The organism is Klebsiella sp. CD33 (genome assembly GCF_051992865.1).
Taxonomy (GTDB): Bacteria; Pseudomonadota; Gammaproteobacteria; order Enterobacterales; family Enterobacteriaceae; genus Klebsiella; species Klebsiella pneumoniae.
In genome coordinates this window covers 4,715,491-4,771,334 of the sequence record NZ_CP197023.1, presented here as the reverse complement: position 1 = coordinate 4,771,334, position 55,844 = coordinate 4,715,491, and the positions used below count along the sequence as shown (strand labels likewise).

56 protein-coding genes and 3 tRNA genes (2 of these 59 only partly in view) are annotated in these 55,844 nt (G+C 56.5%); 35 read left to right on the top strand and 24 right to left on the bottom strand.

Annotated elements, in window-relative coordinates:
• On the bottom strand, positions 1–454 hold the 5' end (the start) of the coding sequence (locus ACR809_RS23370; RefSeq protein ID WP_020723552.1) for an HlyD family secretion protein. Its footprint begins 833 nt before the window's first position; the window shows 454 of its 1,287 coding nt (coding positions 1–454); it begins with the start codon at positions 452–454; the stop codon falls past the left edge of the window.
• Between the two features lie 104 nt (positions 455–558).
• On the bottom strand, positions 559–885 hold the full coding sequence (locus ACR809_RS23365) for a hypothetical protein (protein ID WP_057193922.1): 327 nt from the start codon (positions 883–885) through the stop codon (positions 559–561).
• Positions 886–922: 37 nt separating this feature from the next.
• Here ACR809_RS23365 and ACR809_RS23360 point away from each other — a divergent pair, with 37 nt between their 5' ends.
• Positions 923–1,891, top strand: coding sequence for an IS5-like element IS903B family transposase (locus tag ACR809_RS23360; protein WP_162992557.1), 969 nt, complete (start codon positions 923–925; stop codon positions 1,889–1,891).
• A gap of 424 nt (positions 1,892–2,315) precedes the next feature.
• Here the strand turns inward: ACR809_RS23360 and ACR809_RS23355 are convergent, their stop codons facing one another.
• The 4 genes from ACR809_RS23355 to ACR809_RS23340 are packed head-to-tail and all read right to left on the bottom strand — an operon-like array spanning position 2,316 to position 7,243.
• Complete coding sequence (locus ACR809_RS23355) at positions 2,316–3,332, bottom strand: fimbrial protein (RefSeq protein WP_017880310.1); 1,017 nt, start codon at positions 3,330–3,332, stop codon at positions 2,316–2,318.
• 23 nt (positions 3,333–3,355) lie between these two features.
• Positions 3,356–5,899 carry a fimbria/pilus outer membrane usher protein gene (locus tag ACR809_RS23350; protein WP_122051601.1) on the bottom strand — a complete coding sequence of 848 codons (2,544 nt, stop codon included), beginning with the start codon at positions 5,897–5,899 and terminating at the stop codon, positions 3,356–3,358.
• Between the two features lie 35 nt (positions 5,900–5,934).
• Positions 5,935–6,621: a fimbrial biogenesis chaperone gene (locus tag ACR809_RS23345; RefSeq protein ID WP_004872804.1), complete on the bottom strand. Its 687-nt coding sequence runs from the start codon at positions 6,619–6,621 to the stop codon at positions 5,935–5,937.
• A gap of 58 nt (positions 6,622–6,679) precedes the next feature.
• Entirely contained in the window at positions 6,680–7,243 is a 564-nt protein-coding gene (locus ACR809_RS23340; RefSeq protein ID WP_004872803.1) for a fimbrial protein, read from the bottom strand.
• Between the two features lie 480 nt (positions 7,244–7,723).
• Between ACR809_RS23340 and ACR809_RS23335 the strand changes: the two genes are divergently transcribed.
• Positions 7,724–8,368, top strand: a complete 645-nt coding sequence (locus ACR809_RS23335) for a winged helix-turn-helix domain-containing protein (protein ID WP_032418165.1) — start codon at positions 7,724–7,726, stop codon at positions 8,366–8,368.
• A 120-nt stretch (positions 8,369–8,488) separates the two neighbouring features.
• On the opposite strand, the gene epmB is transcribed toward ACR809_RS23335, so the two are convergent.
• A complete protein-coding gene (epmB, locus tag ACR809_RS23330) occupies positions 8,489–9,517 on the bottom strand; it encodes an EF-P beta-lysylation protein EpmB (RefSeq protein ID WP_002885500.1) in 1,029 nt (342 codons plus the stop codon).
• Between the two features lie 41 nt (positions 9,518–9,558).
• Here epmB and efp point away from each other — a divergent pair, with 41 nt between their 5' ends.
• From efp to sugE, 4 genes are all read left to right on the top strand, one after another.
• Positions 9,559–10,125, top strand: a complete 567-nt coding sequence (efp, locus tag ACR809_RS23325; protein ID WP_002885506.1) for an elongation factor P — start codon at positions 9,559–9,561, stop codon at positions 10,123–10,125.
• Positions 10,126–10,198: 73 nt separating this feature from the next.
• Complete coding sequence (locus ACR809_RS23320; RefSeq protein WP_002885511.1) at positions 10,199–10,330, top strand: entericidin A/B family lipoprotein; 132 nt, start codon at positions 10,199–10,201, stop codon at positions 10,328–10,330.
• Positions 10,331–10,489: 159 nt separating this feature from the next.
• Entirely contained in the window at positions 10,490–10,636 is a 147-nt protein-coding gene (gene ecnB, locus ACR809_RS23315) for a lipoprotein toxin entericidin B (protein ID WP_002885518.1), read from the top strand.
• Between the two features lie 143 nt (positions 10,637–10,779).
• Entirely contained in the window at positions 10,780–11,097 is a 318-nt protein-coding gene (sugE, locus tag ACR809_RS23310) for a quaternary ammonium compound efflux SMR transporter SugE (protein ID WP_002885521.1), read from the top strand.
• Here sugE and ACR809_RS23305 read toward each other — a convergent pair.
• The 5 genes from ACR809_RS23305 to frdA form a co-directional block, all read right to left on the bottom strand.
• A complete protein-coding gene (locus ACR809_RS23305) occupies positions 11,094–11,627 on the bottom strand; it encodes a lipocalin family protein (protein ID WP_004222047.1) in 534 nt (177 codons plus the stop codon). The genes sugE and ACR809_RS23305 overlap by 4 nt on opposite strands.
• Before the next feature lie 113 nt (positions 11,628–11,740).
• Positions 11,741–12,100, bottom strand: a complete 360-nt coding sequence (gene frdD / locus ACR809_RS23300; protein WP_002885526.1) for a fumarate reductase subunit FrdD — start codon at positions 12,098–12,100, stop codon at positions 11,741–11,743.
• A 10-nt stretch (positions 12,101–12,110) separates the two neighbouring features.
• A complete protein-coding gene (frdC, locus tag ACR809_RS23295) occupies positions 12,111–12,506 on the bottom strand; it encodes a fumarate reductase subunit FrdC (RefSeq protein WP_002885530.1) in 396 nt (131 codons plus the stop codon).
• 10 nt (positions 12,507–12,516) lie between these two features.
• Positions 12,517–13,251 (bottom strand): fumarate reductase iron-sulfur protein, encoded by a 735-nt coding sequence (gene frdB, locus ACR809_RS23290; RefSeq protein ID WP_004177729.1) that lies wholly within the window; start codon positions 13,249–13,251, stop codon positions 12,517–12,519.
• Positions 13,244–15,034, bottom strand: a complete 1,791-nt coding sequence (frdA, locus tag ACR809_RS23285) for a fumarate reductase (quinol) flavoprotein subunit (RefSeq protein ID WP_004177727.1) — start codon at positions 15,032–15,034, stop codon at positions 13,244–13,246. Before frdA ends, frdB begins: the two co-directional genes overlap by 8 nt.
• A 275-nt stretch (positions 15,035–15,309) precedes the next feature.
• Here frdA and epmA point away from each other — a divergent pair, with 275 nt between their 5' ends.
• Together epmA and yjeM are read left to right on the top strand one after the other, a co-directional pair.
• The gene (epmA, locus tag ACR809_RS23280) at positions 15,310–16,287 is read left to right on the top strand and encodes an elongation factor P--(R)-beta-lysine ligase (protein WP_004146714.1); all 978 of its coding nucleotides are present in this window, start codon (positions 15,310–15,312) and stop codon (positions 16,285–16,287) included.
• A 182-nt stretch (positions 16,288–16,469) separates the two neighbouring features.
• The gene (gene yjeM / locus ACR809_RS23275) at positions 16,470–17,972 is read left to right on the top strand and encodes a glutamate/gamma-aminobutyrate family transporter YjeM (protein ID WP_004178330.1); all 1,503 of its coding nucleotides are present in this window, start codon (positions 16,470–16,472) and stop codon (positions 17,970–17,972) included.
• A gap of 37 nt (positions 17,973–18,009) precedes the next feature.
• Here the strand turns inward: yjeM and mscM are convergent, their stop codons facing one another.
• From mscM to rsgA, 3 genes are all read right to left on the bottom strand, one after another.
• Positions 18,010–21,339, bottom strand: coding sequence for a miniconductance mechanosensitive channel MscM (mscM, locus tag ACR809_RS23270; RefSeq protein WP_004146716.1), 3,330 nt, complete (start codon positions 21,337–21,339; stop codon positions 18,010–18,012).
• Between the two features lie 23 nt (positions 21,340–21,362).
• Positions 21,363–22,325, bottom strand: a complete 963-nt coding sequence (gene asd, locus ACR809_RS23265) for an archaetidylserine decarboxylase (RefSeq protein WP_002885536.1) — start codon at positions 22,323–22,325, stop codon at positions 21,363–21,365.
• Between the two features lie 160 nt (positions 22,326–22,485).
• Positions 22,486–23,547, bottom strand: a complete 1,062-nt coding sequence (rsgA, locus tag ACR809_RS23260) for a small ribosomal subunit biogenesis GTPase RsgA (protein WP_004178332.1) — start codon at positions 23,545–23,547, stop codon at positions 22,486–22,488.
• 94 nt (positions 23,548–23,641) lie between these two features.
• On the opposite strand from rsgA, the gene orn reads away from it, so the two are divergent.
• Positions 23,642–24,187, top strand: coding sequence for an oligoribonuclease (orn, locus tag ACR809_RS23255; protein ID WP_002885538.1), 546 nt, complete (start codon positions 23,642–23,644; stop codon positions 24,185–24,187).
• A gap of 43 nt (positions 24,188–24,230) precedes the next feature.
• Here orn and ACR809_RS23250 read toward each other — a convergent pair whose 3' ends face one another.
• Complete coding sequence (locus ACR809_RS23250) at positions 24,231–24,962, bottom strand: transporter substrate-binding domain-containing protein (RefSeq protein ID WP_004177719.1); 732 nt, start codon at positions 24,960–24,962, stop codon at positions 24,231–24,233.
• A gap of 294 nt (positions 24,963–25,256) precedes the next feature.
• Here ACR809_RS23250 and ACR809_RS23245 point away from each other — a divergent pair.
• The 3 genes from ACR809_RS23245 to ACR809_RS23235 all read left to right on the top strand — a co-directional run bounded on the left by ACR809_RS23245 (position 25,257) and on the right by ACR809_RS23235 (position 25,624).
• Positions 25,257–25,332, top strand: a tRNA-Gly gene (locus ACR809_RS23245).
• A gap of 68 nt (positions 25,333–25,400) precedes the next feature.
• Positions 25,401–25,476: transfer RNA gene (locus tag ACR809_RS23240), tRNA-Gly, on the top strand.
• 72 nt (positions 25,477–25,548) lie between these two features.
• Positions 25,549–25,624 (top strand) — tRNA-Gly (locus ACR809_RS23235).
• 270 nt (positions 25,625–25,894) lie between these two features.
• On the opposite strand, the gene queG is transcribed toward ACR809_RS23235, so the two are convergent.
• Complete coding sequence (queG, locus tag ACR809_RS23230; protein WP_004178333.1) at positions 25,895–27,034, bottom strand: tRNA epoxyqueuosine(34) reductase QueG; 1,140 nt, start codon at positions 27,032–27,034, stop codon at positions 25,895–25,897.
• A 13-nt stretch (positions 27,035–27,047) separates the two neighbouring features.
• Here queG and nnr point away from each other — a divergent pair, with 13 nt between their 5' ends.
• From nnr to hflC, 9 genes are all read left to right on the top strand, one after another.
• Entirely contained in the window at positions 27,048–28,559 is a 1,512-nt protein-coding gene (gene nnr, locus ACR809_RS23225) for a bifunctional ADP-dependent NAD(P)H-hydrate dehydratase/NAD(P)H-hydrate epimerase (protein WP_023280764.1), read from the top strand.
• Entirely contained in the window at positions 28,552–29,013 is a 462-nt protein-coding gene (gene tsaE, locus ACR809_RS23220; RefSeq protein ID WP_116946382.1) for a tRNA (adenosine(37)-N6)-threonylcarbamoyltransferase complex ATPase subunit type 1 TsaE, read from the top strand. Before nnr ends, tsaE begins: the two co-directional genes overlap by 8 nt.
• A gap of 16 nt (positions 29,014–29,029) precedes the next feature.
• Positions 29,030–30,385, top strand: a complete 1,356-nt coding sequence (gene amiB, locus ACR809_RS23215) for an N-acetylmuramoyl-L-alanine amidase AmiB (protein ID WP_004152021.1) — start codon at positions 29,030–29,032, stop codon at positions 30,383–30,385.
• A 10-nt stretch (positions 30,386–30,395) separates the two neighbouring features.
• Positions 30,396–32,255, top strand: coding sequence for a DNA mismatch repair endonuclease MutL (gene mutL, locus ACR809_RS23210; protein WP_048337971.1), 1,860 nt, complete (start codon positions 30,396–30,398; stop codon positions 32,253–32,255).
• The gene (gene miaA, locus ACR809_RS23205; protein ID WP_002885652.1) at positions 32,248–33,198 is read left to right on the top strand and encodes a tRNA (adenosine(37)-N6)-dimethylallyltransferase MiaA; all 951 of its coding nucleotides are present in this window, start codon (positions 32,248–32,250) and stop codon (positions 33,196–33,198) included. Before mutL ends, miaA begins: the two co-directional genes overlap by 8 nt.
• 92 nt (positions 33,199–33,290) lie before the next feature.
• The gene (gene hfq / locus ACR809_RS23200; protein ID WP_002885659.1) at positions 33,291–33,599 is read left to right on the top strand and encodes an RNA chaperone Hfq; all 309 of its coding nucleotides are present in this window, start codon (positions 33,291–33,293) and stop codon (positions 33,597–33,599) included.
• Between the two features lie 75 nt (positions 33,600–33,674).
• A complete protein-coding gene (hflX, locus tag ACR809_RS23195) occupies positions 33,675–34,955 on the top strand; it encodes a ribosome rescue GTPase HflX (RefSeq protein WP_004146725.1) in 1,281 nt (426 codons plus the stop codon).
• Between the two features lie 65 nt (positions 34,956–35,020).
• Complete coding sequence (gene hflK, locus ACR809_RS23190; protein WP_004146726.1) at positions 35,021–36,283, top strand: FtsH protease activity modulator HflK; 1,263 nt, start codon at positions 35,021–35,023, stop codon at positions 36,281–36,283.
• A gap of 2 nt (positions 36,284–36,285) precedes the next feature.
• Complete coding sequence (hflC, locus tag ACR809_RS23185; RefSeq protein WP_002885662.1) at positions 36,286–37,290, top strand: protease modulator HflC; 1,005 nt, start codon at positions 36,286–36,288, stop codon at positions 37,288–37,290.
• Positions 37,291–37,372: 82 nt separating this feature from the next.
• Here hflC and ACR809_RS23180 read toward each other — a convergent pair whose 3' ends face one another.
• On the bottom strand, positions 37,373–37,663 hold the full coding sequence (locus tag ACR809_RS23180; RefSeq protein WP_002885663.1) for a hypothetical protein: 291 nt from the start codon (positions 37,661–37,663) through the stop codon (positions 37,373–37,375).
• A 223-nt stretch (positions 37,664–37,886) separates the two neighbouring features.
• On the opposite strand from ACR809_RS23180, the gene ACR809_RS23175 reads away from it, so the two are divergent.
• The 6 genes from ACR809_RS23175 to ACR809_RS23150 all read left to right on the top strand — a co-directional run bounded on the left by ACR809_RS23175 (position 37,887) and on the right by ACR809_RS23150 (position 45,106).
• Positions 37,887–38,084 carry a DUF2065 domain-containing protein gene (locus ACR809_RS23175; RefSeq protein WP_002885664.1) on the top strand — a complete coding sequence of 66 codons (198 nt, stop codon included), beginning with the start codon at positions 37,887–37,889 and terminating at the stop codon, positions 38,082–38,084.
• A gap of 102 nt (positions 38,085–38,186) precedes the next feature.
• Positions 38,187–39,485: an adenylosuccinate synthase gene (locus ACR809_RS23170; RefSeq protein ID WP_002885665.1), complete on the top strand. Its 1,299-nt coding sequence runs from the start codon at positions 38,187–38,189 to the stop codon at positions 39,483–39,485.
• 150 nt (positions 39,486–39,635) lie between these two features.
• Positions 39,636–40,061, top strand: a complete 426-nt coding sequence (gene nsrR, locus ACR809_RS23165; protein ID WP_002885667.1) for a nitric oxide-sensing transcriptional repressor NsrR — start codon at positions 39,636–39,638, stop codon at positions 40,059–40,061.
• Between the two features lie 36 nt (positions 40,062–40,097).
• Positions 40,098–42,530 carry a ribonuclease R gene (gene rnr, locus ACR809_RS23160; RefSeq protein ID WP_002885668.1) on the top strand — a complete coding sequence of 811 codons (2,433 nt, stop codon included), beginning with the start codon at positions 40,098–40,100 and terminating at the stop codon, positions 42,528–42,530.
• 81 nt (positions 42,531–42,611) lie between these two features.
• Positions 42,612–43,343, top strand: coding sequence for a 23S rRNA (guanosine(2251)-2'-O)-methyltransferase RlmB (rlmB, locus tag ACR809_RS23155; protein ID WP_002885669.1), 732 nt, complete (start codon positions 42,612–42,614; stop codon positions 43,341–43,343).
• A 125-nt stretch (positions 43,344–43,468) separates the two neighbouring features.
• Positions 43,469–45,106: an isovaleryl-CoA dehydrogenase gene (locus tag ACR809_RS23150; protein WP_004177700.1), complete on the top strand. Its 1,638-nt coding sequence runs from the start codon at positions 43,469–43,471 to the stop codon at positions 45,104–45,106.
• On the opposite strand, the gene yjfN is transcribed toward ACR809_RS23150, so the two are convergent.
• Positions 45,097–45,372: a DUF1471 family protease activator YjfN gene (yjfN, locus tag ACR809_RS23145; protein ID WP_002885673.1), complete on the bottom strand. Its 276-nt coding sequence runs from the start codon at positions 45,370–45,372 to the stop codon at positions 45,097–45,099. The two genes, ACR809_RS23150 and yjfN, sit on opposite strands and share 10 nt — an antisense overlap.
• Before the next feature lie 137 nt (positions 45,373–45,509).
• Positions 45,510–45,818, bottom strand: coding sequence for a biofilm peroxide resistance protein BsmA (bsmA, locus tag ACR809_RS23140; RefSeq protein ID WP_002885674.1), 309 nt, complete (start codon positions 45,816–45,818; stop codon positions 45,510–45,512).
• A gap of 209 nt (positions 45,819–46,027) precedes the next feature.
• Between bsmA and yjfP the strand changes: the two genes are divergently transcribed.
• Complete coding sequence (gene yjfP / locus ACR809_RS23135) at positions 46,028–46,744, top strand: esterase (RefSeq protein ID WP_004178343.1); 717 nt, start codon at positions 46,028–46,030, stop codon at positions 46,742–46,744.
• On the opposite strand, the gene ulaR is transcribed toward yjfP, so the two are convergent.
• On the bottom strand, positions 46,741–47,496 hold the full coding sequence (gene ulaR, locus ACR809_RS23130; protein WP_004177697.1) for an HTH-type transcriptional regulator UlaR: 756 nt from the start codon (positions 47,494–47,496) through the stop codon (positions 46,741–46,743). The two genes, yjfP and ulaR, sit on opposite strands and share 4 nt — an antisense overlap.
• A 107-nt stretch (positions 47,497–47,603) precedes the next feature.
• The gene (ulaG, locus tag ACR809_RS23125) at positions 47,604–48,668 is read right to left on the bottom strand and encodes an L-ascorbate 6-phosphate lactonase (protein WP_004194176.1); all 1,065 of its coding nucleotides are present in this window, start codon (positions 48,666–48,668) and stop codon (positions 47,604–47,606) included.
• A 362-nt stretch (positions 48,669–49,030) separates the two neighbouring features.
• Here ulaG and ulaA point away from each other — a divergent pair, with 362 nt between their 5' ends.
• From ulaA to ACR809_RS23095, 6 genes are read left to right on the top strand one after another with little or no spacing between them, the layout of a single operon-like run.
• On the top strand, positions 49,031–50,431 hold the full coding sequence (ulaA, locus tag ACR809_RS23120; RefSeq protein ID WP_004186644.1) for a PTS ascorbate transporter subunit IIC: 1,401 nt from the start codon (positions 49,031–49,033) through the stop codon (positions 50,429–50,431).
• Between the two features lie 12 nt (positions 50,432–50,443).
• A complete protein-coding gene (gene ulaB, locus ACR809_RS23115; protein WP_002885682.1) occupies positions 50,444–50,749 on the top strand; it encodes a PTS ascorbate transporter subunit IIB in 306 nt (101 codons plus the stop codon).
• A gap of 9 nt (positions 50,750–50,758) precedes the next feature.
• A complete protein-coding gene (gene ulaC, locus ACR809_RS23110) occupies positions 50,759–51,226 on the top strand; it encodes a PTS ascorbate transporter subunit IIA (protein ID WP_002885683.1) in 468 nt (155 codons plus the stop codon).
• A 13-nt stretch (positions 51,227–51,239) separates the two neighbouring features.
• Positions 51,240–51,890, top strand: a complete 651-nt coding sequence (ulaD, locus tag ACR809_RS23105; RefSeq protein ID WP_002885684.1) for a 3-keto-L-gulonate-6-phosphate decarboxylase UlaD — start codon at positions 51,240–51,242, stop codon at positions 51,888–51,890.
• 9 nt (positions 51,891–51,899) lie between these two features.
• On the top strand, positions 51,900–52,754 hold the full coding sequence (locus ACR809_RS23100; RefSeq protein ID WP_004210671.1) for an L-ribulose-5-phosphate 3-epimerase: 855 nt from the start codon (positions 51,900–51,902) through the stop codon (positions 52,752–52,754).
• A complete protein-coding gene (locus tag ACR809_RS23095) occupies positions 52,754–53,440 on the top strand; it encodes an L-ribulose-5-phosphate 4-epimerase (RefSeq protein WP_002885687.1) in 687 nt (228 codons plus the stop codon). Before ACR809_RS23100 ends, ACR809_RS23095 begins: the two co-directional genes overlap by 1 nt.
• A gap of 63 nt (positions 53,441–53,503) precedes the next feature.
• On the opposite strand, the gene ACR809_RS23090 is transcribed toward ACR809_RS23095, so the two are convergent.
• Positions 53,504–54,697, bottom strand: coding sequence for an MFS transporter (locus tag ACR809_RS23090; RefSeq protein ID WP_004177693.1), 1,194 nt, complete (start codon positions 54,695–54,697; stop codon positions 53,504–53,506).
• Positions 54,698–54,846: 149 nt separating this feature from the next.
• A complete protein-coding gene (locus ACR809_RS23085; protein WP_002885689.1) occupies positions 54,847–55,122 on the bottom strand; it encodes a DUF1471 domain-containing protein in 276 nt (91 codons plus the stop codon).
• A gap of 340 nt (positions 55,123–55,462) precedes the next feature.
• Between ACR809_RS23085 and rpsF the strand changes: the two genes are divergently transcribed.
• A protein-coding gene (gene rpsF, locus ACR809_RS23080) for a 30S ribosomal protein S6 (RefSeq protein WP_002885691.1) crosses the window boundary here: on the top strand, positions 55,463–55,844 show its 5' portion. The gene runs 14 nt beyond the window's last position; only the first 382 of its 396 coding nucleotides appear in the window; it begins with the start codon at positions 55,463–55,465; the stop codon falls past the right edge of the window.

The window sequence follows — 55,844 nt, the reverse complement described above, 5'->3', positions numbered from 1 at the left end:
TGATGGTTTGTAGTTGTTTATCTAAAGATAACCTGGTCTCATCTTTATTATGAGAAAGTTTAGTAATGATATCTTCAGCGTTCGCAATTTTTTCATTTATAACTTCTATTTGTGACGCACTGACGTTGCCTGATGTTGTATTTCGAGAAATATCAATTTCATATAAAGGCTGTCCTTTTACTACAATGTCGCCGACTTTAGCATATTGGGAAATAACAAAGCCTTGCTGGGGGGCATAAACGTTAACGGAATGGGGTAGTGTAATCACTTCTCCCCGAACGTCAATACGTTGGGTAAAAGAGCAAAGTATTGTAGTGGCGATCAATATGGTTAGAAAGGCAAAAGAAAGTAATGCGACAAGCCATGCTGGAATCCCTGCAAGCAACAGCGCTTTTCCTTTCCAGTGATGTTTTTTGTATTCAATCGCTTCCTTGCGATAGATTTTTCTCAACATAATTATCACTTAAATAATAAAGTGAAAAGGCCCGATACTTCAGGCCTTAATTAATTAACAAATGATGGCAACTGAATATTGCCATCATTTATAGGCAATTAGGATTAATTGCTCCAGAAGTTTAAGGTGCCATCATAGATAGCATTCATTGCGCCCTGCGCATATTCCAGAGTCATATCCCAGCCAACAATACCAGCAGCTGCGCCAAAGCAAACGCCACCAAGGATAACCCCAGAAATCATCCCTACAAGCTGTCCGATTGAGCCGATACCGAAGATACCGCCGCTCACGCCACCCCAGCGTCCTGCAAATGCAGTGCCCATGATTGCACCGATTGAAACACCCAGCGCTACAGCACCAATTTCTTTAGCAACCCAGGTCGCGACGTCGGACAGTGTATCTGTCAGCGCGCCGCCAGAAATTTCTTCCATTTCAAGGCTTTGTTGAATAAATCGAACTTTTGCTGAGTTGAAGGATCAGATCACGTATCTTCCCGACAACGCAGACCGTTCCGTGGCAAAGCAAAAGTTCAAAATCACCAACTGGCCCACCTACAATAAAGCCCTCATCAACCGTGGCTCCATAACTTTCTGGCTGGATGATGAAGCTATTCAGGCCTGGTATGAGTCGGCAGCGCCTTCTTCACGAGGCAGACCTCAGCGCTATTCTGACCTTGCCATCACGACTGTGCTGGTCATTAAACGCGTATTCAGGCTGACCCTGCGCGCTGCGCAGGGCTTTATTGATTCCATTTTTTCTCTGATGAACGTTCCGCTACGCTGCCCGGATTACAGCTGTGTCAGCAGGCGGGCAAAGTCGGTTAATGTCAGTTTCAAAACGCCCACCCGGGGTGAAATCGCATACCTGGTAATTGATTCCACCGGGCTGAAGGTCTTCGGTGAAGGCGAGTGGAAAGTCAAAAAGCATGGCCAGGAACGCCGCCGTATCTGGCGTAAGCTGCATCTCGCCGTTGACAGTAAAACACATGAAATCATCTGCGCTGACCTGTCGCTGAACAACGTTACGGACTCAGAGGCCTTCCCCGGGTTAATCCGGCAAACCCACCGGAAAATCAGGTCAGCCGCCGCCGATGGCGCTTACGATACCCGGCTATGTCACGATGAACTGCGGCGTAAGAAAATCAGCGCGCTTATCCCTCCCCGAAAAGGTGCGGGTTACTGGCCCGGTGAATATGCAGACCGTAACCGTGCAGTGGCTAATCAGCGAATGACCGGGAGTAATGCGCGGTGGAAATGGACAACAGACTACAACCGTCGCTCGATAGCGGAAACGGCGATGTACCGGGTAAAAGAGCTGTTCGGGGGTTCACTGACGCTGCGTGACTACGATGGTCAGGTTGCGGAGGCTATGGCCCTGGTACGAGCGCTGAACAAAATGACGAAAGCAGGTATGCCTGAAAGCGTGCGTATTGCCTGAAAACACAACCCGCTACGGGGGAGACTTACCCGAAATCTGATTTATTCAACAAAGCCCCATTTCAAATACAGTTAATTGATGCATGATTAGTCCTTTAACTAAAATTAAAATTATATATTCATTCCAGACCAGAAGTTGGTCCGCAGAGAAGATAGTTGTTACTGTAGTATGAATCAACTCAACAATGTATGAATTATTGATGAAGTTATGGGAGTAAACTAAATTTAATATGAAGTGTTTTTGATGGTGCTGAAAAATAACATTTTTTGAGAATTCTTGAGGATTTTTCATTATTATAAAAGCGACCGGGCATTGTCTGTTGTTATCTTTGGGTGTTAAATGAAATGCCATTATTTTGAGGATGTTTTATTAAATATAAAAAAGGCGGATAAAACCCGCCTTTTTTATAAGTGCGCCGTTTAAACTATTCTTCCTGAACCACAACCTCCAGCATAGCTTTTACATGCCCTGAGGTGACTTCGGCGCTATTGTCACTCATTCGATAATAGTCAGCGGTAAAATTAAAGCTTTGTGATGCTTTGGCCTTGGAAAAACTGTACGCTTCTGCATCATAAAATGTAATGGGGGTGTTGTCTTTCTTGAAAATAATGCCGACATTACTTGCGGCTTCGCTGCCGGTTAACATATTATCGATGATGCCGTCCCCGGCGGGGCTGGTACCAGTTACAGGGTTAAACCAGTAGTAAAGCTTGTTGCCAATTGATCCGGTTGGGCACGAAACATTCATTGTGATGGTTTTCTGTGAAGGTGTTGTACCACCTCGTGCAATTGACATTAATGTATTTTTTTCAATTTTATTCAGGGTAATTTGACTAGGTCCAGATACTGAAATATCACAAGAAGTATCTTTATATGAAATACTCTTGAATTTTAGGTATGCAGTTAGTAATAGTCGGTCAGATGCTCTGGGGTTGGTGTTTAAGTTACCTGCTGAAAACTTGAAGACCGGATTAGTACTGGTTCCGGATGTATCAATGACAGGCTTTGTTTTGATTAACCATACAGTCATAAATTTATAATCATCATTCGAATCGTTAATTGGTACGATTGTAGATTCTGCAATTGCCGGTTTTATTGAACCATTTTTACTACTCAAAATGTCTGAAAACTGAAAGCCAATCCCATCTATGCCGGTTTCATAGACCGGTTTGCCCATTATACCCGTGACGCCGGTAACTTCCGGTGCTGTTGAGGTAATAATATACTGGTCTCCCATTATTTTGCTGCACTCAAATGTTTTATAATGTCCGGTGCCGACTTTTTTGGTATAGAGAACTGTACCCACCGGAATTGTTGGGTCTGTTGCGATTTTAGGACTTAAGTTAAAATTTGCTTGTCCAGCGGAACCAGAATAATCGCATTTGGCAATTACCTCGCTACAACAGCATAGTAGGGATAAAAAAAGAAGTATTTTTCTCATTCTTTATTGTTCCTTGATCAATATTAGCGACAAACCGTTTCGATTTGACTGATGCCAGACGCTTTGCCTTCCCTGGTCGGTAAAGTAAATGAAGCATTGCACTGCTGCGCGGCGCTTTTGCCCCACTGGACGTTAAGGATCCCGGTCTGCTGCAGGCCAGACATATAAACCATACCAGCGTCGCTGACGATACTTGGCTGCGATTTACTATCTCCGGCTAGCAGGACCATCGCGCCATAAGGCACGTCCTGACCGCTGGCGGTTTTCAGATGCACAAAGGCCCGCTGGCCGATATTGCCGGCATAGTTTGCACGCACGATGGCGCCGCGCGTCGGAACGACGCTCTGCGTGGTTTCCGGCAGCTCCATATCTTCGCCAAGCGTGGAGCTGTCGAGCGTAATATCGGTGCGACGGTATGGTGTTACATATGGGACGATGGCGTAGCCGCGATAGTCGGTAGAAATGGTGTTGTCGTTAGTCAGTCTGACGTTATCCAGCCCCGGCGCTTTAACCAGTACCGCTGCGTCGGTGATGTCCTGACCCAGAGTGATGCCATCGGCATGAGCAACGATACTGCCGTTGGCGCCGTAGTCAATGCGCTCGCTGCTGCGATCATAGCTGTAGCCAGCGTTGACGCTGCCGCGGGCACCGTTATAGGTCGCCCGCATATCGCCGCTGTAGTATTCCCGGTTGCTGTACCCTTGCTGCAGGCTCCACTCCAGGCTATCGTTCTCCAGCGCATTACCACCGATGGAAACCGACTGATCGGTTGATCCCAGATTGCTGTTGGTTAACTGATAGCTGGTGTAGGTGCCAGGCAGCCAATTGCTCAGCGGCAGCGTTACGGTCAGTGTAATGCGCTGGTCGTCCCGGGCGTCTTTCCCGGAGTTATCTCCGCTCCAGGTATAGCGGTTATAGCTGTAGCCGAGGTAGTAGTTCACATTGCGGAAACCGCCGTTGTACCCCACACTGATCGACTTGTTGGTACGCTTATCATCCCAGTAATCTTCGATTAATCCGCTTACCGACAGGCTACCGAGACCTTTACCCAGGCTTTGGTTAACCGTCAAATTGGTACGGTTGCGCAGCGAGCGCGAAGTGTAGTAGCCGTCATTAGAGTAGCTATCCAGGACCTCTGAGAGAGTATGAAATCCGCGAGTGGAGTAGCGGTAGCCGGCGATGGTCACGTTTGTACCCGTTTCAAGAATGTTTTTCCCGTAACGAACACGCCAGGACTGTCCGGAGGTCTTTTCATCCTCTTTCATTTTTGACCAGGCCTGGGTGACGTCTGCCGAGGCGGCGCCCAGTTCACCAAGGTTATAGCCAAGCCCTGTCGACAGCGCCTGATATCGCGAAGCCGCCTGCATGCCGCCATATAGCGTCAGGCTGCTGGAGACGCCGTAGGTCGCGGTGGCTTGGGTAAACGGCGTTTCATCGACTCCGCCATCGTACGGGCGATATTTACCAGATGTGATCTCATATTCCAGCTGATCCTCACGGACCATCACCGGCAGGGTGGCGAACGGCACGACAAATTCTTGTTTCGATCCGTCGGATTCCTCCACTGTGACGTAAAGGTCGCCGCTACCGCCGCTCGGGTACATATCGGCGATTTCAAACGCCCCGGGAGCGACATAGGTCTGGTATACCTGATAGCCGTTTTGTTTAATGATGACGCGGGCATTGGTTCTGGCGATACCGCGAATAATTGGCGCATAGCCGCGCATACTTTCCGGCAACATCGTCGTATCGGTGGCCAGCTGAATACCGGTAAACGGCACGCTGTCGAAGATACCGTTGAGCGATGAACTCTCACCCATCACAAGGTTACTGTTGATGGAGCGGATGCTGCGCTGCATATAGAGATAGGCGGAATCCCAGTCCCCGGCACCGCTGTTGTTTTTATTCCAGGTGCTGAGGTTACGGATGCGCCACGGGCCAACGTTGAGGCCGGACTGCAGATTCAGACTGTAGTATTCATCATTGGCCTGCATGTCGTTTGAGCCGCTGAACTGATAGTTCACCAATAACGCGTTGATGCCGTCATCAAACTGATCCGGTGGAATATATCCCTGTGCGGTGGTGGATAAGGCCGCCTGCGGAATAGAGATATTTAAGCGCTGGGCGGTAAAGTCAAAATCTGCTTTGGTGTCAGGAATGACAGAAAAGTTTGCACAGCCGTTTTGATCCTCGGCTAACTCTGGAAAGGCTTTTATCCTTACGCCATATTCCGCGAGTGCTTTTAGACTCAGGCAGGGAACCAGAGCGGGTTCGCGGTTATCGCTGCTGGCGCGATTGTTGGCGACAAACTTTATGGTCCTGGTGTCCAGGTAGCGGCCATTAAACATAATATCGACCCGATAATCCCCTGGCGCCTGCGCGTTCTGAGTCTGAAATATGGATAAATCGGGAGTGGTTGATGGATCGCTACCATTCAATGAGCTAATGAATGAGGGATCGAAAAAGTCACGTGCTTGCGCTTTATTATTCAAACCAGAAAGCAATGCCGGAAGCATTGCGAGAAAGACGGTGGATAGTTTGAATAATCCATTATTCTTATTTGGCATAGACACATCCCTATAATGATAAAATAAATTTCTTATTACAGCGATGAGGAATAGAGCGACCCTGCTCCGCCATAATCATTGACCACTTTCCAGGTAATGCTGGAGGCATTAATATTTTCTTTTAGCGTCACTTCTTTGGTCGTCATTGGGGCGACGGAGTTGACTTCCGGCTTCACTTCTTTTCCACCAAGCTGGATGCTATTGAAATAAAAGAAAAACGGTGTCGGATTTTTGATGGTCAGCTTTTTGCCGGCCTTACGCCATTCGAGCTTTTTCGCTTCCGTATTAGGGGAGAGGTCGAAAAGTGTTTTGGGACGATAGACCAGACGCATGCGGTGACGAACCGCCAATTGAATAGTATTGTTATTCGCTTTGGCATCATCTGCCGGAGGAATCGCCATCACGTTAAAATAGTACATGGATTCCCGGTCGGTCGGCGCATTAACGTTGCCGGTGGCAAACAGACGAACCGTATTCTGTTGTTTCCCCTCGAGGCGAAAAAGCGGTGGGGTAGCCATAAACGAAGGCGCTTTCCCTGCAGGCGTTTCAACCCAGGATTTAATCAGATAGGGAATATCATCTTTATTTTCGATTTGCGCGGTAATTTCACGCGCACCTTCCTTATAGAGGTAGCGGGTGGATTCAACGACAATACCGGCATGAGCAATACTGCTGAGGAGTAATGCACAGGATACGGTGAGATTTAATAAGGTCCTGAACATGGCTTTTCTCTGAATGCAAAAAAGGGCCCGCCGTGAAGCGGGACCCTTTAGGGAAAAATTAGAGGGTGTAATCGATAGTAAAGGTCGCAACACCTTTAACCGGACCTTCGGTAACCGGAGTCGCGGCGTTAGTTCTTACATAACCAGTGGTGTACTTCAGCTGAGTACCGTTGGTTGCAGAGTAGCTTTCGGACATAGTGTCGGAACCGTCGAAGGCTACGCGATGTGCATCGCTGACGCGCTGGATACCGATGCCGATACCGGCTGCACCGTTAGCGGCGGTGTTGTCCAGAATGGTTGCATCGCTGCTGGAAGTGCCACTAACATTTACGGTCACAGCGGTTACCGGTGAAGTGCTGCCCTGGGCACAGTCTTTCACATCAAAACCGAAGTCCTGAGTTTTGAACAGTTTACCAGCCGCTTCAGCGTTCGCTTCGGTGGTGGTAACAGTGATCAGCTGTACGATACCGTTGTTCAGGGTACCCGTCGGAGTCACGACGCAAGAGTTAGCTGCATCAGAGACTTCACCCAGTACAGTTACCTGAGCGGTGTTGGTTGCCATTGCCTGAGCACTCAGCACTGCAGATGCAGCGACCATTACAGCTACGATTGTCTTTTTCATTTAATTAATCCATATATAGATACTTAGTCCTGTGTAGAATCGATAACAGTTATCAAGGGAATGGAGTATGCATTCGCATTGATATTGAAAATAAGCGTCAGCTTTCCTTTATATAGTGCTGAGACCAATCATCCTGTTGAACGACGCTACCATATCGCTTGCCATAGCGAACCATGGAGAAGCGGGAGTAATTTAAAAGTCTGGTGCAAAAAATGCTTGTGAATTATTGATGAAGCACCTGTGAATTTAATGCTTCCCCCCTCTCTGATGAGATGTGGATTCCAGTTGAGATTAATTTAATCTGAAAATGTGACCATTAAGCAAGTTAGCTATCGCTTGTTTTTTTATCTGCGGTATCCTGTGGGCTGAACTTCAATGTGAAATGTACCTGTTTCCATCTGAAACAAGAATGTTCACATAATCGTTTGGTTGAAATCATTTGATTTTATTATGGATAATAGGGTTACGTGGGGCAAGGATATGGATGACGCAGTATTATTTAATGGGTGTATAATTAATCAGGAGATTATATTTAATGCCAATATGAATGAGCTGCGACCGCTTGCCGGGGACGGGGAGTGCATCAGCCTCAATGCGCCTACCGCCAGATGCTTGCTGCTGCTTTTGCAGAATTGCGGCAAAGTCATTTCACGGGATGAGTTCCTGGCGGCTGTATGGGAAACACGGGGGGTAGTCGTTTCGCAAAATACGTTCTATCAAAATATCTCTTTGCTGCGAAAATCGCTGGTAAAAGCTGGACTATCTGAGGATATCATTATCACCGTCCGGCAAAAAGGCTTTAGCGTCGCTCCGAATACATTGGTCATTCCTCTCTCTGATGAAGAGTGCGAGAATATGAACCGGGTGACATTAACGCATTATCAGAATAATAAAGTTGTCGGCTTTATTTCTGAAGATAAGGAAAAACCTGACACTCATTTAAATCTTCCACTAATAGAAAACTCATCAAATCATGACAGTGATTTGATGGCAAATAAACCGGAAGAAGGTGAAAAAGTATCTGAGCGGTTACATGTTACTTTTAAAATACCCATATGGTTAATCGCGCTAATTGTAGTGATGATTGTAATTAATATTATTGTGTTGGTCGTGCTAAACCGGTAGCTCGTCGCACCCAGGGGGTATAGCGCGGTGCGATAGTCATTTGCTGGTCACCTTAACACCCGTCTGTCGAAATCTTCCTATCGAAGGTCTGCCAGAACGTCCTGGCAGACCTTCAGTTTATTAACGCTGCTTCAGCCCTAAATCCAGCGGCGTCTTGCTGGGTTCCCCGCCGATCTCGCGCGCCAGCTTCGGCACCATATAGCCGGAGATGAGGGTCAATAGTTCACGCATGATTTCACGGGCTTCATCATCGCTGACCATGAAGTGCGCCGCCCCCTGCACCCGATCCAGCACGTGCAGGTAGTAGGGCATTACCCCGGCGTCGAACAGCGCATTACTGAGGTCGGCCAGGGTTTGCGCGTTGTCGTTCACCCCGCGCAGCAGCACGCTCTGATTGAGCAACGTGACGCCCGCCTGACGCAGCATGGCCATCGCCGCGCGAAACTCACCGTCAATTTCATTGGCGTGGTTAACGTGGTTAACCAGGATCACCTGCAGCGACGAACGCTGGAAGCGGCTGGCCAGCGTCTCGGTGATGCGCGCCGGGATCACAATTGGCAGGCGGCTGTGAATACGCAGGCGCTTAACGTGTGGAATAGCTTCCAGCTGGGTCATTAGCCAGTCAAGCTCATGATCCTTCGCCATCAGCGGGTCGCCGCCGGAGAAGATGATTTCATCAAGCTGCGGATGTGCCGCGATGTAGTCCATCGCCGTCTGCCAGTTGCGCCTGGTGCCCTGATTTTCGGCGTATGGGAAGTGGCGGCGGAAACAATAACGGCAATTGACTGCACAACCGCCTTTCACCAGCAGCAGGGCCCGGTTGCGATATTTGTGCAACAGACCGGGCACCACGCTGTGCTGTTCTTCCAGCGGATCGGTGGAGTAGCCGGGGGCGACGATAAATTCTTCCTCGGCGGTAAGTACCTGACGAAGCAGTGGATCGTTAGGGTTGCCTTTCTCCATGCGGGCGATAAACGCGCGCGGGACGCGCAGCGGGAACAGGCGTCTGGCCTCGCGTCCGGCCAGCAGTTTTTCATCAGCGTCTACATTTAAAAGACGCAGCAGTTCATCAGGACTGGTCACAACATTGGCAAGTTGCGTTATCCAATCTTCTCTGGATGGGGTATTTAGGGTTACAATATGCGCCATTTTGTGGCTTAGCTACCAGTTAAACAATTTCAGAGGGCCTTATGGCGACTTACTATAGCAACGATTTTCGTGCTGGTCTTAAAATCATGTTAGATGGCGAACCTTATGCGGTAGAAGCCAGCGAATTCGTTAAACCAGGTAAAGGCCAGGCGTTTGCGCGCGTTAAGCTGCGCCGTCTGCTGACCGGTACCCGCGTTGAGAAAACCTTCAAATCTACCGATTCCGCAGAAGGCGCGGACGTTGTCGATATGAACCTGACTTACCTGTACAACGACGGTGAGTTCTGGCACTTCATGAACAACGAAACCTTCGAGCAGCTGTCTGCTGACGCGAAAGCGATCGGTGACAACGCTAAATGGCTGCTGGATCAGGCTGAGTGCATCGTGACCCTGTGGAACGGCCAGCCGATCGCGGTCACCCCGCCGAACTTCGTTGAGCTGGAAATCATTGAAACCGATCCAGGCCTGAAAGGCGACACCGCGGGTACCGGCGGTAAACCGGCGACCCTGTCTACTGGCGCGGTGGTTAAAGTTCCGCTGTTCGTTCAGATTGGCGAAGTGATCAAAGTGGATACTCGCTCTGGCGAATATGTATCCCGCGTGAAGTAATTTCGCGTCATGATGACCGGCGTAGCCTCCGTGCTGCGCCGCTCTTTTCGTACAGTCACAACGAGCACGATACATGAAGCGCAGCGTTAAACTCCTGGTGTTACTCTTTCTGAGCAGCGCGCTGTTGGCTGGCTGCAATACCGCCCGCGGTGTGGGTGAAGATATTCAGGGCCTGGGCCACGCTATCTCTCACGCTGTGAGCTGAATTTCCCTGCCGTTTCGTTGATGGCGCTTGCCTCCCGGTATGTCAGCCTCCTCCACGCATACTCCTTTTCTCTTAAAAATCGCAAAGATCCCTTCATCTTTGGACGGTTTGTCTATGCTTATAGGGCATGAAAACAAAACTGACACTAAGGATGACATTATGGTGAAAAAAACGATTGCAGCGTTCTTTACGGTTTTGGTCCTCTCTTCAGCACTGACCGCTTGTAACACCACGCGCGGTGTCGGTGAGGATATTTCAGACGGCGGCAACGCAATCTCTGGCGCGGCAACCAAAGCTCAGCAATAAACGCCGTCAACGGTACGGTTTAGCGCCGTACCGTTCTTCACTTCTCTCATTCCGTTGGATATACTCACCACGACTTTTCATCCACCTTACGGGACGACCCGTAAGCGTTTCTCATCCGGGGACGGCCCCAGCAAAGGAGCCTTATGTCCTGGATAGTCTTGTTTATCGCTGGCCTGCTGGAAGTGGTGTGGGCCGTCGGCCTGAAATATACCCATGGCTTTAGCCGCCTGGTTCCCAGCGTTATCACCATCGTGGCGATGGTGGCCAGCATGGCGCTGCTCTCATGGGCGATGAAAACCCTACCGGTAGGTACCGCCTACGCCGTCTGGACCGGGATCGGCGCGGTGGGCGCCGCCGTGACCGGTATTGTGCTGTTAGGGGAATCCGCCAGCGCCATGCGTATCGCCAGCCTTGTCTGTATCGTGATTGGCATCATTGGCCTGAAGATCAGCGCGCACTAATCATAGCGCTGATTGACCCAGACCAGTTTGCCGACATCAAAGCCCTGTCGGGTGGCAATGTCCAGCATCTGCTGCCTGACCTCCGGGGCGATGGTCGGCGCCCGGGCCAGCAGCCAGAGATAGTCGCGATCGGGGCCGCAGACCAGCGCGTAACGATACTCCTTATCCAGAGCAATGACGTTATAGCTGCCGTAGAAAGGGCCGAAGAAGGAAATCTTCAGCGCGGCGCGGCTGGGCTCCCCGGTAAAGTACGCTACCCCGTCCGTTTTCTGCCACATGCCGCGGTCGGGGTTATAACCTTTATTCACCACATCCAGACCGCCGTCATCACGTGGGTGCCAGGCGATCGTGACTTTTTCCAGCCCGCTTTCAAAAGGGTGGTCAAAGCGGGCGATTTCATACCAGGTACCCAGATAGCGCTGAACGTCGAAGGGACTGACCACGGTGACGCCCGGCGGCGGGGTGGGCGTGCTGCAGGCGACAGACAGGAACGAGACGGCAATCGCGGTGATTATCGGCAGGATACGCATGGCATGCTCCTTGCTGGCTTTTAAGCTAAGTGTAGAGTCCAGCAGGGAAAAGGCGGCAAGATTTTTCTATGAAGCGAGCCCGGTAGCAGAAATGCGACCGGGCTCTTGCAGGATCAGATAAACAGTACGCCAACGAGGGTGATGACGCTGAGGATTGCCGCCAGGCCGTAGAAGACCCATTTACCGTTTGGCACATGGATTTTCAGATCGTGCATGGCGTGGTGAATACGATGCAACCCACACCACAGCGGCAGGACAATCATCAGAAAGATGAATGCGCGGCCGATAAAGCTTTGGGCAAAGGCCAGCACACGCTCATAGCTGAAGGCGTCGGCCGGAGCGAGCCCCAGCGGCAGCAGGATGCCGACCAGCAGCACCATCACCGGCGCGACGATCGCGCCCCACATGCCGCCTGCGCCAAACAGCCCCCAGAATACGGGTTCATCGGAACGTTTCGGATTGGGATTAATCATCTCAGCCTCCTTACCAGAACAGGGCGACAAACAGGATCACCACGGTGACCACCGCCGTCACCACCCAGAGCCCTTTAATGACCGGCTCTGGCCCCATTTTTTCGCCTTTGATGATGACGTTGGCGGCTTTCGGCGCCAGCTCAAACCAGGTTTTGGTGTGCAGCAGCGCCGCCGCCAGAGTAATCAGGTTGAGGATTACCACCACCGGGTTTTGCAGGAATCCGATATACCCCGCCCAGCTCTCGGCGCCGTGCTTGAGGGCAAACAGCCCATAAATCAGCACAATGCTAAACCATACCGTCGGTACCGCCGTGCCTTCCCGTACCATGTAGAAGCGATAAAACGGCAGCTTTTTCCACCAGGTGGAGGTCATTGGTCGCACGTAGGGTTTGCGTTTCGTCGTCATAATGCACTCCTTAGCGTGGTTTCAGGGTGGCGATAAGAAAGTCTTTCGAGCTTTCCACCTTGCCCTGCTGGATCGCGGCCGCCGGGTCGACGTGCTTCGGACACACTTCCGAGCAGTAGCCAACGAAAGTACAGGTCCATACGCCATTCTGGCCGTTAAGCTGCGCCATGCGTTCCTTTTTACCGTGGTCGCGGCTGTCTTCGTTATAGCGGTGGGCGAGGGTGATCGCCGCCGGGCCGATAAATTCCGGGTTCAGGCCGAACTGCGGGCAGGCGGCATAGCACAGCCCGCAGTTGATGCAGCCGGAAAACTGATGGTATTTCGCCATCTGGGCCGGGGTCTGCTTGTTTGGCCCCTGGTCAGGCGTGCGGTTATTGCCGATGATATACGGCTTAATGGCTTCCAGGCTTTCGATAAAGTGGGTCATGTCCACCACCAGATCGCGCTCGATCGGGAAGTTGGCCAGCGCCTCAACTTTGATGCCTTTGGTGTAATCGCGCAGGAAGGTTTTGCAGGCCAGCTTCGGCACCTTGTTGACCATCATGCCGCAGGAACCGCAGATTGCCATTCGGCAGGACCAGCGGTAGCTCAGGTCTGGCGCCAGGTTGTCTTTGATGTAGCCCAGCGCGTCCAGCAGCGAGGTCTGTTCATCATAAGGCACGTCATAGAATGCGCTGTGCGGTGCGGTGTCGACCTCCGGATTGTAGCGCACCACTTCGACTTTCAGGTTTTTCATCTCAGCCATGGGTGGTCTCCTTCTTCTCAGCCGCGTCCGCTTCTGCGCCATAGACACGTTTTGCCGGCGGCAGCGTGGTGATCTTCACATCGCCATATTCCAGACGGGTAGTGCCATCGGCCTCGCGGAAGGCGAGAGTGTGCTTGAGGAAGTTGACGTCGTCGCGTTCGGTACAGCCTTCATCCAAACGCTGGTGCGCCCCGCGCGATTCTTTACGGGCGATGGCCGAGTGCGCCATACATTCGGCAACGTTTAAACCGTGCCCCAGCTCAATGGTGTAAAGCAGATCGGTATTGAACACGCTGGAGTTATCAGTAATGCGCACGCGCTTAAAGCGTTCCTGCAGTTCAGCCAGCTTGTCGATCGTTTTCTGCATCAGCTCCGGCGTGCGGTAGATGCCGCAGCCTTCCTCCATCGACAACCCCATTTCATCGCGAATTTTCGCCCAGTTTTCGTTACCTTCCTGGTTGACGAGATCTTTCAGGCGCTGCTCCACATCGGCAGCCTGCGCATCGAGGGCGGCGCCGTTTGCCTCGCCCGCCTGAGCGGCGCGCTGCATGGCCTGCTCCCCGGCCAGGCGGCCGAAGACCACCAGCTCGGCCAGCGAGTTGGAGCCCAGACGGTTGGCGCCATGTAAGCCAACGGACGAGCATTCGCCCACGGCAAACAGCCCTTTGATTCGGGTTTCGCACTGCTGATCGGTTTCAATACCGCCCATGGTGTAGTGCGCGGTCGGGCGCACCGGGATCGGCTCTTTCACCGGATCGACGCCGACGTAGGCTTTCGCCAGTTCACAGATAAACGGCAGACGCTCCAGCAGTTTTTTCTCGCCGAGGTGGCGGAGATCGAGGTAGACCACGTCGCCGCGCGGCGTCGGGATAGTGTTCCCTTTCCGCCACTCGTGCCAGAAGGCCTGGGACACTTTGTCGCGTGGGCCCAGCTCCATATATTTATTCTTCGGTTCGCCGAGCGGGGTTTCCGGGCCCATGCCGTAATCCTGCAGATAGCGGTAGCCGTTTTTGTTGACCAGAATCCCGCCTTCGCCGCGGCAACCTTCGGTCATCAGGATCCCGGAGCCCGGCAGGCCGGTCGGGTGATACTGAACGAATTCCATGTCGCGCAGCGGCACGCCGTGTCCCAGGGCCATCCCCATCCCGTCACCGGTGACGATGCCGCCGTTGGTGTTGTAGCGGTAGACGCGCCCGGCGCCGCCGGTAGCCAGGACCACGGCGTTAGCGCGGATCTGCACCAGGGTGCCTTCCATCATATTCATCGCCACCAGGCCGCGGGCCTGCCCGTCATCGACCAGCAGGTCAAGGACGAAATGTTCGTCAAAGCGCTGAATTTGGGGAAACTGAAGGGAGGTCTGGAAGAGGGTATGCAGCATGTGGAAGCCGGTTTTGTCGGCGGCAAACCAGGTGCGTTCGATTTTCATGCCACCGAAGCGCCGGACGTTGACGCTGCCGTCGGGGCGGCGGCTCCATGGGCATCCCCACTGCTCCAGCTGGGTCATTTCCGTCGGGCAGTGATGAACAAAATAGTCGACGACATCCTGCTCGCACAGCCAGTCGCCTCCCGCGACGGTGTCGTGAAAATGGTACTCAAAGCTATCGTGATCCTGGGCAACGGCTGCGGACCCCCCTTCTGCAGCGACCGTATGGCTGCGCATCGGATAGACTTTAGAAATCAGGGCGATTTTAGCGTTGGGGTTGGCCTGAGCGGCGGCGATAGCGGCACGAAGGCCTGCCCCGCCGGCGCCAATTACGGCGAGATCGGCTTGAAAAGTTTGCACGACATTCCTCCAGTTTTAGTGTATTTCGCCGCCGGGCTGGCGAAAAAGTATCACTGCTCCTTTATAGGTACAGGAGTATAGCCTTAGGGTCAGTATGGAAAATTGACGTGTTCGATTTTTTTATCGATATGTGCGGTTATTTATCAGTGGTATTTATGCGTCAGGGTTAACGATAGATTAATGGCATGTAGTCTGCCGGAGATTGCACAAAATTTGTTTCACTCGCCGATTGCGAGTAGACTTCGTGCCCTTAATTTGCAATCGGAGAAAGTACCATGAGCGAGACGGCAACCTGGCAGCCGAGCGCACCCATTCCCAATCTGTTGAAGCGCGCGGCGGTGATGGCGGAAATCCGCCGTTTCTTTACCGATCGCGGCGTGCTGGAGGTGGAGACGCCTTGCATGAGTCAGGCGACGGTAACGGATATTCATTTGTTCCCGTTCGAAACCCGTTTCGTCGGCCCGGGCCATTCTCAGGGGCTTAACCTGTACCTGATGACCAGTCCGGAATACCACATGAAGCGCCTGCTGGCGGCAGGTTGCGGCCCGGTCTTCCAGCTGTGCCGCAGCTTCCGAAATGAAGAGATGGGGCGTCATCACAATCCGGAATTCACCATGCTGGAGTGGTATCGTCCATGCTATGACATGTATCGCCTGATCAATGAGGTGGACGATCTGCTGCAGCAGGTGCTGGAGTGCCAACCGGCGGAAAGTCTCTCCTATCAGCAGGCGTTTCAGCGCCATCTGGAAATTGACCCGCTCTCTGCCGATAAAGCTCAGCTGCGTGAAGTCGCAGCGAAGCTGGATCTGAGCAATATCGCCGATACTGAAGAAGATCGCGATACCCTGCTGCAGCTGCTGTTCACCATGGGCGTGGAGCCGCACATCGGCAAAGATCGACCAACGTTCATTTATCATTTCCCGGCGACTCAGGCCTCTTTAGCGCAGATCAGCCCGGAAGATCATCGGGTCGCTGAGCGCTTTGAGGTCTATTACAAAGGTATTGAGCTGGCGAACGGTTTCCACGAGCTGACCGACGCCCATGAACAGCGCCTGCGGTTTGAGCAGGATAACCGCAAACGCGCCGCGCGCGGCCTTCCGCAGCAGCCCATCGATAACAACCTGCTGGCGGCGCTGGAGGCGGGTTTGCCGGACTGCTCCGGCGTGGCGCTGGGCGTTGACCGCGTGGTCATGCTGGCGCTGGGCGCTGAAAGCATCGGCGAAGTGATTGCCTTTACGGTAGACCGCGCCTGATCGCTTTTTCACCTCCCTCCGCCGGCGGGTGGGGGAGGTGAAAGACGACTTTGGACCTGACACCCTCGCCCCGGCTTTAGCCCGAATACCCACAATTTCCATCCGTGATTTTGCTACTATCCGCGCTCTTTTTATGAGGCCAGGCGTCGCTCGTCGGGCGATGCCCACGTTTGGATAGATTTATGCATCAACAACTCAAGAAGATGAGCCTGATCGGGCTGATTCTGATGATCTTCACCTCGGTGTTTGGCTTTGCCAACAGCCCATCGGCGTTTTATCTGATGGGCTATAGCGCGATGCCGTTTTACCTTTTTTCCGCCCTCTTTTTCTTTATCCCGTTCGCGCTGATGATGGCGGAGATGGGCTCAGCTTATCGTCGCGAAGAGGGCGGGATCTATTCCTGGATGAACCACAGCGTCGGGCCGCGCTTTGCCTTCATTGGTACCTTTATGTGGTTTGCCTCGTACGTAGTGTGGATGGTGAGTACCGCCGCTAAGATCTGGGTCCCGCTATCTACTTTTTTGTTTGGCGCGGACAAAACCCAGACCTGGGCGCTGGGTAGCCTGACGCCGACGCAGACGGTCGGTATTCTGGCGGCCTGCTGGATGGTCGTGGTGACCTTTATTGCCGTCAAAGGGATCAATAAAATCGCTAAAATTACCGCCGTCGGCGGTATCGCGGTGATGGGGCTTAACCTGGTGCTGCTGCTGGTGAGCGGGGCGATCCTTCTGCTTAACGGCGGTCATTTCGCCCAGCCGTTAAACTTCACCCTTTCGCCTAATCCCGGGTATCAGTCGGGCATGGCGATGCTGTCGTTTGTGGTATTTGCCATCTTTGCCTATGGCGGAATTGAGGCGGTTGGCGGCTTAGTGGATAAGACCGATAAGCCGGAAAAGAACTTTGCCAAAGGTATTATCATCGCGGCGATTGTTATCTCGATCGGTTACTCGCTGGCGATTGTGCTGTGGGGCGTGAGCGCCAACTGGCAGCAGGTGCTTGGCGCGCGTTCGACCAACCTCGGCAACATCACCTATGTGCTGATGACCAGCCTCGGGGCGACGCTGGGCCAGGCCCTGCACCTGACCCCTGCGGCGTCAGCCCTGACCGGGGTCTGGTTCGCCCGTATTACCGGCCTGTCGATGTTTCTCGCTTACACCGGCGCGTTCTTCACCCTCAGCTATTCTCCCCTGAAAGCGATTATCCAGGGCACGCCAAAAGCGCTCTGGCCGTCGGTGATGACCCGTCTCAACGTCAACGGAATGCCCGCCGCGGCGATGTGGCTGCAGTGTCTGCTGGTCGGGGTGTTTATCGTACTGGTATCGTTCGGTGGGGATAGCGCTTCCGCGTTTTATAACAAGCTGACGCTGATGGCCAATGTCTCTATGACCTTGCCTTATCTGTTCCTGACCATCGCCTTCCCGTTCTTCAAGGCGAAAACCCATCTTGACCGGCCGTTCGTGATCTTCAAAAACCGTCCGTCGACGCTGCTGGCGACCGGCGTGGTGCTGCTGGTGGTGACCTTCGCCAATATCTTCACCATTATCCAACCCGTCATCGACAGCGGGGACTGGAACAGCACCCTGTGGATGGTCGGTGGGCCGATCTTCTTCTCACTGCTGGCGCTGGGGATCTACGAAAGCTACCGTCGGCGCATGGCGTCCGGCGCGCTGGTGATGGAGAGTTAAAGAGCCTGCCCGGCGGTGCCGCCGGGCAGGGGATGGTTTACAGGCTACCAGCCGTACGGCGGCTGGTTTTTCCGGCCGAGGTCATGGTTTTACTGCTTTGCCTGCCGTCAATACTTTCCAGACGCATCTGGAACGGAGGGAACGGCATATCAATGCCATGCTCGCGGAAGCCCGCCAGGATCAGCTGATGCATCTCATGGCGCAGCGGCATGCGGTGCCCCATCTCCGCGGCAAAAATACGTAGCTCGAAAATCTGGATCCCCTGCTGCAGGTCGACGAGAAACGCCTCCGGCGCCGGGGTATCGATGACCAGCGAGCAGCGATGCGCCGCGGCGATGAGAATTTTCGTCACCTCTTCGGTATCGGCGTCCACAGGCGCCGGCACCGTCAGCACCACGCGGGTAACCGAGTCCGACAGCGACCAGTTGATAAACTGTTCGGTAATGAACGCCTTGTTCGGCACGATAATCTCTTTCCGGTCCCAGTCGCTGATGGTGGTCGCACGGGTATTAATGCGGGTGACGCTGCCCGTCAGGTCGCGAATGGTGACCGTATCGCCGATGCGGATCGGCTTCTCAAACAGGATAATCAGGCCGGAGATAAAGTTGGCGAAGATCTCCTGCAGGCCAAACCCGAGACCCACACCCAGCGCGGCGACCAGCCACTGCAGCTTCGACCACTCAATACCGATCATCGAGAAGCCCACCAGCCCGCCGACCAGCATCAGCAGATATTTAGTGATGGTGGTGATGGCGTAGCCGGTGCCGGGCGTTAAATCGAGATGCTGGAGGATCGCCAGTTCCAGCAGCGCGGGCAGGTTGCGTACCAGCTGAGTGGTGATGATCAGCACCAGAATGGCAATCAACACCGCGCCAAGCGTAATAGGCTCAAGGCTTTCCACCCCTTGTACCGTCGAGGTCACGTCCCACAGCGAGATATTCTCAAGGAAGCCAAACGCCGAGTGAATTTCCGACCACAGCACGATGACCGATAGCAGCGCGATCAGCATCAGCAGGGAGCGGACAAGCCGCAGCGACTGGGTACTGATGGCATCGAGGTCGACCTCGCTGACCTCCGTCTCCACCGACCCTTCCGGGCTGCTGACGTGAACGGGCTCATCTTCGCCGCGGGCGCGCTGAGCGAGAATTTCCGCGCGACGATGGCGGGCCCGGTCGAAGGCCAGCCGGCGGCGCTGGATCAGCATCCAGCGGCGGATGATGTGATAGACCACCAGCAGCAGGAACCAGATGGCGACCGAGGTTTCCAGACGCGCAAGCAGCGCCTGGGCGGTGGCGAGGTAGCCGACGGCGGCCGCCAGCATGGCCACCAGCGGGGCGCCAAGCATCAGGTTCCACAGCAGGCGGTTCACCATATTGTCGCCATTCCCCTCTTTATCCAGATAGAGCGGAATACCGGCGTGCTTAAGGCTCAGGGTGACCACCGCCAGCGCGCCGCAGATCAGCAGGAAGCACAGGCGGCCCAGCGAAGCGGAGAATTCGCGGTCGTTAAGATTATCGAACATGATCAGCGCCATAATCAGCGGCACAATCAGCCCGATGCTCATCAGGTAGTAGCGCATCGCCTTCGCCACGCGGCTACGCGGCCAGCCGAAGTGGGCGATAAACAGCCCGTTTGGCCGGGCGAAGGTGGCGCAGATCATCACCACCCACAGCAGAGGCACCGTCGCGGTGACTCCATCGCCAATCGCCACCGCCAACGGGAACGGCCAGGCGGACTGCAGACCATAGCCGAGCGTCATCCACAGCACCGGCAGCGGCGAGGCCACCAGTATCGACCAGAAGACCGTGCGCAGCGTCAGCCAGAAGTGATCCTGAGTGACTTTCCCCACCCGGGCGCTGGAGCGCTCGAGAAAGCGGGTGAAATGGCGCCGCGAGCTGATGCTAAAGCCAACCAGCAGCAGGGCGGCAAACAGCGGCAGCAGGGTCTCTTTGCTGGTAAGCATCATCGCGCTGGCTTTGCCCAGTTCGCTGATGGTATCCAGGGAGATCAGGCGCCGCAGATCCTGGACGATTTCCAGCGGCCAGGAGAAGCCGATGGGGCTGACGTCCGAAGTCCAGAACAGATAGCGGTGGGTGGCTTCGTTGATCTCTTTCAGCGCGTCTTCCAGCTGGCCGTTGGCGACCTTCAGCTTGGTGAGCTCCAGCATCAGGGTGTCGCCGCCGCGCAGCAGCGAGTTCAGCAGCTCGTTCTGCGTGCGCAGCTGCGCCTGCAGGATCTTGTTCTGCTCGCTGGTCAGCGGTTCGCCGTCGGCCTGGCGGATCTGCCGCAGCTGCGGCTGCTTACTCAGCAAATCTTCAAAGCGCAGACGCTGCACGCGCAGCTGCGCCATTTCCGTATCCAGCTGCTGCGGGCGAGGGCGCTCCGGCAGCCGCGCCACCTGGGCGCGCAGGGCTTCGCCCAGCAGATTGGAGGAGCCCAGCCACTGCGACTGCTCGCGCAGAGTGTTTAACGCCTGGCGCACCTGCAGCGTTTGATTCGTCGCCTGCCGCTGCTGGGACGCCACCAGATCCATGCGCTGCGCCTGCTGGTTCAGCGCCTGGGAGAGCTCACGGTTGACCTTAAACTGGGCGGTGATGTCCGGCGGCAGGTTTTCACTGTTCTCCGCCAGCAGTTCGGTACTCTCCAGCGCCTTTTCCGCCTCCCGCTGGCGCTGGCTGTTTTGCAGATTGCGCAGCGCCTGCAGATAGGCATCCAGCTGCTCGCTCTGCTTTTGCGCCAGCTCGGAACGGGCGCGCGACAGCTCCTGGCGGTTGTTGGCGGAGAGCTGGGCGAGGTCGAGTTCATCTACCAGCGCCTTCAGACGCGCTGATTCCGCCTGCAGAGCAAGATTTTGCGCCTGGGCGAGAGCATTGTTGCCGGTTTGCGTGCCGATGCGGCGCTCAACCTCATTGAGCTGACGACGGGCATCGGTTTGCTGCTGCGGCAGCTGGTTCAGGGAGTCGGCGATTTCACGCGCGCGATCCTGCTCCTGCTGCGCCTGGCGGCTCGATTCCAGCAGCTGGCTGCTGACCTGCAGGATCTCCTGGTTCAGCGCATCGGCGGTCAGGCCGGTTGGCACCTGGCGCGGCTCTTCGCTCAGATTATTGAGCTGGGCACGCAGGCTTTGAAACAGTTTGGGGAAATTGTCGATAACGTCCTGATACTGACGGGCGCGCTCGAGGGATGATTTTCGCTCCTCAAGCGCGTTCAGCGCGGACTGCAGAACTTCAACGGTTTCAGGCTGGGCGGGCTTTGCCGCCTTCGCCTGTTCCAGTTCCTGGGTTATCTGTTTAGCATCCGGGGCTGTCGCAGCGTACGCCCCGAAACTGAGGCTCAAGGCCAACAGGAAAGTGTATATCAGGCGCACGGCATAACCCTTTTGCTGAAGAATTAACCTTGGTCTTGTTTATCGTCAACCAGCGGGCTGGCGCGGTGTTCGGCGCGGATCTCTTCTTCCGGTAACGGCGCGGGTTCAGCGGCGGCGGTCGCTTCCACTGCTGTCGCCAGCGGTTGGCCGATCTTGGTCACGGACAGGCTTTGCAGCGTGTCGACCAGCTTCACCTGGCCCGGGGCAAACAGGTTGATCACGGTGGAACCCAGTTTGAAGCGGCCCATCTCCTGGCCTTTCAGCAAGGCGATGGAGCCTTCGTTGTCGCCAGCGGGCCAGGTCCAGCGTTTAATAATGCCTTCGCGCGGCGGGGTCACGGTGCCGGACCACACGGTCTCGATGCTGCCGACGATAGTTGCGCCCACCAGAATTTGCGCCATCGGGCCAAACTCAGTATCAAACAGGCAGATGACGCGCTCGTTACGGGCGAACAGGTTCGGCACGTTCTGCGCCGTCAAGTGGTTAACAGAGAACAGGTCGCCAGGAACGTAGATCATTTCGCGCAAGATGCCGTTGCACGGCATGTGTACGCGGTGATAGTCGCGCGGCGACAGGTAGGTGGTGGCGAAGCTGCCGTTACGGAACAGGTCGGCCATCTGATAGTTGCCGGCCAGCAGGGCTTCCAGACTGTAGTCATGACCTTTAGCCTGCAGGATTTTATCGTTCTCAATGGCGCCAAGCTGGCTGATCACGCCATCGGCCGGCATCACCAGCACGTTTGGATCGGTATTCAGCGGGCGAACGTCGTCGCGCAGCGGGCGCACGAAGAAATCGTTGAAGGTGCGATAAGCCGCGGTATCCGGCTTCTGCGCCTCTTTCATATCGACCTTGTAGTATTTCACGAACAGATCGATGACCAGCTTCGTCAGCCAACCTGCGCGTTTGCTCGCACCCCAGCCTGCGAGGCGGGTGAGCCACAGTTTAGGCAGAATGTATTGCAGTGAAAGTTTAAGATCGTTTAACAAAGTAGCCTCCAGGCCATGATATGTCGTTCCTGACCCCGCCTGCGGGCGGGGACCTGAAAAAAGGGGACGATTCTATACGTAAAACTCGCCAAATGGCATCCGCGTAAGCTGCGTCATCACCGCTGCCCGGCAGCGCCTGATGTGATGCTCAGCTTAATGATCAGTCATCGGACGAGGAAAAGTTTTTACGCGTTTTTACCTGTACCTGCGCCATGCTTTCCAGGATGCGGTGGTAGTTCTCAAAACGGCTTTCGGCGATCTTGCCGTTCTCTACCGCTTCGCGAAGCGCACAGCCAGGATCGGTATCGTGTTTACAGTCGCGATATTTGCAACGGCCTAAATAATCATGGAATTCGACAAAGCCGTTGGTGATTTGTTCCGCTTCCAGATGCCACAGGCCGAACTCACGTACCCCCGGTGAATCAATCACATCGCCGCCGTGCGGGAAGTGGTAGAGGCGTGCCGCGGTGGTGGTGTGTTGACCTAAGCCGGAAACGTCCGAGACATCATTGGTGAGGATCTGATCCTCGTTCAACCCGAGCAGGGCGTTCAGCAGGCTAGATTTACCGACCCCGGACTGCCCGGCGAAGATACTGATGCGGTCGGTCAGGGCCGCTTCCAGCGGCTTAAGGCCGTCCTGAGTCCGACTGGAAACCAGCAGCACGCGGTAACCGATGTTGCGGTAGATATCCATTTGCTCATTGACGAAGCGCAGACCATCATCATCCAGCAGATCGATTTTATTCAGCACAATGAGCGGCTCGATATCCTGCGCTTCGCAGGCCACCAGATAGCGATCGATAATATTCAGCGACAGCTCAGGCAGGATCGCGGAAACCACCACGATCTGGTCGATATTGGCGGCGATAGGCTTCACGCCGTCGTAAAAATCCGGACGCGTCAGGACGGAGGCGCGATCGTGCACCGCCTCGACGATCCCTTTGACGCTTACGCCGTCGGCGGCGTCTTTACCCGGCCGCCAGACCACGCGGTCGCCGGTGACCAGCGAGCGGATCGTCCGGCGGATATTGCAGCGATGCACGCTGCCGTCAGCGGATTCGACGTCGGCATGCATACCAAAGCGACTGATGACAATGCCTTCCGACGTTTCGCCAAACAGGTTGTCATCGTAGTCGGCCTTCTCCGCAGTGGTTTTCAGACGGCGCTGGTGGTTGGCTTTGACGCGGCGCTGCTGGCCTTTGGAGAGTTTATTTTTACTCAATCGAACTGGCTCCTGGTCGCCCTGATGGGGCAAAACCTCTATGATACACGCTATTTTAGATGAATATAGTCACGCGAGAAGGGTGGAAAATAGCATGAGTGCAAATGAAAACAACCTCATTTGGATCGATCTTGAGATGACAGGGCTGGATCCGGAGCGCGATCGCATTATCGAAATCGCCACCCTGGTGACCGATGCCAACCTGAACATTCTGGCTGAGGGCCCGACCATCGCGGTGCATCAGTCGGACGCTCAGCTGGCATTAATGGACGAGTGGAATGTGCGGACGCATACCGGCAGCGGTCTGGTGGATCGCGTAAAGGCCAGCACCGTCAGCGAGCACGATGCCGAACTGGCGACCATTGAGTTTCTTAAGCAGTGGGTGCCGGCGGGCAAGTCGCCGATCTGCGGCAACAGTATCGGCCAGGATCGTCGCTTCCTGTTTAAGTACATGCCGCAACTGGAAGCCTATTTCCACTATCGCTACCTGGACGTTAGCACGCTGAAAGAGCTGGCGCGCCGCTGGAAGCCGGAAATTCTCGACGGTTTTAAAAAGCAGGGCACTCATCAGGCGATGGACGATATCCGCGAGTCGGTCGCCGAGCTGGCTTACTACCGCGAACACTTCATTAAGCTGTAAACCGCGACCGGGCCCTGTGCGCGGCCCGGTACACTTTTCTGCGTTATTTAAACCACTTCTGCTGCATCTGCTGGAAGTCAGGTGTCGCCATGACCGCGGCCAGGGCATCGTTGATCGCATTCAGCAGCTCCGGATCGTCTTTGCGCACCGCAATCGCATACTGCTTACCGTAATAAGCCGGGTCGGTGGCCCGTTCATCCATGATGGCGTAGTCAGGGTTCTCCTGCTGCCAGGCGTCGAGGGTGGCGAAGTCGCCCATGACGCCGGTTATTTGCCCGGCTTTCAGCGCGGCCAGGGCGCTGGCGACATCGTCGTAAGGGACAGCCTGTACGGCTTTCTGTTTATCACGCAGGTAGCGCTGATGCAGCGTGCCTTTCACCACGCCGACTTTTTTAGCCTTCAGATCGGCAAAGGTATGGGCGACATCTTTGTTGACGATCACTACCCCGGAGAGCGCCTGGCGATAGGGTCGGCTGAAGGCGACCTGCTTCTCACGCATCGGGATCACTTCCATGCCGGCAATCACCGCGTCAAATTTCTTAAAGCGTAAAGCCGGGATCAGGGTATCGAAACGCTGCGCCGTGAACTGGCACTGCGCCTGCATCTGCTGGCACAGGGCGTGCGCGAGATCGATATCGAAGCCAACGGGCTGATTTTTGCCGTTGGCGGTGACAAACGGTGGATTGGCCGTGGTGGTGCCAAAATGGAGCGTCTCGGCTGACGCGGTTCCGATGGCCAGCGTGCTCAGCAGCAGGACGGTGAGGACTTTTCTCATGCTAATTCCCTGTTTGGCGTCGGGGTGGCCTCGTTATATGTCGCGCCACCGCTGTATGATGCGAGCGATTTTGCGTCATTCAGCCGGGCGGAAAAAGCGATTTTGCCCGTTATGACGCTTATTTATACAATTCAGCGGCGTAGATGGCGAGAAAATGTCCATTTAAACAAAAAACGCAAAAAAGTGATCGTCAGGGGGTTGCAGGGGCATCGAATTCTCGTATAATGCGCCTCCCGTAACGACGCAGAAATGCAAATTACGACGCCATCGAAATATGGCAAAAAATGCAGTAACGCGGGAATAGCTCAGTTGGTAGAGCACGACCTTGCCAAGGTCGGGGTCGCGAGTTCGAGTCTCGTTTCCCGCTCCAAAATTTGAAAGCACCATCCTGATCAAAGGATTTCATCTCGCAGATGCGGGGCGAAAGCCGAAGATTAAGCGGGAATAGCTCAGTTGGTAGAGCACGACCTTGCCAAGGTCGGGGTCGCGAGTTCGAGTCTCGTTTCCCGCTCCAAAATTTGAAAGACACACCACACCAGTCGCAGTTTTCAGGTTGCTAGACGGTAGCTTGAATGACGATGATTAAGCGGGAATAGCTCAGTTGGTAGAGCACGACCTTGCCAAGGTCGGGGTCGCGAGTTCGAGTCTCGTTTCCCGCTCCAAATTTTCTTCCATCTCTTATTTATCCACAGTGCAATCCAGCTCCGGGGATGATTTTCGTTTGGTCCGCAGAAATACTGTGAACAGAGTTATCCACAGGTTGTCGTTCCGTCACTGGCGGCGCAAATGCTTCGCTTTGTAAATAGTATCTTTGTATGTGATTGAAATTTAACAAATAAATTTCATTTCAAAATGTTAATCCGATCACTTGACCTTGGTCTGCGCCTTGAAACGCAATGTGTTTTAGATTTTATTCACAGCCTGTGAATGAATCAGGCGTCGCGCGGCAAGCCTTTCTCTACCACTCTGACCAGACGTAATTTTTTCGGCAGCTGTACTTCAACGGCGTCGGCGTTCCGCTTTTTCAGTTGCTGGGCAATCGCCCACTCAATGTGTTCGTCGAGAAGCGGGTGCTCGCCCCGGCGGCTCTCCAGGGCGCGAAGATGGGCTTCATCCCAGGGCGCATTGCCCAACGCGACGGCGATATTACGCAGCCAGCGCAGGTGGCCAATGCGACGAATCGCCGACCCTTCGGTCACCTTCAGAAACCACGCTTCGCTCCAGGCGAACAGCTCCACCAGCGGCGGGGCATGCAGCGCTTTGCGTGGGCTGAAATCCTCTTCATCGGTGAGCTGTGAGAAACGGTTCCACGGGCAGATCAGCTGACAATCATCACAACCGTAAATACGGTTGCCGATAAGTGGACGGAACTCCTCGGGGATTGCACCTTCCAGTTCAATGGTGAGATAGGAGATGCAGCGCCGGGCGTCGACGGTATAGGGCTCAACGATGGCCCCGGTGGGACAGATGGTCATGCAGGCGACGCAGCGCCCACACTCTTCCGCGACCGGGCTGTCGACCGGCAGGGGCAGATCAATCAGCAGTTCGCCGAGGAAAAAGAACGATCCGGCGTCGCGGCTTAAGATAAGTGAGTGCTTACCTGTCCAGCCTAGGCCCGCTTTTTCTGCGATTGGCCGTTCCAGGATAGGCGCGGAATCGACAAAAGGTCTAAAATTGAGCGAAGCACACTGTTCCTGAATCTTCTCCCCCAGCTTTTTCAGGCGATTACGTAGCAGCTTATGATAATCACGCCCGAGGGCATAACGGCTGACGTAACCCAGCGTGGGATCTTTCAGGGTGCGGGCAAAGGCGGCGTTAGCGGGCAGATAGTTCATCCGCACGCTGATGACGCGTAACGTACCGGGCAGCAGTTCGTGGGGACGGGCGCGCATCATACCGTGACGGGCCATCCATTCCATTTCGCCGTGGTATTGTTTATCCAGCCATGCCTGCAGTTTGGGTTCACTGGCGCTGAGGTCGGTATCGGCGATCCCCACCTGCTGGAACCCAAGCTCTGTGCCCCATTGTTTGATTTGTTGCGCTAACTGAACGAGATCGAGGGGCTGTGACATGATGGACCATACAATGACGAAAAACCCTGACAGTATACCATACAACATTTGGCCTGCGGAGGCGCTGCGCCTGGCCGAACGAGAGGCGGCGGACAGCCTGGGGCTGACGCTGTTCGAACTCATGCAGCGCGCGGGCGAGGCGGCGTTCCAGCTGGCCAGCTGTGCTTATCCTGCCAGCGCGCACTGGCTGATCCTCTGCGGACATGGCAACAACGGCGGCGACGGATATGTCGTTGCGCGTCTGGCACAGGCCGCGGGGCGGCGGGTGACGCTGCTGGCGGTGGAGAGTGACAGCCCGCTGCCGGAAGAGGCGCAGGCGGCGCGGGAGGCGTGGCTTAACGCCGGCGGCGTGATCCATGCGGCGACCATCCCATGGCCCGACGATATCTCACTGATTATTGATGGCCTGCTCGGCACCGGTCTGCACAGCGCGCCGCGCGATCCCGTTGCGGCGCTCATCCACCAGGCGAACCACCACCCGGCGCCGGTGGTGGCGCTGGATATCCCTTCCGGCCTGAATGCGCAGACGGGCGCGACGCCAGGTGCAGTGGTACAGGCCGACCATACGCTGACCTTTATCGCCCTCAAGCCGGGGCTGCTGACCGGCAAGGCGCGGGATGTCGTCGGGCAACTCCACCATCATGCGCTGGGGCTCGAACGCTGGCTCGCCGGACAAAGCACTCCTCTGACGCGGTTTTGCGCCGCCCACCTCGCCGACTGGCTGCCGCCGCGGCGGGCCACCTCCCATAAAGGCGATCACGGCAAGCTGGTGATTGTCGGCGGCGATCGCGGCACGGCAGGCGCTATCCGTATGTGCGGTGAAGCGGCCCTACGCAGCGGCGCGGGACTGGTGCGAGTACTTACTCACCCGGAGAACGTGGCGCCCATTGTCACCGTGCGGCCGGAGTTAATGGTAGATGAGCTGACGCCGCAGACTCTGAAAGCCGCGCTGGAGTGGGCGGACGTGGTGGCGATTGGCCCGGGCCTGGGGCAGCGCGAATGGGGGCGCAGCGCCCTGCGCACGGTGGAAAGTTTTAACAAACCGATGGTCTGGGACGCCGACGCGCTGAACCTGCTGGCATTCAATCCCGATAAACGTCACAATCGCGTGCTAACGCCGCACCCCGGCGAAGCGGCCCGTTTGCTGAACGTCAGCGTGGCAGAAATTGAAAGCGATCGCTTACTTTCTGCGCAGCGTCTGGTAAAACGGTATGGCGGCGTGGTTGTGCTGAAAGGCGCGGGCACGGTGGTGGCTAGTGAAAGCGGGGCGATGGGCATTATCGATGCCGGCAATGCCGGGATGGCCAGCGGCGGGATGGGCGATGTGCTCACCGGCATCATCGCCGCGTTGTTAGGACAGCACCTGACGCCGTATGATGCTGCCTGTGCCGGGTGCGTCGCGCATGGCGATGCCGCCGACCGACTGGCCGCTCGCGAGGGCACCCGCGGCATGCTGGCGACCGATCTCTTTTCCACGCTCAGGCGTGTTGTTAACCCGGATGTGATTGACGTAGACCATGATTAACCGAGTGATTCCTTTACCCGATGAGCAGGCCACGCTGGCCCTTGGCGACCTCATCGCGCAGGCCTGTACCGGCGCCACCGTGATTTATCTGTATGGTGATTTAGGCGCGGGGAAAACGACCTTCAGCCGCGGCTTTTTGCAGGCGCTCGGTCACCGCGGCAATGTCAAAAGCCCAACTTATACCCTGGTGGAGCCCTATACCCTCGAGAACCTGATGGTGTATCACTTCGATCTCTACCGTCTGGCGGATCCTGAGGAACTCGAATTTATGGGGATCCGTGATTATTTTGCCGACGATGCCATCTGCCTGGTGGAATGGCCGCAGCAAGGCGCAGGTGTCCTGCCTGACCCGGATGTTGAAATTCACCTTGATTACCAGGCACAAGGGCGTGAGGCGCGTATTACCGCGATCTCCTCACGGGGTGAATCTTTACTGGCGCGTTTAGCCTTTTAGCCTGAAGGATAACGGGATGAAGTATCGCATAACCACCTGGCTTGCCGCTGCGCTGATGCTGTCGAGTCTTCACGCCACTGCGGCGAGTTTATCCGATATCCAGGTCTCTAACGGAGACCAGCAGGCCCGTATTACCCTAAGCTTTGTCGGTGAGCCGGAGTACTCCTTTACCCCACAGGGTAAACGTCTGGTGGCGCTGGATATCAAGCAGACCGGCGTATTGCAGGGACTACCGCTGCAGTTTAGCGGCAGCAACCTGGTGAAGAGTATTCGCGCCGGCACGCCGCAGGATACGCAGACGCTGCGTCTGCTGGTGGATCTGACGGAAGATGGCAAAACCCGGGCGGTGAAGCAACAGAACGGGGCGAATTACACGGTGGTCTTTACCATCAACGCCGACGCGCCGCCGCCGCCGCCTCCGCCGCCCGTGGTGGTGAAACGGGCCGACCCGCCGCCGGTGATGCCTTCCCGGACGACGACGTCAGGGCGTAACCCGTTCAGCTCGTCGGGTCATGAACGGCAGACGGTGATGACCTCCTCTCAGCCGGCGATGACCAACAATCAGACCGTGACTCGCCCGGCGGCCCGTACGGTGTCGGCGGATGATAAGGTGATTATCGCCATCGATGCCGGACACGGCGGCCAGGATCCTGGCGCAATTGGTCCGAACGGCACCAAAGAGAAGAACGTCACTATCGCTATCGCGCGCAAGCTGCGGGCGTTACTGAACGCCGATCCGCAGTTTAAGCCGGTGCTGACCCGCGACGGGGATTACTTTATTTCGGTGATGGGCCGCTCTGACGTGGCGCGTAAGCAAAACGCCAATTTCCTCGTCTCTATCCATGCTGACGCCGCGCCAAACCGCGATGCCACCGGCGCCTCGGTGTGGGTGCTCTCGAACCGTCGCGCCAACAGCGAAATGGCCGGTTGGCTCGAGCAGCATGAGAAGCAGTCTGAACTGCTCGGCGGTGCGGGCGATGTGCTGGCAAACAGCCAGGCCGACCCCTACCTGAGCCAGGCGGTGCTGGATCTGCAGTTTGGTCATTCCCAGCGCGTCGGCTACGATGTGGCGACCAACGTGCTGAGCCAGCTGCAGCGTATTGGCAACCTGCACAAACGCCGCCCGGAGCATGCTAGCCTTGGAGTGCTGCGCTCGCCGGACATCCCGTCGATCCTCGTGGAAACGGGCTTTATCAGTAACAACGGCGAAGAGCGGCTGCTGGGTAGCGATGATTACCAGGAGCAGATTGCGGAGGCGATTTATAACGGCTTACGCAACTACTTTATGCAGCATCCGCTGCAGTCGGCGCCTCGCGGCGAGGCGGCGCAGACCGCCAGCGCCGCGGCGCCGGGCGGGATGTTGATTAACTAAGGAGCAGGGGATGCCGATTCAGGTTCTGCCGCCGCAGCTCGCCAACCAGATTGCCGCCGGCGAGGTGGTGGAGCGGCCCGCGTCGGTGGTGAAAGAGCTGGTTGAGAACAGTCTTGATGCGGGCGCTACGCGGATTGACATTGATATCGAACGCGGCGGCGCCAAGCTTATTCGCATCCGCGATAACGGCAGCGGCATCAAAAAAGACGAGCTGGCGCTGGCCCTGGCTCGTCATGCGACCAGCAAGATCGCCTCGCTTGACGATCTGGAGGCCATTATCAGCCTCGGCTTTCGCGGCGAAGCGCTGGCCAGTATCAGTTCGGTGGCGCGCTTAACGCTGACTTCGCGCACGGCGGAGCAGCAGGAAGCCTGGCAGGCGTATGCTGAAGGCCGCGATCAGGCGGTGACGGTGAAGCCGGCGGCGCACCCGGTCGGTACCACTCTGGAAGTCCTCGATCTGTTCTATAACACCCCGGCGCGGCGCAAATTTATGCGCACCGAAAAGACCGAGTTCGGCCACATTGACGAGGTGGTGCGCCGCATTGCGCTGGCGCGCTTCGACGTCACTATCAACCTCAGCCATAACGGCAAGGTGATGCGCCAGTATCGGGCCGTCGCTCAGGATGGCCAGCGCGAGCGCCGGCTGGGGACAATTTGCGGCGCCGCTTTTCTCGAACATGCGCTGGCGATCGAGTGGCAGCATGGCGATCTGACCCTGCGCGGCTGGGTCGCCGATCCGCTGCATACCACCCCGGCGCTGGCGGAAATTCAGTATTGCTACGTTAACGGGCGGATGATGCGCGATCGGCTGATCAACCATGCTATCCGCCAGGCCTGTGAAGACAAGCTGGGGGCCGATCAGCAACCGGCGTTTGTGCTGTATCTGGAGATCGATCCCCATCAGGTGGATGTAAACGTCCACCCGGCCAAGCATGAGGTGCGTTTCCATCAGTCGCGCCTGGTGCACGACTTTATCTACCAGGGCGTACTGAGCGTACTGCAGCAGCAGCTTGACGCGCCGCTGGCGGAAAAAGACGACCCGCCGGCGCCGCGCCCGATGCCGGAGAACCGCATCGCCGCGGGAGGCAACCAGTTTGCGCGGCCAGCGGAAGCGCGGGAGCCTGCGACCCGCTTCAGCATCACGCCATCGCGTGAGCCTGCGGCCTCCAGCGGCAAACCGGGCGGCGCGAGCTGGCCGCATGCGCAGCCGGGTTACCAGAAGCAGCAGGGAGCGCTTTATCGTCAACTGCTCGACACGCCAACGGCGCCAAAGCCAGCGTTGCAGCCTCCGTCGGCGGCAGAGTTGGCCGGTCACAGTCAGAGCTTTGGCAGAGTGCTGACGATTGTTGGCGGCGACTGCGCGCTGCTGGAGCGCGAGGGCGGTCTGGCGCTGCTGTCGTTGACCGTTGCCGAGCGCTGGCTGCGCCAGGCGCAGTTGACCCCGGGAGCGGAGGCGGTATGTGCTCAGCCGCTGCTGATCCCGCTGCGGTTAAAAGTTACGGAAGGGGAAAAACAGGCGCTGGCCGCCGCTCAGCCGGCGCTGGCGCAGCTAGGGATCGATGTGCATACCGATGCCCTGCACGTGACGGTGCGCGCGGTCCCTTTACCCTTAAGACAACAAAATTTACAAATCTTGATTCCTGAACTGATAGGCTACCTGGCGCAGCAAAACGCATTCGACGTCGGCAATATCGCCCAATGGATGGCGCGTAATCTGACGAGCGAACAGACGTCATGGAATATGGCGCAGGCGATTGCGCTGCTGGCGGACGTTGAGCGTCTTTGCCCGCAGCTGGTGAGAACGCCGCCGGGTGGCCTGTTACAACCTGTAGATCTCCATTCGGCGATGAATGCCCTGAAAGATGAATGATGTAACCGAGGCGAGCCTGCCCAAGGCAATTTTTTTAATGGGCCCGACGGCCTCCGGCAAAACCGCGCTGGCGATAGCCTTACGTAAAGTTTTGCCAGTAGAGTTGATTAGCGTTGATTCCGCCCTCATTTATCGGGGAATGGATATTGGCACCGCCAAACCGGATGCTGCGGAGCTTAGCGCTGCGCCGCATCGGCTGCTGGATATTTTGGATCCTGCGGAGGCCTATTCCGCGGCGGATTTTCGCCGCGATGCGCTGGCGGCGATGGCGGATATTGTCGCCGCCGGGCGAATTCCGCTGTTAGTCGGCGGAACGATGTTGTATTTCAAAGCGTTGCTGGAAGGATTGTCGCCCTTACCGTCGGCTGACCCAGAGGTCAGAGCGCGGATTGAGCAGCAGGCCGCAGAGCAGGGGTGGAATGCGTTACATCAGCAATTACAGGAGATCGATCCCGTGGCTGCTGCGCGTATTCATCCAAATGATCCGCAAAGGCTTTCCCGGGCACTGGAAGTTTTTTTCATTTCGGGTAAAACTTTAACGGAACTGACGCAAACGTCAGGAGACGCTCTGCCATATCAGGTGCATCAGTTCGCCATCGCCCCGGCGAGCCGTGAACTGCTCCATCAACGCATAGAACAGCGTTTTCATCAGATGTTAGCTTCAGGTTTTGAAGCAGAAGTACGGGCGCTTTTTGCCCGCGGAGATTTGCATACGGACATGCCTTCCATCCGTTGTGTCGGATACCGCCAGATGTGGTCATATCTCAATGGCGAGATCCCGTATGATGAGATGGTTTATCGAGGTGTTTGCGCCACGAGACAGTTAGCCAAACGTCAGGTCACCTGGCTGCGCGGTTGGGAAGGTGTGCACTGGTTAGACAGTGAACAACCTGAACAAGCGCTCAACAAAGTATTACAGGTTGTTGGTGCGAGCCAGAACTGAACGTGTACAATTAAACGGTATCGTGCGTAATTTTTTTTGAGAATCGTAAGGTTCTGAGTACAAAACAAGCATACATATAAGGAAAAGAGAGAATGGCTAAGGGGCAATCTTTACAAGATCCGTTCCTGAACGCTTTGCGTCGGGAACGCGTTCCGGTTTCTATTTATTTGGTGAATGGTATCAAGCTGCAAGGGCAAATTGAGTCTTTCGATCAGTTCGTGATCCTGTTGAAGAACACGGTCAGCCAGATGGTCTATAAGCACGCAATTTCTACTGTTGTCCCGTCTCGCCCGGTGTCTCACCACAGCAACAATGCTGGCGGCGGTTCCAGTAACTATCACCACGGTGGTAGCGCGCAGGGTTCTTCTGCGCCGCAACAAGACAGCGACGACGCCGAATAAGGCCAGTGCTGTTTTTCCACGCCGGGGAGCCAGGTTTTCTGCGTTCCCCGCTGGTATTTTATAAGGGGTTTACGCTTGTTTGACCGTTATGACGCCGGTGAGCAGGCGGTACTGGTACACATCTATTTTTCGCAAGACAAAGATATGGAAGATCTCCAGGAGTTTGAAACTCTGGCCTCTTCCGCCGGTGTCGAAGCAATGCAGGTGATTACCGGTAGCCGTAAAGCACCGCACCCGAAGTATTTTGTTGGTGAAGGTAAGGCAGTCGAAATTGCGGAAGCCGTTAAAGCGACCGGCGCTTCGGTCGTGCTCTTCGATCATGCCCTGAGTCCGGCGCAAGAACGTAACCTGGAACGCCTGTGCGAATGCCGGGTTATCGATCGCACCGGTCTTATTTTAGATATTTTCGCCCAGCGCGCGCGCACCCATGAAGGGAAATTGCAGGTCGAGCTGGCGCAGCTGCGCCATATGGCGACTCGCCTTGTCCGCGGTTGGACCCACCTTGAAAGACAGAAGGGCGGGATTGGTTTGCGTGGCCCGGGTGAAACCCAGCTCGAAACCGACCGCCGTTTATTGCGTAACCGTATCATGCAGATCCTGTCGCGGCTGGAAAAAGTCGAGAAACAGCGCGAGCAGGGGCGGCGGTCGCGTGCGAAAGCCGATATTCCTACCGTGTCGCTGGTGGGCTATACCAACGCCGGAAAATCAACGCTCTTTAACCAGATCACTGCCGCCGAGGTCTATGCCGCGAACCAGCTGTTCGCCACCCTGGACCCGACGCTGCGCCGCATTGACGTCCCTGACGTCGGCGAAACGGTGCTGGCCGATACCGTCGGCTTTATTCGCCACCTGCCGCACGATCTGGTAGCCGCGTTTAAAGCGACGTTGCAGGAGACGCGTCAGGCGACGCTGCTGCTGCATGTGATTGATGCGGCGGATGTCCGCGTGCAGGAAAACATTGATGCGGTAAATACGGTTCTCGCTGAAATTGAGGCCGATGAGATCCCGGCGCTGCTGGTGATGAACAAAATCGACATGCTTGACGATTTTGAACCGCGCATCGATCGCGACGATGAAAATAAACCGATTCGGGTCTGGCTTTCAGCCCAGACCGGGGTTGGCGTACCACTGCTTTTTCAGGCATTAACGGAGCGTCTTTCCGGTGAAGTGGCCCAGCATACGCTGCGCTTACCGCCGAAAGAAGGGCGACTGAGAAGCCGTTTCTATCAGCTTCAGGCGATAGAAAAAGAGTGGATGGAGGATGACGGCAGCGTGAGTCTGCAGGTGCGCATGCCGATCGTTGACTGGCGGCGCCTCTGTAAGCAAGAGCCAACGCTTGTTGACTATGTGGTTTAACCTTGCAGCTTGCCTGAAGATATTGACCCCTGTGGGGATATCAAAAACAAATATGGAGCATATACATGGCGTGGAATCAGCCCGGTAATAACGGACAGGACCGCGACCCGTGGGGGAGCAGCAAACCTGGCGGCAACTCTGAGGGAAATGGCAATAAAGGCGGTCGCGAGCAGGGGCCGCCGGATCTGGATGATATCTTCCGCAAGTTAAGTAAAAAACTTGGCGGGCTCGGCGGCGGCAAGGGCGGACTGGGCGGCGGCAATAGCGCGCAGGGGCCTCGCGGACCGATGGGCGGGCGTATTGTCGGCATCGTTGCCGCGGCGGCAGTGATTATCTGGGCGGCCAGCGGTTTCTATACCATTAAAGAGGCCGAGCGCGGCGTGGTCACCCGTTTTGGCAAGTTCAGCCATCTGGTTGAGCCTGGCCTGAACTGGAAACCGACCTTTATCGATAACGTTCAGGCGGTGAACGTGGAGTCGGTGCGCGAACTTGCGGCTTCCGGCGTCATGCTGACCTCTGACGAAAACGTGGTGCGCGTTGAGATGAACGTGCAGTACCGCGTCACCGATCCGGAGCGCTATCTGTTTAGCGTGACCAGCGCGGACGACAGTCTGCGTCAGGCCACCGACAGCGCGCTGCGCGGCGTGATCGGCAAATACACCATGGATCGCATTCTGACCGAAGGTCGTACCGTGATCCGTAGCGATACCCAGCGTGAGCTGGAAGAGACGATTCGCCCGTACAACATGGGTATCACTCTGCTGGACGTCAACTTCCAGACGGCGCGTCCGCCGGAAGAGGTGAAGGCCGCGTTTGACGATGCCATTGCCGCGCGTGAGAACGAGCAGCAGTACATTCGTGAAGCGGAAGCGTATACCAACGAAGTCCAGCCGCGGGCGAATGGTCAGGCGCAGCGTATCCTCGAAGAGGCACGCGCCTATAAGACCCAGACCGTTCTGGAAGCCCAGGGTGAAGTGGCTCGCTTTGCGAAGATCCTGCCGGAATACAAAGCCGCGCCGGAAATTACCCGCGAGCGTCTGTATATCGAAACCATGGAAAAAGTGCTGAGCCACACCCGTAAAGTGCTGGTCAATGACAGCAAAAACGGCAATCTGATGGTTCTGCCGCTGGATCAGATGCTGAAAGGCGCCGCTGCGCCGGCAGCAAAGAGCGATAGCAGTGACGCCAGCGATCTGCTGCGCCTGCCGCCAGCATCCAGCTCAAGCAGCGCCAGCACCTCATCAACCTCGAGCTCAACCGGGGGTAGCATTATGGACCAACGCCGCGCTAACGCGCAGCGTAACGACTACCAGCGTCAGGGGGAATAACGATGCGTAAATCTGTTATCGCGATCATTGTCATCGTGCTGGTAGTGCTCTACATGTCTGTCTTTGTCGTAAAGGAAGGCGAGCGCGGTATCACGCTGCGTTTCGGTAAAGTTCTGCGCGACGACGAAAACAAGCCGCTGGTGTATGCGCCAGGCCTGCACTTCAAGATCCCGTTTATCGAATCGGTGAAGATGCTGGATGCGCGTATTCAGACCATGGACAACCAGGCTGACCGTTTCGTTACTAAAGAGAAGAAAGACCTGATCGTCGACTCCTATATCAAGTGGCGCATCAGCGACTTCAGCCGTTACTACCTGGCAACCGGCGGCGGCGACGTCTCCCAGGCCGAGGTGCTGCTGAAGCGTAAATTCTCTGACCGTCTGCGTTCTGAAATTGGTCGTTTGGATGTGAAAGATATCGTCACCGACTCCCGTGGTCGCCTGACCCTGGAAGTGCGCGATGCGCTGAACTCGGGTTCGGCCGGTACGGAAGATGAGGTTAGTACCCCGGCGGCTGACGACGCGATTGCTAAAGCGGCAGAGCGTGTGGAAGCCGAAACCAACGGTAAAGTGCAGGTGATCAACCCGAACAGTATGGCGGCGCTGGGTATCGAAGTTGTCGACGTACGTATCAAACAGATCAACCTGCCGGCAGAAGTGTCGGAAGCGATTTATAACCGTATGCGCGCGGAGCGTGAAGCGGTTGCTCGTCGCCACCGTTCACAGGGTCAGGAAGAGGCGGAAAAACTGCGCGCGACTGCGGACTATGAAGTCACCAAGACGCTGGCGGAAGCCGAGCGCCAGGGCCGTATCCTGCGTGGTGAAGGTGATGCGGAATCAGCGAAACTGTTTGCCGACGCGTTCAGCCAGGATCCAGGCTTCTACTCCTTTATCCGTAGCCTGCGTGCCTATGAGAAGAGCTTCCAGAGCAATCAGGATGTGATGGTCCTGAGTCCGGACAGCGATTTCTTCCGCTATATGCGTTCACCGGATTCGGCGCGTAAATAAGCCGGAGAAGGTGTAAACCTGAAGTAATAATGCGAAAAGGCGCCTGAAACAGGCGCCTTTTTTCATGCTGCGAGGGCGGGAATTAGTTGCCGAGTAGCTTGTTCAGCAGGCCGCCGATCACCGGCAGGCCTGCCAGCGCACTTTCGATGGTGCCACCGATAGTCGACCCAACGCTTTCGCCCAGGGTTTTGCCCAGGTCCGGCGCCAGGTCGGCCAGATTGAGGGTGCCAAGCAGTGGCAGGTTAATGCTCAGGGCATCGGTGCCCATCGTCCATGCGGCTGCGCCGACCTTGCTGCCTAAGGCCGCCAGACCATCCTGTAACCAGCCTGCGCCGCTCACATTTTCGATTTCAAATGCGGTTAATTCTCTCATCATAATCTTCCTGATTAAGTAGACGTACCGGGTTGTAGTACGCGATGGCATAGTTACAATTTAAAAAATATGCAGCAATACAATTAGTTGTGAATTTTGTTTCACCTTTCCGGTTCATAATGAAGCTGAAATACGGGACAATGTGAAATGAGGGAATGAATTCACCATGCTGGCCGATGACGCCCGCGAGGGCGGCAATGATACTTTTCAATTAGGGTTGACGATGAACTCCACCATTTGGCTGGCGCTGGCGCTGGTTTTAGTACTTGAAGGGCTTGGCCCGCTGCTTTATCCGCGCGCCTGGCGCAAAATGGTCGCCAGCCTGAGCCAGCTACCGGATAATTTATTGCGTCGTTTTGGCGGCGGACTTGTGGTTGCCGGGATTGTGATCTACTACATGTTGAGGAAATCGATTGGCTGATCAAAAAGTGGTCGGATTTGCCTTATTTTGGATGCAAAAAGTGCTGTAACTCTGAAAAAGCGATGGTAGAATCCATTTTTAAGCAAACGGTGATTTTGAAAAATGGGTAACAACGTCGTCGTACTGGGCACCCAATGGGGTGACGAAGGTAAAGGGAAGATCGTCGATCTCCTGACTGAACGGGCTAAATATGTTGTGCGCTACCAGGGTGGTCACAACGCCGGCCATACTCTCGTAATCAACGGTGAAAAAACCGTTCTCCATCTTATTCCATCAGGCATTCTGCGTGAAAACGTCACCAGCATCATCGGTAACGGCGTCGTGCTGTCTCCGGCCGCGCTGATGAAAGAGATGAAGGGCCTGGAAGACCGTGGTATCCCGGTTCGCGAGCGTCTGCTGCTCTCTGAAGCCTGCCCGCTTATCCTTGACTATCACGTGGCGCTGGACGTGGCGCGTGAAAAAGCGCGTGGCGCGAAAGCGATCGGCACTACCGGTCGCGGCATTGGCCCGGCTTACGAAGATAAAGTCGCTCGTCGCGGTCTGCGCGTTGGCGATCTGTTCGATAAAGCAACCTTCGCCGATAAACTGAAAGAAGTGATGGAATATCACAACTTCCAGCTGGTGAACTTCTACAAAGCAGAAGCGGTTGACTACCAGAAAGTGCTGGACGATGTGATGGCGATTGCCGACATCCTGACCAGCATGGTGGTGGACGTATCCGACCTGCTGGATCAGGCGCGTCAGCGCGGCGACTTCGTGATGTTCGAAGGCGCGCAGGGTACGCTGCTGGATATCGACCACGGTACCTACCCGTACGTTACGTCCTCTAACACCACCGCAGGTGGCGTGGCGACCGGCTCCGGCCTGGGCCCGCGTTATGTGGATTACGTACTGGGCATCATTAAAGCGTACTCAACTCGCGTCGGTGCAGGTCCGTTCCCGACCGAGCTGTTTGATGAAACTGGCGAGTTCCTCTGCAAGCAGGGTAACGAATTCGGCGCCACCACCGGCCGTCGTCGTCGTACCGGCTGGCTGGATGCGGTCGCAGTCCGTCGCGCGGTGCAGATTAACTCCCTGTCCGGCTTCTGCCTGACTAAACTGGACGTCCTCGACGGCCTGAAAGAAGTGAAAATCTGCGTTGGCTACCGTATGCCGGATGGCCGCGAAGTGACCACCACTCCGCTGGCTGCCGATAACTGGGAAGGTATCGAGCCTATCTACGAAACCATGCCGGGCTGGTCCGAAACCACCTTCGGCGTGAAAGAGCGCAGCGGCCTGCCGCAGGCAGCCCTGAACTACATCCAGCGTATTGAAGAGCTGACCGGCGTGCCGGTGGATATCATCTCTACCGGTCCAGACCGTACCGAGACTATGATTCTGCGCGATCCGTTCGACGCGTAATCACTCTCAAGGGGCGCCGTTCGGGCGCCCTTGTTTTTGCTGTTCGCCCGCCCCATTTCAAATAAATTAGCGGCCTGAGCGCTGGCTGGTTTATCATCAATAATAATGATGTCGCTCGACATACCCTGTTTTCTTTTCCCTGAGGTTTATGTGCAGTTAACGAGTTTCACCGATTACGGACTACGCGCGCTGATTTATATGGCGTCGCTGCCGGAAGGACGAATGACCAGTATCTCGGAAGTGACCGAGGTCTATGGCGTCTCCCGTAATCATATGGTTAAAATAATCAATCAGTTAAGTCGCATGGGCTACGTGACTGCCGTGCGGGGGAAGAACGGGGGCATTCGCCTCGGCAAACCAGCAGGACAGATCCGCGTCGGTGACGTGGTGCGTGACCTTGAACCCTTATCGCTGGTCAACTGCAGCAGCGAGTTTTGCCACATTACACCAGCCTGTCGTCTGAAACAGGCACTAGCTGAAGCCGCGCAGAGTTTTCTCAAGGAACTGGATAACTATACGCTGGCTGATTTGGTTGAGAAGAATCAACCGCTTTATAAATTATTGCTGGTGGAGTGACGCCACTCTGCCGGAGATGACAACGGAGGAACCGATATGTCACAAGATCCATTCCAGGAACGCGAAGCTGAGAAGTACGCGAACCCTATCCCGAGCCGGGAATTTATCCTCGAACATTTAACTAAACGGGAAAAGCCTGCCAGCCGCGATGAGCTGGCCATCGAGTTAAATATCGAGGGCGAAGAGCAAACCGAAGCGCTGCGCCGCCGCCTGCGCGCGATGGAGCGCGACGGTCAGCTGGTCTTCACCCGCCGCCAGTGCTATGCCCTGCCGGAACGCCTCGATCTCCTCAAAGGAACCGTTATTGGCCACCGCGATGGCTATGGTTTCCTGCGCGTTGAAGGGCGCAAAGACGATCTGTACCTGTCGTCAGAGCAGATGAAAACCTGTATTCACGGCGACCAGGTGCTGGCTCAGCCGCTGGGCGCGGACCGTAAGGGCCGCCGCGAAGCGCGCATCGTCCGCGTCCTCGTGCCGAAAACCAGCCAGATAGTTGGCCGTTACTTCACCGACGCTGGCGTCGGCTTTGTCGTCCCGGACGACAGCCGCCTGAGCTTCGATATCCTGATCCCGCCGGAAGAGATAATGGGCGCGCGGATGGGCTACGTGGTCGTGGTCGAGCTGACCCAGCGACCAACCCGCCGCACCAAAGCGGTGGGTAAAATCGTCGAAGTGCTGGGCGACAACATGGGCACCGGCATGGCCGTCGATATGGCGCTGCGTACCCATGAGATTCCTTATGTCTGGCCGCCGGCGGTGGAAAAACAGGTTTCCGGTCTCAAAGAACAGGTGCCGGAAGAGGCGAAGGCCGGACGCGTCGATTTACGCTCGCTGCCGCTGGTTACCATTGACGGCGAAGATGCCCGCGACTTCGATGACGCGGTGTACTGCGAGAAGAAACGCGGCGGCGGCTGGCGCCTGTGGGTCGCCATTGCCGACGTCAGCTACTACGTGCGCCCGGGGACGCCGCTGGATGCGGAAGCGCGCAGTCGTGGCACCTCGGTCTACTTCCCGTCGCAGGTAGTGCCGATGCTGCCGGAAGTGCTGTCTAACGGTCTATGCTCGCTGAACCCGCAGGTCGATCGCCTGTGTATGGTGTGCGAGATGACGATTTCGTCAAAAGGCCGTCTGACCGGTTATAAATTCTATGAAGCGGTGATGAGTTCACATGCTCGCCTGACCTACACCAAAGTGTGGCATATGCTGCAGGGTGACCAGGAACTGCGCGAACACTACGCGCCGCTGGTGAAGCACATTGAAGAGCTGCATAACCTCTACAAAGTGCTGGAGAGCGCCCGCGAAGAGCGCGGCGGTATCTCATTTGAAAGTGAAGAAGCTAAATTCATCTTCAATGCCGAACGCCGTATTGAGCGTATCGAACAGACTCAGCGTAACGATGCGCATAAGCTGATTGAAGAGTGCATGATCCTGGCGAACATCTCCGCCGCGCGCTTCGTTGAGAAGGCGCAGGAGCCAGCGCTGTTCCGTATCCATGATAAGCCAACCACCGAAGCGATTACCTCCTTCCGTACCGTGCTGGCTGAGCTGGGACTGGAGCTGCCTGGCGGCAACAAGCCGGAGCCGCGTGATTACGCCGAGCTGCTAACCTCCATCGCCGATCGCCCGGATGCGGAAATGCTGCAGACGATGCTCCTGCGCTCCATGAAGCAGGCGGTCTACGATCCGGAAAACCGCGGTCACTTTGGCCTGGCGCTGCAGTCATACGCCCACTTCACCTCGCCGATTCGTCGTTACCCGGACCTGTCGCTGCACCGCGCTATCAAGTATCTGCTGGCCAAAGAGCAGGGACATAAAGGCAACAGCACCGAGACCGGCGGCTGGCACTACAGCATGGAAGAGATGCTCCAGCTGGGTCAGCACTGTTCGATGACCGAGCGCCGCGCCGACGAAGCGACGCGCGAAGTGTCTGACTGGCTGAAGTGCGACTTCATGCAGGATCAGGTGGGCAACATCTTCTCCGGCGTGATCGCCAGCGTGACCGGCTTTGGCTTCTTCGTCCGCCTGAACGATCTGTTTATCGACGGTCTGGTGCATGTTTCCAGCCTGGATAACGACTATTATCGTTTCGATCAGGTGGGGCAGCGTCTCATTGGTGAGTCCGGCGGCCAGACCTATCGCCTGGGCGACCGCGTGGAAGTCCGTGTGGAAGCGGTCAACATGGACGAGCGGAAAATCGACTTTACCCTGATCTCCAGCGAGCGTGCGCCGCGTAATGTCGGCAAGACCGCCCGTGAGAAAGCGAAAAAGAGTACCTCTGGCAAGCCGGGCGGCCGTCGCCGCCAGGTGGGTAAGCAGGTAAACTTCGAGCCGGACAGCGCTTTCCGTAAAGAGAAAGAGACCGCCCGACCGAAGAAAGAGAAAAAAGCGAAAAAACCGTCGGCGAAAACACAGAAAATCGCCGCCGCGACGAAAGCCAAGCGCGCGGCAAAGAAGAAGATCGCCGAGTGATTGACCTCCCTTCACCCTGAAGTCTGCTGACGCAGGATGGGGTGAAGGGGGCAGATAACAGAACCTAAAACGAGTACATCAATGAGTGAAATGATTTACGGCATCCATGCGGTGCAGGCACTGCTGGAGCGCGCACCTGAGCGTTTTCAGGAAGTTTATATTCTGAAAGGCCGTGAGGATAAGCGCTTGCTGCCGCTGATCCATGCCCTGGAAGCGCAGGGCGTGGTGATTCAGCTGGCCAACCGTCAGTTTCTTGATGAGAAGAGCGAAGGCGCTGTGCACCAGGGGATCATTGCCCGCGTGAAGCCGGGGCGTCAGTATCAGGAGAACGATCTGCCGGATCTGCTGGCGCAGCTCGATCAACCGTTCCTGCTGATCCTCGACGGCGTAACCGATCCGCACAACCTCGGCGCCTGCCTGCGTAGCGCTGACGCCGCCGGCGTGCATGCGGTGATCGTGCCAAAAGATCGTTCCGCTCAGTTGAATGCGACGGCGAAGAAAGTGGCCTGCGGCGCGGCGGAGAACGTCCCGCTGATCCGCGTCACCAACCTGGCGCGCACCATGCGTCTGCTGCAGGAAGAGAACGTCTGGATCGTCGGAACCGCAGGGGAAGCCGACCATACGCTGTTCCAGAGCAAAATGACCGGCCCGATGGCGCTGGTGATGGGCGCGGAAGGCGAAGGCATGCGTCGTCTGACCCGCGAACACTGTGATGAATTGATCAGCATCCCGATGGCGGGCAGCGTCTCCTCGCTGAACGTCTCGGTGGCTACCGGCATCTGTCTGTTTGAAGCAGTACGCCAGCGCAGCTAAGCTGAACCATCGACGAATCAAAAAAAGCCATCCTCCGGGATGGCTTTTTTGTGACCGCTCTCGCGGGCGAGTATCCCTCCGGATAACCATACTTATGGCTATCGCCATTGATGGAGGGAGACACGATGCACTGGCAAACGCACACCGTTTTTAATCAACCCACCCCGCTGAATAACAGCAATCTGTTTCTGTCCGATACCGCTCTGCGTGAAGCAGTGGTCCGCGAAGGCGCCGGCTGGGATGGCGATCTGCTCGCCAGCATTGGCCAGCAGCTGGGGACAGCCGAATCGCTGGAGCTGGGACGCCTGGCCAACAGCAATCCGCCGGAGCTGCTGCGCTATGACGCCACCGGCGCCCGGCTGGACGACGTGCGCTTTCATCCCGCCTGGCACCTGCTGATGCAGGGGCTGTGCGCGAACCGGGTACATAACCTCGCCTGGCAGGAGGATGCCCGCGAAGGCGCGTTTGTCGCCCGCGCCGCCCGCTTTCTGCTCCATGCCCAGGTGGAGGCCGGGACGTTGTGCCCGATTACCATGACCTTCGCCGCGACGCCCCTGCTGCAGCACGCCCTGCCCGCGCCCTTTCGCGACTGGCTGTCGCCGCTGCTGAGCGACCGTTACGATCCGCACCTTGCGCCTGGCGGCCAGAAGCGCGGCCTGCTGATCGGCATGGGGATGACCGAGAAGCAAGGGGGGTCTGATGTGCTGAGCAATACCACTCGCGCGGAGAAAACGGCGGAAGGGTTTTACCGACTGGTGGGACACAAGTGGTTCTTCTCGGTGCCGCAGAGCGATGCTCACCTGGTGCTGGCTCAGGCTCCGGCGGGGCTCTCATGCTTCTTTGTGCCGCGTCTGCTGCCCGACGGGCAGCGTAACGGCGTGCGTCTTGAACGCTTAAAAGAGAAGCTCGGCAACCGCTCCAACGCCAGTAGCGAAGTGGAGTTTTATGAGGCCTGCGGCTGGCTGGTGGGCGACGAAGGCGACGGCGTGCGGCAGATCCTCAGGATGGGCGGCCTGACCCGCTTTGACTGCGCGCTGGGCAGCCATGCCCTGATGCGTCGCGCCTTCTCGGTGGCGCTGTATCACGCGCTACAGCGTCAGGCGTTTGGCAAAAACCTGGTCGAACAGCCGATGATGCGCCAGCTGCTGGGGCAAATGGCGCTCCGTCTGGAGGGGCAGACCGCGTTTCTGTTTCGCCTGGCGCGGGCCTGGGACCATCGGGATGATGCCCGGGAAAGCGCCTGGGCGCGCCTGTTTACGCCTGCGGCCAAGTTTGCCATCTGTAAGGCCGGTATCCCGTTTGTCGCCGAGGCGATGGAAGTGCTGGGCGGCATCGGCTATTGCGAGGAGAGCGAACTCCCGCGCCTCTACCGTGAGATGCCGGTCAACAGCATCTGGGAAGGCTCCGGCAATATTATGTGCCTCGATGTGATGCGGGTGCTGAGCAAGCAGCCGGCGGCGATGGAGCTGCTGGCCGCGGAGTGTGCGGAGGTGAAAGGGCAGAACCGCCATCTCGACCGCGCATGGCGTCAGCTGCAGCAACTGCTGAAACGACCCGCCGAAGAGCAGGGGAGAGAGATTGCCCGGCTGGTCTATCGTCTTGGCGCGGGGGCGCAGATGCTGCGCCATGCTTCGCCGCCGCTGGCCGAAGCCTGGTGCCGGATGATGCTCGACACCCGCGGCGGCATACGTCTTGACGCGCCGACCCTCGACGACCTGCTGCTGCGGGCTATGGGGCGCGGGCGCCAGGCGCCTCAGGCGTAGAGAATGGCCTGCACGCGCCAGCTGTCCGGCTGTTGTTCCTCGTACATCTGAATAATGCGATACCAGGAGGCGCCTTGCTCGTCTGCTTTGCGGGCAATGGCGTGCTCTACATCCTGTTGGCTACCGGAAAGATTAGTGACGGAGATCAGACCGATTTCATTCAGGCCAGTGACGCAATCCGCGCTGGCGAATTCGGCTGACTGCGCGGACGTATTGGCCGTCGCAGCGGTTAACAGCAGGCTGGATAGGGTAAAAGATCGTTTCATCGTCAGCTCCATTTCACGTAGTCCCAAGGGCAGTCCGTTGCTAACGTCCTGCCAGGTGGCTGGCCGAACGTTATTATGCACAGGAGAACGTGAATGGACGCAAAGCTGTGTAAAGCAGATTTAAAGACGCCGCCTCGTTATCGACGATAGAGGATCGCCTGCGAATACCACTGGCCGGGTACCATGGTGTCATCGATCATGATGATGACGTAGTAATCGGCTTTGGCCGCTTCTGCTTTGGCCTTCAGCGCCGCTTCGACATCCATCGGCGAACCGTACATCAGTACGCTTACCGTGGCCATTTTCTGCAGGCCAGCAGTCTGGTAGCGCTGGATCTCCTGCGGATGGTCGGTGGCGGGCGGCGGGGCTTCCGGCGTTCCCTGCAGGGCGCTACACCCGCTGAGGACGATAGCCAGTAACCACGGTGAAAACCTGCGCATAACCATATCTCGTTTCCTGATAGTGATAGTGTAGTGGTAGCCTTAACAGGATTGCCGGGGAATGTTCCCGAACTGTTATCTCTGACGCGATTTTCGAATGAAAATGTTGTGAAAGCGTAACCGGGTTCTCAACATTATGAATCGTAGCAAACTGGGTTGCCTGGTGAATGAATTTTCCCATGGCGCCTAACCACGATAGAGAAGGAAGACGATAAATGATTGCACTAGAAATGCGCAACCTCGGCGGTGGTGAAATTTTACATGCCTGTCCGCAGGAGAGTCTGGATAAGCCCTTGCCCTGTATCGTCTTTTATCATGGCTTTACCTCGTCGAAGCTGGTCTACAGCTACTTTGCGGTGGCGCTGGCCGAGGCCGGATTCCGGGTGATCATGCCGGACGCGCCGGAGCATGGGGCGCGCTATCAGGGCGATGAGGCCGGGCGGATGCAGCGCTTCTGGCCGATTCTGCAGCAGAATTTCAGGGAGTTTCCTGCGCTGCGCGAGGCGATAATCGCTGAAGGATGGCTGGAAGGGGAGCGGCTGGCGGTGGCGGGCGCTTCGATGGGTGGAATGACGGCGCTGGGCATCATGACGCATCACCCCGAGCTAAACAGCGTCGCCTGTCTGATGGGGTCGGGCTATTTTCGTTCCCTGTCGCAAACCCTGTTCCCCTCGCCTGATTTTGATGTCGATAGCCTCAACGAATGGGATGTCAGCCATCAGCTGGCGTCCCTTGCCCGGCGGCCGCTGCTGCTCTGGCATGGCGATGCCGATGACGTGGTGCCGCCGGAAGAAACCTTTCGACTAGAGCAGGCGCTCCGGCAGGCGGATCTTGCCGCCAGGCTGACCTGCGTCTGGCAGAAAGGCGTCCGCCATCGCATTACGCCAGAGGCGCTGGCTACCACGGTCGCCTTTTTTCAGCAGCACCTTTAAACGCGGATTACGCTGACGCCCTGATCCTCAAGCTGTTTGAGGATCGCGGCATCGGCCTGTTTGCCGGTGATCACCACGTCTATTTGTCCGGCCTGGCTGAATAGCATCCCGGCGCGCTCGCCGATCTTGCTGCTGTCGACCAGCACCGCCAGTTTGCCGACCACGTTAAGCATTTTTTGCTCGGCCATGGCGGTCAACATATCCGTTTTGTAGAGGCCTTCGGCGGTGAGCCCTTTGCCGCTGGTAAACATCCAGTGTCCGGCATAGAGGCTGTTCTCGCTACCGTGGGGGCTGAGGGTGATGGCGTGGCTGCGGTTGTACTGGCCGCCCATGATAATCACGCTGTCATGCTCCTGGTCGATCAGGTAGTTAGCCAGCGGCAGATAGTTGGTGATGATCTGCACCGGTTTGCCGCACAGTTCCCGACCCAACAGAAAGGCGGTGGAGCCGCAGTTAATGACGATGCTCTCACCCGGCGCGATCAGTTGCGAAGCGGCGCGTGCAATACGCACTTTTTCATCCAGATTTTGCGCCTGGTGGATGTTCATCGGCGTCCAGCGGGGGCGCTGTTCGCTAATGGCTTCCGCGCCATTACGAACCTTTTTCAGTTTGCCGCTTTCATCCAGCTTGTTGATATCACGTCGGGCGGTAGCGGGTGAGATCCCGAGCCGCGACATCACCTGCTCCACGGTAACAAACCCCGTTTGGGCGAGCAGATCCAGCAGAATTTGGTGCCTTTGCGCTTCCGTCATGAGCGAATCCGATTAAAAGTGAACGGCAAAGATGATATTTGAAATCATGTGAAAATACTAACCCTGCGGCGGGGTATTTCCGGCAGGCAGGGCCTGCCGGCGGCGACTTACAGGAAGGATTTGAAAGGCAGATCCGGCTCAATGGTGAAGCAATCGTCGAAACCGCGCGGGTAGTGATATTCGAAATTGTCTTTATCCAGCGGCCAGGTAAATTTGCCGCCGACCTGCCAGATAAACGGCTTGAAGCCGTACTTCAGACGATCCTTTTTCATCTCCCACAGAACGCGGATCTCCTGCGGATCGGCCTGAAAGTTTGACCAGATATCATGGTGGAACGGGATCACAACTTTGGCGTTGAGCGACTCTGCCATGCGCAGGATATCGGCGCTGGTCATTTTGTCGGTGATCCCGCGCGGGTTCTCGCCATACGAGCCGAGGGCGACGTCAATCCGATGCTCGTTGCCATGCTTCGCGTAGTAGTTGGAATAGTGGGAATCGCCGCTGTGGTACAGGTTGCCGCCCGGTGTTTTAAACAGGTAGTTGACCGCGCGCTGGTCCATGCCGTCCGGCAGTACGCCAGCGGCTTTTTGGTCCGCCGGGAGGGTGATCAGCGCGGTGCGATCGAACGCATCGAGCGCATGGATCTCAATGTCTTTGATCTTCACGACATCGCCAGGTTTCATGACGATACAGCGCGCTTTCGGCACGCCCCAACCGATCCACAGGTCGACGCAGGTTTTCGGGCCGATAAACGGCACATCGGCCGGGCAGTTCTGCATGACGGCGGCGGCGACGTTGACGTCAATATGATCGTTGTGATCGTGGGTCGCGAGGACCGCGTCAATCTGGCGAATGGCGAACGGATCCAGCACGAACGGCGTGGTGCGCAGGTTAGGCTGTAATTTTTTCACGCCTGCCATCCGCTGCATCTGGTGGCCGGTTTTCATCAGCGGATTGCCGTGGCTCTGTTTGCCAGTGCCGCACCAGAAATCGACGCAGACGTTAGCCCCGCCTTCGGATTTTAACCAGATACCGGTACAGCCGAGCCACCACATGGCGAAGGTGCCGGGCGCAACCTGCTCCTGCTCAATCTCTTCATTCAGCCAGCTGCCCCATTCCGGAAAGGTGTTCAGGATCCATGATTCACGGGTGATGGTCTGTACTTTACTCATCGTGCTCTTCCTCGTATTTTCAATAGTAATCAAATTTTGATTGGTTTTGATTTATGTTGTCACTGGATTTTCAAGATTGCAATCTTGTTTTCCATCAATTTTACGAAGAGATGCGCATCACCTCTCAGGGGTTCCAGCATTCATAAAGGTTGTGCTTTATTTTATCTATATGATTTGAAAATGTTTAATTATGTTTCGGCGCTACTGCTCGGCAATAGTCACAATGAAACAGAGGATTATTGCGGCGCGCGTCACATTTAATCAAATTCAATCTTGTTGTGATTATTTTTGATTATTAGAGTGGGCAGCGAGAAATGCTGAGCGTAAGGCGCGTTCAGCGCCTTCACCATCGGGAGTGTGTTATGGCAATCCTCTACAACATCTTTACCGTTTTCTTTAATCAGGTGATGACCAATGCCCCGCTGCTGCTGGGTATCGTCACCTGTCTGGGCTATATCCTGCTGCGCAAAAGCGTCAGCGTGATTATTAAAGGCACGATCAAAACCATTATCGGCTTCATGCTGTTACAGGCCGGCTCCGGCATCCTCACCAGCACTTTTAAACCGGTGGTGGCGAAAATGTCAGAGGTGTACGGCATCAACGGCGCGATCTCTGACACCTATGCCTCGATGATGGCGACCATCGACCGGATGGGCGAGGCCTATAGCTGGGTGGGCTACGCGGTGTTGCTGGCGCTGGCGCTCAACATCTGTTACGTCCTGCTGCGCCGGATAACCGGCATCCGCACCATCATGCTGACTGGCCATATCATGTTTCAGCAGGCGGGGCTGATCGCTGTCTCGTTCTTTATCTTTGGTTACGGAATGTGGACGACCATCATCTGTACCGCCGTGCTGGTCTCCCTGTACTGGGGTATCACCTCCAACATGATGTTCAAGCCGACTCAGCTGGTCACCGACGGCTGCGGCTTCTCCATCGGTCACCAGCAGCAGTTTGCCTCGTGGATTGCCTACAAAGTGGCGCCGTATCTGGGGAAAAAAGAGGAGAGTGTGGAAGATCTCAAGCTGCCAGGCTGGCTCAATATCTTCCACGACAACATCGTTTCCACCGCGATTGTCATGACCATTTTCTTTGGCGCGATCCTGCTTTCCTTTGGTATTGACGTCGTGCAGGCGATGGCGGGGAAAACCCACTGGACGGTCTATATCCTGCAGACCGGTTTCTCCTTCGCGGTGGCCATTTTCATCATTACCCAGGGCGTGCGGATGTTCGTCGCCGAACTGTCCGAAGCCTTCAACGGTATCTCGCAACGCCTGATCCCCGGCGCGGTGCTGGCGATTGACTGCGCCGCGATCTATAGCTTTGCGCCGAATGCGGTGGTGTGGGGCTTTATGTGGGGCACCATCGGCCAGCTGATTGCCGTCGGCATTCTGGTTGGCATTGGCTCTTCAATTCTGATTATTCCGGGCTTTATCCCGATGTTCTTCTCCAACGCGACGATTGGCGTCTTTGCCAACCACTTCGGCGGCTGGCGCGCGGCGCTCAAAATCTGCCTGGTGATGGGCATGGTTGAAATTTTCGGCTGCGTGTGGGCGGTGAAGCTCACCGGTATGAGCGCCTGGATGGGAATGGCGGACTGGTCGATTCTGGCGCCGCCGATGATGCAGGGCTTCGCCTCCATCGGGCTGGCGTTTATGGCCGTCATCATCCTGATTGCTCTCGCTTATATGTTCTTCGCTGGCCGCTCGCTGCGCGCCGAAGAAGACGCGGAAAAACAACTGGCAGAGGCCTCTGCCCAATAAGGAGTTCTGATTATGACCGTACGTATTCTGGCTGTATGTGGTAACGGGCAAGGCAGTTCCATGATCATGAAAATGAAAGTGGATCAGTTCCTGACGCAATCCAATATCGACCACACGGTGAACAGCTGCGCGGTGGGTGAATACAAAAGCGAACTAAACGGCGCGGATATCATCATCGCTTCAACCCATATCGCGGGGGAGATTACCGTCTCCGGCAATAAACACGTGGTGGGGGTGCGTAATATGCTTTCCCCCGCGGATTTCGGGCCAAAGCTGCTGGAGGTGATTAAAGCTCATTTCCCGCAGGACGTGAAATAAGGAGCGGCCATGAAACTCCATGAATCACTGGCGCAGAATCACTCCATTCGCCTGCAGGCGGAAGCGGAAACCTGGCAGGAGGCGGTGAAAATCGGCGTCGATCTGCTGGTGGCCGCCGACGTGGTGGAACCGCGCTACTACCAGGCAATCCTCGACGGCGTCGCGCAGCACGGCCCCTATTTTGTGATCGCTCCGGGATTAGCCATGCCGCACGGGCGGCCGGAAGAGGGCGTCAAAAAAACCGGCTTTGCGCTGGTCACGCTAAAGAAACCGCTGATTTTCAACCACGAAGATAACGACCCGGTCGACATCCTGATCACCATGGCGGCGGTTGACGCCACCACCCACCAGGAAGTGGGCATCATGCAGATCGTTAACCTGTTTGATGACGAAGCCAATTTCGACCGTTTACGCGCCTGCCGCAGTGAGCAGGAAGTGCTGGATTTAATCAAAAACGCCACCGCGGCGGCTGTTTAAAAGGAACACTATCATGTCATTACCTATGTTACAGGTCGCCCTGGACAACCAAACGCTGGCCAGCGCTTATGAAACAACCCGTCTGATCGCCGAAGAGGTAGATATCATTGAAGTCGGCACTATCCTCTGCGTCGGTGAAGGTGTACGCGCGGTGCGCGATCTGAAAGCGCTGTATCCGCATAAAATCGTGCTGGCGGACGCCAAAATTGCCGATGCCGGCAAGATCCTGTCGCGGATGTGCTTCGAAGCCAACGCCGACTGGGTCACGGTGATCTGCTGCGCCGATATCAACACCGCCAAAGGGGCGCTGGATGTCGCCAAAGAGTTCAACGGCGATGTGCAAATTGAGCTGACCGGCTTCTGGACCTGGGAGCAGGCGCAGGCGTGGCGCGAGGCGGGTATTCAGCAGGTGGTCTATCACCGCAGCCGCGACGCGCAGGCGGCAGGCGTGGCGTGGAGTGAGGCGGATATCAGCGCGATTAAGCGTCTGTCTGATATGGGCTTCAAAGTGACCGTCACCGGCGGGCTGGCGCTGGAAGACCTGCCGCTGTTTGCCGGGATCCCTGTTCACGTCTTTATTGCCGGACGCAGCATCCGCGATGCTGCCTCGCCGGTGGAAGCGGCGCGCCAGTTTAAACGCTCTATCGCCCAGCTGTGGGGTTAAGGAGCGACTATGTTGGCGAAATCCATTCCGCTCGGCATCTATGAAAAAGCGCTCCCCGCCGGGGAGTGCTGGCTGGAGCGGCTAAAGCTTGCAAAAGCGCTGGGCTTTGATTTCGTTGAGATGTCTCTCGATGAAACGGACGCCCGCCTTGCGCGGCTGGACTGGAGCCCGGAGCAGCGTCTGGCGCTGGTCAAGGCGGTGGCTGAAACCGGCGTCCGGGTGCCGTCGATGTGCCTTAGCGCCCATCGCCGTTTTCCGCTGGGTAGTGAAGACGACGCGGTGCGGCATCAGGGGCTGGAAATTATGCGTAAAGCTATTCAGCTGGCGCAGGATGTGGGGATTCGGGTGATCCAGCTGGCAGGCTACGACGTCTATTACCAGCAGGCGAACGATGAGACGCGCCGCCGCTTTCGTGACGGCCTGAAACAGAGCGTCGAGATGGCCAGCCGAGCTCAGGTAACCCTGGCGATGGAGATCATGGACTACCCGCTGATGAACTCGATCAGTAAAGCGCTGGGCTATGCCCATTACCTGAATAATCCGTGGTTCCAGCTTTACCCGGATATCGGCAATCTGTCGGCGTGGGATAACGACGTCCAGATGGAGCTGAAGGCGGGGAGCGGGCATATCGTGGCGGTACACGTCAAAGACACGAAGCCCGGCGTCTTTAAAAACGTGCCGTTCGGCGAAGGGGTGGTCGATTTTGAACGCTGCTTCGAAACGCTCAAGCAGACCGGCTACTGCGGACCGTACCTGATTGAGATGTGGAGCGAAACCAGCGCTGACCCGCTGGCGGAGGTGGCGAAGGCGCGTGACTGGGTGAAGGCGCGGATGGCCCGCGCGGGTCTGATGGAGGCGGCATAATGCAACAGCTGAAACAGCAGGTGTTCGAGGCCAATATGGATCTGCCGCGCTACGGCCTGGTGACCTTTACCTGGGGTAACGTTAGCGCCATTGATCGGCAGCGTGGGCTGGTGGTGATTAAGCCCAGCGGCATCGCCTACGAGTCAATGACCGTCGATGACATGTCGGTGGTTGATCTGCAGGGGCACGTGGTGGAAGGGCGCTGGCGTCCCTCCTCTGATACCGCCACCCATCTGGCGCTCTATCGCCGTTATCCCGACCTTGGCGGGGTGGTGCATACCCATTCGACGCACGCCACCGCCTGGGCGCAGGCGGGGCTGGCGATCCCGGCGCTCGGCACCACCCATGCGGACTACTTCTTCGGCGATATTCCCTGCACCCGGGCGCTTAGCGCACAGGAGGTGGACGAGGCCTACGAGCTGAACACCGGGCAGGTGATTATCGAAACGCTGGGTGAGGCCAATCCGCTGCATACGCCGGGGATCGTCGTCTATCAGCACGGGCCATTTGCCTGGGGCAAAGACGCCCACGAGGCGGTACACAACGCGGTGGTGATGGAAGAGGTGGCGCGCATGGCGTGGATTGCCCGCGGCATTAATCCGCAGTTGCAGCCCATCGATAGCTGGCTGATGAATAAGCATTTTCAGCGTAAGCATGGGCCAAACGCCTACTATGGGCAAAAGTAGATAGCGCGCTCCGGGGCTTTCACCCCTCACGGTGAAGCAACTGGTCTGGCCCCGGAGCCGTTTTTAATCCTGACGATAGGCCGACGGCATCACGCGCATGCCGATGAGCGTGACCACGCAAATTATCGCCCCGGCGTAAAACGTCGAGGCGGCGCCGAAGGTTTCCCACAGTACCCCCGCGCCAGTGCTGGCCAGCAGCAGAGCCAGGCCACTCATCAGATTAAACATACCGAACGCCGTGCCGCGTAGCTCCGGTGGCGCCGTATGGGCGACCATCGCCGCCAGCAGGCCCTGGGTCATTCCCATATGAATCCCCCACAGCGCGACGCCGATCAGCAGCGTGCTCCAGTGGCCGCTGAGCGCCAGCACGATATCGGCGAGGATCAGCACCAGCAGCCCCCACTGCAGCAGTTTGCTGTGGCTCATGCTGTCTGAGAGTTTACCGAACGGGTAAGCCGTGAGGCTGTAGACCAGGTTCATCGCCACCATCACCAGCGGGATGGTATAGAGCGGGATCTCCATCTGCTGGGCGCGCAGCACCAGAAAGGCTTCGCTGAAGCGGGCGAGGGTGAAAATGCTGCCGATCGCGACCACCCACCAGTAGGCGGCGGAGAGCTTTTTCAGGTTTTCGCGCTTCAGCGGATTGCTGCGTTTGTGCGCGATGGCGGATTTTGGCTCCTGTAGGCCGAATCCGAGCAGGAGAATGGAGAGCACGGCGGGAATGACCGCCACCCAGAAAATAGCGTGAAAATCGTTGGCCCAGATAAACATCAGCAGCACCGCCAGCAGCGGGCCGAGAAAGGCGCCGACGGTATCCAGCGCCTGGCGTAGTCCGTAGGCGGCGCCGCGGATCTCCGGTGGGGTGACGTCGGCGACCAGCGCATCGCGCGGCGCGCCGCGAATACCTTTGCCTACGCGGTCAATCATGCGGGCGCTAAACACCACCCCGGCGGTAGGGGCGATGGCAAACAGCGGCTTACTGAGCGCGCCCAGGCCGTAGCCCAGCAGCGCCAGTCCTTTACGCTTGCCGACATAGTCGCTGATTGCGCCGGAGAAGACCTTCAGGATCAGGGCGGTGGCTTCCGCCAGTCCCTCGATAAGACCGATAATTATCACGCTGGCGCCGAGGGTAGTGGCCATAAACAGCGGTAAGAGGCTGTGGATCATCTCGGAGGAGACATCCATCAGCAGGCTGACGCCGCCGAGTACCCAAACGCCTTTGGGGATACGGCCTAAGGTGGCGAAACGCGGAACCATCAATCACTCCTGATTATCAAATGGCGAGTGGCTGATTAAATCAGGTTGCGATGACGCTGGTAAGTCGGTTTGTAAAATAATTCTCAATTGCGTTTGGGCGCAGACCTCGCTTCGCCCCTCGCGAGGAGAGGCGAAGAATCGGGCAGGCGTTAGCGGTATATCACCGCGCTGGCGCGAAGCGGGCCGTTGGTTTCGGGTTCGTGCATCAGGATAGGCTGAAAGTATTTCGCCCCCTGCGCATCGCTCATCTGGCTAAGGGCCTGTTCGGCCTCGTGCTCAGTGGCCATATTGTGATTGATATAGATAACGCCGAGGCTCTGCACGTCGTCCATGTTGCGGGCCTGACGTTCGGTGATTTGGATAGCTGCCAGCGCGTTGGCGCTGAAGAAAAGCGCAGCCATCATGGCGATGATTTTCAGTTTCATATACTACGCTCCTGACTGACAGTCCTGACGCTGACTCGGGGCTCTCCTGTGGTCGTTGGGCTTTGATATAAGTGTAATCGCTGCGGGTTCATCGCATGGCGACCTTTTCTGATGCAGTTGTTCAAAAAAATGCCGCTTCCTTTATTGGTTGATTTTAAATCACCCACTTAGCCCAGCTTGGCGCTTAGTGCGAATTATTTGTGCAAATGCGCTTGTGTTCCTGAGGGGCCGCCATTAGAATGACGCGTCAATTTTTCAGCCGCCCTTTAACACGTTCCTTGCCTCCATGGGCCGCGGCTGACCCAGACAGGAGGCTGAATAATCCGTAAGGAGCAATTCGATGCGTCATTACGAAATCGTTTTTATGGTCCATCCTGACCAGAGCGAACAGGTTCCGGGCATGATCGAACGTTACACTGGTGCAATTACTGCAGCAGCAGGTACGATCCACCGTCTGGAAGACTGGGGCCGCCGTCAGCTGGCTTATCCGATCAACAAACTGCACAAAGCTCACTACGTTCTGATGAACGTTGAAGCGCCGCAGGAAGCGATCGATGAGCTGGAAACTAACTTCCGCTTCAACGACGCCGTTATCCGCAGCATGGTAATGCGTACTAAGCACGCTGTTACCGAAGCATCTCCGATGGTTAAAGCGAAAGACGAGCGCCGTGAGCGTCGCGAAGATTTCGCCAACGAAACCGCAGATGATTCTGAAGCTGGGG

Excerpts from the sequence above, each read along its gene's own strand:
- ACR809_RS23365 (WP_057193922.1), bottom strand. The coding sequence starts at position 885 with ATGGAAGAAATTTCTGGCGGCGCGCTGACAGATACACTGTCCGACGTC.
- ACR809_RS23355 (WP_017880310.1), bottom strand. The coding sequence starts at position 3,332 with ATGAGAAAAATACTTCTTTTTTTATCCCTACTATGCTGTTGTAGCGAG.
- ACR809_RS23350 (WP_122051601.1), bottom strand. The coding sequence starts at position 5,899 with ATGCCAAATAAGAATAATGGATTATTCAAACTATCCACCGTCTTTCTC.
- ACR809_RS23345 (WP_004872804.1), bottom strand. The coding sequence starts at position 6,621 with ATGTTCAGGACCTTATTAAATCTCACCGTATCCTGTGCATTACTCCTC.
- ACR809_RS23340 (WP_004872803.1), bottom strand. The coding sequence starts at position 7,243 with ATGAAAAAGACAATCGTAGCTGTAATGGTCGCTGCATCTGCAGTGCTG.
- ACR809_RS23335 (WP_032418165.1), top strand. The coding sequence starts at position 7,724 with ATGGATGACGCAGTATTATTTAATGGGTGTATAATTAATCAGGAGATT.
- epmB (WP_002885500.1), bottom strand. The coding sequence starts at position 9,517 with ATGGCGCATATTGTAACCCTAAATACCCCATCCAGAGAAGATTGGATA.
- efp (WP_002885506.1), top strand. The coding sequence starts at position 9,559 with ATGGCGACTTACTATAGCAACGATTTTCGTGCTGGTCTTAAAATCATG.
- ACR809_RS23320 (WP_002885511.1), top strand. The coding sequence starts at position 10,199 with ATGAAGCGCAGCGTTAAACTCCTGGTGTTACTCTTTCTGAGCAGCGCG.
- ecnB (WP_002885518.1), top strand. The coding sequence starts at position 10,490 with ATGGTGAAAAAAACGATTGCAGCGTTCTTTACGGTTTTGGTCCTCTCT.
- sugE (WP_002885521.1), top strand. The coding sequence starts at position 10,780 with ATGTCCTGGATAGTCTTGTTTATCGCTGGCCTGCTGGAAGTGGTGTGG.
- ACR809_RS23305 (WP_004222047.1), bottom strand. The coding sequence starts at position 11,627 with ATGCGTATCCTGCCGATAATCACCGCGATTGCCGTCTCGTTCCTGTCT.
- frdD (WP_002885526.1), bottom strand. The coding sequence starts at position 12,100 with ATGATTAATCCCAATCCGAAACGTTCCGATGAACCCGTATTCTGGGGG.
- frdC (WP_002885530.1), bottom strand. The coding sequence starts at position 12,506 with ATGACGACGAAACGCAAACCCTACGTGCGACCAATGACCTCCACCTGG.
- frdB (WP_004177729.1), bottom strand. The coding sequence starts at position 13,251 with ATGGCTGAGATGAAAAACCTGAAAGTCGAAGTGGTGCGCTACAATCCG.
- epmA (WP_004146714.1), top strand. The coding sequence starts at position 15,310 with ATGAGCGAGACGGCAACCTGGCAGCCGAGCGCACCCATTCCCAATCTG.
- yjeM (WP_004178330.1), top strand. The coding sequence starts at position 16,470 with ATGCATCAACAACTCAAGAAGATGAGCCTGATCGGGCTGATTCTGATG.
- orn (WP_002885538.1), top strand. The coding sequence starts at position 23,642 with ATGAGTGCAAATGAAAACAACCTCATTTGGATCGATCTTGAGATGACA.
- ACR809_RS23250 (WP_004177719.1), bottom strand. The coding sequence starts at position 24,962 with ATGAGAAAAGTCCTCACCGTCCTGCTGCTGAGCACGCTGGCCATCGGA.
- queG (WP_004178333.1), bottom strand. The coding sequence starts at position 27,034 with ATGTCACAGCCCCTCGATCTCGTTCAGTTAGCGCAACAAATCAAACAA.
- nnr (WP_023280764.1), top strand. The coding sequence starts at position 27,048 with ATGACGAAAAACCCTGACAGTATACCATACAACATTTGGCCTGCGGAG.
- tsaE (WP_116946382.1), top strand. The coding sequence starts at position 28,552 with ATGATTAACCGAGTGATTCCTTTACCCGATGAGCAGGCCACGCTGGCC.
- amiB (WP_004152021.1), top strand. The coding sequence starts at position 29,030 with ATGAAGTATCGCATAACCACCTGGCTTGCCGCTGCGCTGATGCTGTCG.
- mutL (WP_048337971.1), top strand. The coding sequence starts at position 30,396 with ATGCCGATTCAGGTTCTGCCGCCGCAGCTCGCCAACCAGATTGCCGCC.
- miaA (WP_002885652.1), top strand. The coding sequence starts at position 32,248 with ATGAATGATGTAACCGAGGCGAGCCTGCCCAAGGCAATTTTTTTAATG.
- hfq (WP_002885659.1), top strand. The coding sequence starts at position 33,291 with ATGGCTAAGGGGCAATCTTTACAAGATCCGTTCCTGAACGCTTTGCGT.
- hflK (WP_004146726.1), top strand. The coding sequence starts at position 35,021 with ATGGCGTGGAATCAGCCCGGTAATAACGGACAGGACCGCGACCCGTGG.
- hflC (WP_002885662.1), top strand. The coding sequence starts at position 36,286 with ATGCGTAAATCTGTTATCGCGATCATTGTCATCGTGCTGGTAGTGCTC.
- ACR809_RS23180 (WP_002885663.1), bottom strand. The coding sequence starts at position 37,663 with ATGAGAGAATTAACCGCATTTGAAATCGAAAATGTGAGCGGCGCAGGC.
- ACR809_RS23175 (WP_002885664.1), top strand. The coding sequence starts at position 37,887 with ATGAACTCCACCATTTGGCTGGCGCTGGCGCTGGTTTTAGTACTTGAA.
- ACR809_RS23170 (WP_002885665.1), top strand. The coding sequence starts at position 38,187 with ATGGGTAACAACGTCGTCGTACTGGGCACCCAATGGGGTGACGAAGGT.
- rnr (WP_002885668.1), top strand. The coding sequence starts at position 40,098 with ATGTCACAAGATCCATTCCAGGAACGCGAAGCTGAGAAGTACGCGAAC.
- rlmB (WP_002885669.1), top strand. The coding sequence starts at position 42,612 with ATGAGTGAAATGATTTACGGCATCCATGCGGTGCAGGCACTGCTGGAG.
- ACR809_RS23150 (WP_004177700.1), top strand. The coding sequence starts at position 43,469 with ATGCACTGGCAAACGCACACCGTTTTTAATCAACCCACCCCGCTGAAT.
- yjfN (WP_002885673.1), bottom strand. The coding sequence starts at position 45,372 with ATGAAACGATCTTTTACCCTATCCAGCCTGCTGTTAACCGCTGCGACG.
- bsmA (WP_002885674.1), bottom strand. The coding sequence starts at position 45,818 with ATGGTTATGCGCAGGTTTTCACCGTGGTTACTGGCTATCGTCCTCAGC.
- yjfP (WP_004178343.1), top strand. The coding sequence starts at position 46,028 with ATGATTGCACTAGAAATGCGCAACCTCGGCGGTGGTGAAATTTTACAT.
- ulaR (WP_004177697.1), bottom strand. The coding sequence starts at position 47,496 with ATGACGGAAGCGCAAAGGCACCAAATTCTGCTGGATCTGCTCGCCCAA.
- ulaG (WP_004194176.1), bottom strand. The coding sequence starts at position 48,668 with ATGAGTAAAGTACAGACCATCACCCGTGAATCATGGATCCTGAACACC.
- ulaA (WP_004186644.1), top strand. The coding sequence starts at position 49,031 with ATGGCAATCCTCTACAACATCTTTACCGTTTTCTTTAATCAGGTGATG.
- ulaB (WP_002885682.1), top strand. The coding sequence starts at position 50,444 with ATGACCGTACGTATTCTGGCTGTATGTGGTAACGGGCAAGGCAGTTCC.
- ulaC (WP_002885683.1), top strand. The coding sequence starts at position 50,759 with ATGAAACTCCATGAATCACTGGCGCAGAATCACTCCATTCGCCTGCAG.
- ulaD (WP_002885684.1), top strand. The coding sequence starts at position 51,240 with ATGTCATTACCTATGTTACAGGTCGCCCTGGACAACCAAACGCTGGCC.
- ACR809_RS23100 (WP_004210671.1), top strand. The coding sequence starts at position 51,900 with ATGTTGGCGAAATCCATTCCGCTCGGCATCTATGAAAAAGCGCTCCCC.
- ACR809_RS23095 (WP_002885687.1), top strand. The coding sequence starts at position 52,754 with ATGCAACAGCTGAAACAGCAGGTGTTCGAGGCCAATATGGATCTGCCG.
- ACR809_RS23090 (WP_004177693.1), bottom strand. The coding sequence starts at position 54,697 with ATGGTTCCGCGTTTCGCCACCTTAGGCCGTATCCCCAAAGGCGTTTGG.
- ACR809_RS23085 (WP_002885689.1), bottom strand. The coding sequence starts at position 55,122 with ATGAAACTGAAAATCATCGCCATGATGGCTGCGCTTTTCTTCAGCGCC.